Genomic DNA, 57,671 nt, shown 5'->3' with positions numbered 1-57,671 from the left:
CGGACAGCGTGTAGAGGCGCGCCAACGCCTGGCCAAGGCTCCGCTCGCTCGGGTCGTAGCCACAGACGAGGGCGTCCGGTGCCTGGCTTGCCCGGTCGAGCAACTGGCCGATGGCGCTCAGGTCGTAACGGCCGTCCAGTTCGATCTGCAACGCATGTGAATAGCCCAGTCGTGCGGCCTCACGCAGCCCACTGACCATCGCGCCGCCCTTGCCCTGATTATGGGCGTGACGAACCAGCTGTACGCCCGGCTCACGGGCGAGTTCATCCATCAGTCGGGCCGCTTCTGGCGAGGAACCGTCATCAACCAGTACACAGGGGATGTCTTCGTCGCGCAGCGTACGCAGCACCTTTGCCAGCCTGTCTTGCTGGTCATGGACGGGGATCACCGCGCACGGCTTGAACCAGTCCTCTTCATGGCTCGCCGCGTGCCGGCCGGCGGCATCCGATGCCTCGGTCTGCCGCTGCGCATCGGGTGCAAGCGCCGTTTCGTTGTACTCGGTCATTACGTCTCCCCCAGTAAAAAGCGCTCAACCAGAGCGCGTCGCCATGGGAATGGCGAAAACAGCGTGTGCGTCCGTGACGCGTTATCCGTGTGCGCGCGTGGCTGCGTCGAGCGTGGGGCTGGAAGCCGACATCGCTTGGTCGAAGCGCTCCGCGCCTGTCATCGAATCAATTGCCGTGTGAGGCCTGGCAGGCGCCGGAGGATGTGAGCCGATCAGGGATCCCTGCCGCCAGGCGCCGTAGCAAGCCCTCTGGACCGGTGCTTGAGCCGCCGGCCGTCTCGCTTGAAGTGGCGGCATTATCTAGGCCGGGATTAAGCCAGGCAAACGCCGGCCGTCACTTCCGGATGAGAGGCATGGCAAAGCGACAGTATTGCGACGGACGGTCGGCGGCATCCGTCGGGTACGCTCAAGGGGCCGCTCGATCAGGCCTTCACGCCATGCGACGCGAGCCAGCCGAGCAGTTGCGGCAGGGCGAAGGCACCGCTCTGGCGCGCCACTTCCTGCCCGTCGCGAAAGAGGATGAGGCTTGGAATCGAGCGAATCCCGAGTTGCGCCGACAGCGCCTGGTTGGCTTCGCTGTCCAGCTTGGCCAGGCGACAGACGCCCTGGAGCTGGCTGGCCGCCTGGGCGAACGTCGGGGCGAAGCTGCGGCAAGGTCCGCACCATTGAGCCCATACGTCCACCAGGAGCGGCAGGTCGCCCTTGAGCTGGCTGGCGAAGTGGGCTTGGTCGAGCTCGAACGGCGCCGCCGGCAGGACCTCCGCCTTGCAGCGGCCGCAGCGCGGCTGGTCGCGAAGCCGCTCGGCGGGGATTCGGTTGAGGCTCGCGCAGTGCGCGCAGGGAACGAGCAGAGGATTAGTCATCGCAGGGCTCCGGCAAGGGTTCCTTCGAATGTGGTGCCTGCGGCGACGAAGTCAAGCCGTCAGGCCGGAACCAGCGGCCAGATCAGCGGGATGACGATCAGCGCGACGATGACCATCAGCAGGTTCAGCGGAATGCCGATGCGCATGAAGTCGCTGAATCGATACCCGCCGGCGTTGTACACGAAGGTGTTGGTCTGGTAGCCGATGGGGGTGGCGAAGCTGATGCTGGCGGCGAACATCACCGCGACGACGAAGGGCCTTGGATCGAGCCCGAGGCTCTGTGCCAGGCCGATGGCAACCGGCGTGACGAGCACGGCGACGGCGTTGTTCGAAAGAATCTCGGTCAGCACGGTCGTCAGCAGGTAGACGAATCCGAGCATGACCAGCGGGCTGGCGTGCGGCAGCAGCGCGACCGTGTGCGAAACCACGGCATCGACCAGCCCGACCTTGTCCATCGCGATGCTGATGGCCAGCATGCCGAGGATCAGGGTCAGGATTTTCCACTCGACCGCCTTGTAGGCGTCTTCCACGTCCAGGCAGCCGGTCGCCAGGACCAAGGCCGAGCCAATGATCGCCAGGCCTTCGATCGGCATGATGCCGAGCGCCGCAAGGGCCATCACCGCCAGCGTCGTCGTCAGGGCGATGGGTGCCTTGTCGCGGCGATAGGCGCGCTCGTTGACCGTGTTGAGGCTGATCAGATCGCCGTTGTCGGCGAAGCGCTTGATCTGCTGCGGTGTGCCTTCGACCAGCATGACGTCGCCGAACTCGAGCTGGAAATCGTCCAGGTTGCTCTGCACGTTCTCATCCTGGCGATGCACCGCGAGCACCGCGATACCGTAGCGCGCGGTGAGGTCAAGATCGCGCATCGGGCGATGGCAGTAACGGGAGTTGCGGCCGACGATCGCCTCGACCAGCACCACGTCGTGATTGCTGACGGTTTCGAAGGCCTCCCCGCGGTTGAACGCCAGCTTGCCGTTCTCCCGCAGGTCGACCACGTCACGCACCTTGCCATGCAGCACCAGCAGGTCGCCGGCGGCGAGGGCAAAGGCGTGGCCCGGCTCGGTGAATTCGTGCTCGCCGCGGAAGATCTTCAGCACCTGCAGACCGCTGCCACCGTTCAGGTTGGCTTCGCTGAGCGTCTTGCCGATCACCGGCGATTCGTGCGGCACCAGCAGTTCGCTCATGAAGGTGCGGCCCAGATCCGGACGCAGCTGGCGGGACAGGGTTTCGCGGTCCGGCAGCAGCCGGTTGCTGAACAGCATCAGGTAGACGAAGCCGACCGCACCGAAGGCGAGCGCCGCGGGGGTGATTTCGAACATGCCGAACGGCTCGAGCCCGGCCTTGCGGGCGACGCCATCGACGAGAATGTTGGTCGAGGTGCCGATCATGGTCAGCATGCCGCCAAGCACGGTGGCGTAGGACAGCGGAATCAGCAGCTTGGACGGTGAGGTGCTGGCGCGGCGTGCCAGCGCGATGGCGACCGGGGTGAGAATCGCCACCACCGGCGTGTTGTTGAGGAAGGCGGACACCGCCAGCGCCGTGAGTATGAGGCCGGCCAGTACCCGGTCCGGGCTGGTGCCGACCCGGCGGCCCAGCCATTCGCCCAGCACGTCGATGCAACCGGTGCGCTCGAGCGCCGCAGACAGGATGAACATGCAGGCGATGGTGATCGGCGCCGGGTTGGACAGCACGCTCAGCACCTCTGCCGGGGTCAGCAACTGAGTGGCCAGCAGGATGGCGACGGCGATGCCGGCGACGATGTCGGGACTCCAGGTCTCGCGCACGAACGAAACCAGTACCCAGCCAAGCAGGCCGGTGACGAACAGCAGGGGGAGGAGATCGCCAGACATGGAATTCCCTAGCGCGAGCGTGGCGGGGTTTCAGCAAGAGCGCACCTTAGAGGGCGTCCCTTAGAGCGTCCAGAATCGTTTAAGACTGTGCATATTCGTTCTGGTTATTAGGTGTGCCGGCCGAATCGCCCGTGACTGTGCTCGCGAATCGTCGAGCGGGCGCGCATGCTCGAACAATCGTCGCAAGGGAGGTCAGGACCCATGAATACGCTTGGTGTGATCGCTGGCATGAGCTGGGAGTCGACTGCGCTGTACTACCGGCTGCTGAACGAAGGCGTGCGCGATCGCCTCGGCGGGTTGCACTCGGCGCCGTTGCTGCTGCATTCGACGGATTTCGCCGCGATCGCTGCCCTGCAACGCAGCGGGGACTGGGCCGAGGCCGGACGGCAACTGGCTTCGGCCGCCGAAGGGCTGGCGCGTGCCGGCGCCACCGCCGTGCTGCTGGCGACCAACACCATGCACAAGGTCGTGCCGGTGATCGAGGCGGCGACGACGATCCCGCTGTTGCACATCGGCGATGCGATCGGCCGCGCGCTGCAGGCCGGCGGCTACCGGCGGCCGTTGCTGCTCGGCACGGCCTTCACGATGCGCGAGCCCTTTCTGCGCGACTACCTGGGCGAGCGTTATGCCGTCGAGGTCATGGTGCCGAGCGAAGCGGCGCAGGTGGAGATCGATCGCGCCATCTTCGCCGAGTTGTGCCAGGGCCGGTTCACGGAGCAGACGCGCGCCTTCTACCGGCAGGTCCTGGTCGAGGGGCGCGAGGCGGGCGCGGACGCCGCCATTCTCGGCTGCACCGAAATCGGTCTGCTGCTGGCCACCGGTGAGCGCCCGCTGCCGTTGATCGACAGCGCGGTCGAGCATGTCCAGCTGGGACTGGGCTGGCTGCTCGGCGCACCCGGTCAGGTCGCCGGGTAGCGACCGGTCGACCTGACCGGCGCGGCGGCGCCCAGCCACCGACCGGTGGTCACGACGAGCAGCTGATTTCCAGGTGCTTGCCCCACTCGGGCGGGCGCTCGGCATAGCGCTCCATGCCGGCTTGTTCGTCGAAGGGGCGGGACAACACGCGATGCAGCTCGCGCACCGGGGCGTAGTCGCCGGCCTCCGCGGCCTCGATCGCCTGTTGCGCCAGGTAGTTGCGCAGGATGTAGCGCGGATTGACCTGCGCCATGCGCGCCTGGCGATCGGCCTGATCGCTACCCTCGGCCTCGCTGCGCGCGCGGTATTCCGCCGCCCAGGCGTCGAACCCGGCCAGGTCGACGAACTCGTTTCGCAACCGTTGCAGCGCCGCTTCGGGCGCGTGTTCGCCAAGCTCTCGAAAGAACCGCGTGTAGTCCACGGCGCTGCCCTGCATCAGCTGCAAGAGCCGCTGGACCAGGGCCTTGTCGCCCTCCTGCGCCAGGGTGAAGCCCAGGCGGCGCCGCATCAGGTCCAGCCATTCGGCTTCATACAGCGGCAGGAAGAGGTCCATGCTCGCGCGCAGCCGCTCGACTTCGACGAAGGGGGTCAACGCCTGGGCCAGCGCGGCGAGGTTCCAGTGGGCGATCGGTACCTGGTTCTCGAAGGAGTAGCGACCGCTGTCGTCGGAGTGGTTGCAGATGAACCGCGCATCGAAGTCGTCGAGGAAGGCGTACGGGCCGAAGTCGAAGGTGATGCCGAGGATCGACATGTTGTCGGTGTTCATCACGCCGTGGCAGAAGCCGTAGGCCTGCCAGCGCGCGATCATCGCGGCGGTCCTTTCGAGCACGGCGCGGAAAAAGAAGGTGTACGGCTCGGGGTGCTCCAGGCAGTCGGGGTAGTGCCATTGCACGACGTGATCGAGCAGCGTCCGCAGCGCTTCGTGCTGGCGCGTGTAATAGAAGAATTCGAAGTGACCGAAGCGCACGTGGCTGTGCGCCAGGCGCATCAGCATGGCGCCGCGCTCCGGGCGCTCGCGGTAGACGACGGTGTCCGAGCCCGTCACGCAGAGGGCCCGCGATGACGGGATGCCGAGCGCATGCAGGTGCTCGCTGGCGAGGAATTCGCGGATGGACGAGCGCAGCACGGCGCGGCCATCGCCCATGCGCGAATAGGGCGTCGAGCCGGCGCCCTTGAGGTGCAGGTCCCAATGCTCGCCCGCGTCGTTGACCACTTCGCCCAGCAGGAGCCCGCGACCATCCCCGAGGCGCGGGTTGTAGGCGCCGAACTGATGGCCGGAATAGACCATCGCCCGCGGTTCGGCCTCGGACCACAGCGCCGCGCCCGAGGCGATCTGCACCAGCCGCGGATCGTCGGTCACCGCCGGGTCCAGATCGAGCAAGGCCAGTGCGTTGGCGCTGGCGACCACCAGTTGCGGGTCGTCCAGCGGCTGCGGCAGCACCGGCGTGGAGAAGGTATCGCCGAGGCGGGCGAAGCGGTTGTCGAACCGCAGGTCATCGAGCGTTTTCAAGAGCGGCTCCCGGTCGAGGCGCAGGATGGCATGTCTTTTTCGAACCGCGTGCGGACCAACCGTTCATGCCCTCGGCTGCGCGGTATCGTCGGGGCCGGCCGGGAGGGTCCGCACACCGTCGAGCTGGACTTCCTGGCCCTGGCCGTTGCGCAGGAAGACGTCCACGCGGCGGAAGTCGACGATCACGCCGTGGCGCACCAGTTCGCGGTCGAGGAATCGGTTGATCTCGTCGATCGCCGGGTTGCGGTCGTCCAGTTTGCGGACGTGGATGCGCAGCTCATGGTCGAGGTTGCTCTCACCGAACGCGAGGAAGAATACCTGCGGCTCGGGATCGGGCAGCACCCGCGGGTTTTCCTCGGCGGCCTGGAGCAGCAGCCGACGTACTAGGTCGAGGTCCGAGCCGTAGGCCACGCCGATGCGCACCGTGACGCGGGTGACGGTGTCGCTCAGCGACCAGTTGATCAACTGGTTGGTGATGAAGGTCTTGTTCGGGACGATGATTTCCTTGTGGTCGAAATCGGTGATGGTGGTCGCGCGGATGCGAATCCGGCTCACCGTCCCGGACAGGTTGCCGATGGTCACCACGTCGCCGATCCGCACGGGCCGCTCGAACAGGATGATCAGGCCCGAAACGAAGTTGGCGAAAATCTCCTGCAAGCCGAAACCCAGGCCCACCGAGAGCGCCGCGACCAGCCATTGCAGCTTGTCCCAGCTCACGCCGAGCGTCGACAGCGTGGACACCGCGCCGATGGCCACCAGCGCGTAGGACAACAGCGTCGCGGTGGCGTAGGCGCTGCCCTGCGCCAGTTGCAGGCGCGACAGCACCAGCACCTCCAGCAGGCCCGGCAGGTTGCGCGCCAGAGCGATGGTGATGGCGATGATCAGCACGGCGCTCAGCAGGTTGGACAGGCTGATCGCATCGGTGCTGGTGCCGTCGGCGGAGGTGAACTGGTAGAGCGTGACGTTATCGAGGTACGACACCACCGAGATCAGGTCGGCCCACACCCAGTACAGCGCCGCGAGGAACAGGCCGAGCAACGCCAGGCGCGCCAGGCGCAGCGACTGCTGGTTGACCTGCTCGATGTCCATCGCCGCCTCGCCACCGGCTTCGATGCCGTCGCCCTGTTCCGCCTGCGCCTGGCGGCGCGCGAGCATCCGCTGGTAGGCCAGCCGCCGTGCGGCGACGGTAAGGCTGCGCACCACGGTGGCTTCGAGCGCGACCCACAGCATGATCACGTAGAGGGTGTCGATCAGCCGGTCGGTCAGTTTCAGCGCCGTGTAGTAGTAGCCCATCGCGACCACGCCGATCAGTGCCAGCGGCAGCAGGCTGAACGCCAGCCCGATCAGCACCCGCAGCGGGGGCGCGTTCTCGCTCGCCGGGCCCTTGCGCAGCACGCGCACCAGTCCCCAGCTCATCAGGCCGTAGCAGGCGATGACCACGGCGATGCCGAGCACGTCTTCGGCCAGGCTCGCCGGCTGGTGCTCGGCGACGTTGACTACGGCGACCAGCGCCAGCACCACGAAGCCCAGCCGGCGGATGCGATCGCGCAGGAAGGCCACCTGCGGCTTGGACCAGCCGAAATGCAGCTCCGCGACCCGGCCCGGCGAGAGCATGCGGTAGGCGGTGTAGAACACCAGCCAGGCCTGGGCCATTTCGAACAGGGCCGCCCCGAGGCCGTAGTTCTGCCCGCGTGCGTCCATCTGCAACAGATAGCCGCACAGCGCCAGGAACAGCGCCACCGGCAGAGCCAGCAGCAGGTTCAGCAGCAGGGCCAGCGGCGTGTGCAGCTGGCTGTCGCGGCGGTAGTGGCCGACGTCCTGGCTCAGCGTCTCGAGCTTGTCGTTGATCGCGCGGCGCCGCCACAGCAGCGCGGCGATCAGCAGCAGCAGCGGCAGGAACAGCAGCGGGCGTTCGAGCAGACCGTCGGCCAGCTTTTCCAGCGCCGAGCGCCACGGGATCGCCTTGAGCTGGTTTTCCAGCAGGCGCGGCACGCTGCGGAACCATGACCAGTCGAGCGGCTTGTTGCTGGGAATCCAGAACATCTGCTCTTCCAGCGTTTCGCTCAGCGCATGGGCGCGGTCCTGGAGCTGCTTCTGGTTCAGCTGCAAGGTGATGGATTCATTGAGCAGCGCGCTCAGCTCGCGGTTGAGCCGATCGAGCAATTCGCTGCGCGCGCGGACCAGTTCGACCAGCGCCCGTCGCAGCTCCGGCGTGACCTCCTCGGCCGGCTGCGCGGCCAGCAGGCGATCGACGTACGCCTCGGGCGTGCCGCGCTGCTCACGCTCCTGGTTGAGTTCGAACTGGTACAGCCGGATGTCGGCGATCTCGTCGGCGAGGTTGGTGTCGAGATCGATCTGCGGCAGGGCCTGCTGCTGCTGGTAGAGGATCTTCGACAGCAGCAGGCTGCCTTCGAGCACGCCGATCTGCTCCTCGAGTGTCTGGTCGGCCTGGTTGAGCGCATCGAGCTGCTGGCGCGTCTCGAGGTTGTCGCGCGTCAGCCGGTTGAGTCGCTCGGTGGCCCGCAGCAGGTAGTCGGACAGCTTGAGGTTTTCGGCCCTCTGCTCGGCCAGCAGGGCGTCGGAGCCGGCTTTTTCCGCCTGGCGCGACAGCTCGGCGACCGTCTGTTCGGACTGCGCCTGGCGCTTCTGGTTGATCAGGGTCTGCAAGGCCAGGCTTTCCTGCTCGGCGCGGCCGATGCGCTCGCTCATCAGGTCGCGCAGGCTCTTGCCGAGTTCTTGCAGCAGGCTGTTGCCGGCCAACTCCTGGCGGCGCAGCTCGATCAGCGAACTGAGCGCGGCCAGCTCGGCGGTCAGCAGCTCGCGGCGCTCATCGGTGAGCGGCTTGCCGCTTTCGCGGCCGCTCTTGAGGAAGGAATTGATTTCCTGGATGCGCGCCTGGCTGCTGCTGATCTCCGCCTGCGCCCGTTCGGGGCGGGTCTGTGCGGCGATGATCAGGCTGTTGGCGTCGGTCAGCGCCTTCTGCCAGTCCGCCACCTGCTCCATGCGTTCGGCGAGGCGGCTTTCCAGCTGCTCGACGGACAGGCCGCCGAAGCGCTTGGCGACATCGACGACGGCGCTGTTCTTGAGCTGCGTGAGCGCCTGCTCGGCATCGCGCGTGCGTTTGGGCGCCTCGGCCAGTTGCTGCTTGAGTTCGGCGAGCGCCGTCTCGTTGGCCTGGGTCTGCTCGGCGAACCGCTGCGCCGGATCGGTGGCCGGCGCGGCCTTGGGCTCGGTTTCGGCGGAACTGCCGCCGCCGAGCCCCGGCAGTACGGGCGCGGCATGGGCGGTGAAGGGTAGAACGACGGCCAGCACGGCCGCAGTCAGGAAGGAACGCATCGCAGGCATGTTCGATCGGCGCTGGGAAAGAGGCGCGAGTCTAGAATGTCTGCCCCGGCACGGCGAGTCCGCCCGGTCGATGCGGCTGACCGGCGGGCGTCAGAACATCAGGGACGGGCCGGGTTTCTCGCCTTCGGGGAAGCGCAGGCCGACCTTGCGTACCTGGCCGTCTTCCATCACGGCGATGGTCCAGGTGAGGCCGTTCCATTCGAGGCTGTCGCCTACCACCGGGCGACCGCCCAGGCGGTCGGTGAGGAAGTCGCCGAGCGACCGCTCGCCCGGCTGCTCACCGAGCTTGAGGCCGTAGAGCGCGGCGATCGCACCCAGCTGCGCATCCGCTTCGAGGACGAAGTCGCCGAAGAAGCGCAGGTCTTCGCCCCGCTTGGGGGCCTGGCTGAACAGCTTGCCCAGCGCCGGAAGGTCGGCCTCGTGACCGATGACGCAGAGGATGTCGCCCACCTGCAAACGCGTGCTGCCGGACGGGTGGAGCAGTTCGTGACCGCGAAACAGCGCGGCGATGCGCGTACCGGGCGGCATCTTCAATTCGCGCAGCGCGGCGCCGACGCACCACTTGCTGGCGCTCAGGCGATAGATGAACAGCTCCCACTGGCTGGTGGTGTGCACCTGCAGGCCGGTGCGCGAGACAGGGGAGGGCGAGGGCGGCACCTCGACCTTCGCCTTGCGCGCCGCCCAGCCGAGCGTGGTGCCTTGCAGCAGCAGCGACACCAGCACGATGAAGAACGCAACGTTGAAGAACAGCTGGGCGTTTTCCAGCCCAGCCATCAGCGGAAACACCGCAAGAATCACCGGGACCGCGCCACGCAGGCCGATCCAGGAAATGAACAGCCGCTCGCGCAGGTTGAAGCTCTTGAACGGCAGCAACCCGATGAATACCGACAGCGGGCGGGCGAAGAGGATCATCCAGAGCGACAGCAGCAGGGCCGGCACGGCGATCGGCAGCAACTCGCTGGGCGTGAGCAGCAGGCCGAGCACCAGGAACATGCCGATCTGGCTGAGCCACGCCAGGCCGTCGAACATGTGCAGGATGCCGTAGCGGTTACGGATCGGGCGATTGCCCAGCAGCAGGCCGCAGATGTACACCGCCAGGATGCCGCTGCCGCCGATCGCCCCCGACAGAGCGTAGATCATGATGCCGCCGCTGACGGCCAGCAGCGGGTAGAGCCCGTCGGCAACCGACAGCCGATTGATCAGGTTGAGCAGCAGCCAGCCGCCGCCCAGGCCGAGCACGATGCCGATGCCGAACTGCTGCAGCAGGCTGACCAGCACGCCCCAGCTGAAGCTGGTCTGGCCCGAGGCGATCATCCCGATGAGCGTGACCGTGAGAAACATCGCCATCGGATCGTTGCTGCCCGATTCGATCTCCAGCGTCGAGCCGACCCGTTCGTTCAGGCCCTTGCCATTGAGCAGGTTGAACACCACGGCCGCGTCGGTCGAGCCGACGATGGCGCCGATCAGCAGCCCTTCGATCAGCCGCAGGTCGAACAGCCAGGCGGCGACGACGCCGGTCAGACCGGCCGTGATCGCGACCCCTACGGTCGCCAGCGACATCGACGGCCAGAGCGCTACGCGGAACGTTGCCTTGCGCGTTCGCATGCCGCCGTCGAGCAGGATGACGGCCAGCGCAAGGTTGCTCACCAGGTAGGCGAGGGAGTAGTCGTTGAAGACGATGCCACCGATGCCATCGACCCCGGCGAGCATGCCGACGGCCAGGAAAATCACCAGGATCGGCACGCCGAGGCGACTGGAAAGCGAGCTCATCAGAATGCTCGCAGCCACCAGCACGGCACCGATCAGGAACAGGTGATTCACGTAGTTGGCGTCCAAGCAGGGCTCCGTTCCGATGTCAAGCATGCATAGGGAATGCCAAGGATTTAACCCGAGCCGCCGGTGGCCTGTCAAAAAACCCGTGCAATGGCGCGCCAGACGGTTGCGCCTGCATTGCGGTCCGCCGATCAGACGGGTCCGTGATCGGCCTACATACCCATCCTTGCCGCGACCTCGGCTCCCAATGCGCAGCCGCGCCACACCCCGTAGGAGCCCGCTTGCGGGCGATCCGGGCCGATCGCGAGGCTGGGCTTGAGTCCGATCGCCGGCAAGCCGGCTCCTACGGGTGGAGCGGGACGGTGCGTTACCGACGCTTGCCGAAGAAGGCGCCAAGCCCGCTCCGGGATCGACCGCATACCCGTTATCGCCACGACCGCGGCCCCCAATGCGCAGCCGCGCCACACCCTGTAGGAGCCCGCTTGCGGGCGATCCGGGCCGATCGCGAGGCTGGGCTTGAGCCCGATCGCCGGCAAGCCGGCTCCTACAGGGACGATGCGTTACCGACGCTTGCCGAAGAAGGCGCCAAGCCCGCTCCGGGATCGACCGCATACCACTGTCCCCCGGCCTCGGCTCCGAGTGCGCGCCACGCCCCGTAGGAGCCCGCTTGCGGGCGATCCGGGCCGATCGCGAGGCTGGGCTTGACCCTGATCGCCGGCAAGCCGGCTCCTACAAGGCGTGGTGCGTTACCGACGCTTACCGAAGAAGGCCGGGGAATGACGAGGCGGCGCACGCCGCCTCGCAGGTCTCAGAACCAGGCGTCCTGCATGTCGAGGCAGGTCGGATCGCGGGCTTCCAGCAGGGCCAGTTCATGGGCGCAGCCGGGCACTTCCCAGGTCAGGAAGTACCGCGCCGCTTGCAGCTTGCCCTTGTAGAAATCGGCATCGGCCGGGTTGCCCGCCGCGAGACCTTCCTCGGCGCGGATGGCCTGTTCCAGCCAGCGCCAGCCGATCACGGCATGGCCGAATACCTTCAGGTACAGCGCCGAGTTGGCCAGGGCCAGGTTGATCTTGCCGGCGGCGAGATCGCCGAGCAGCGCCTGGGTGACCTGGGTCAGGCGGGCGATGTGCTGCTCCAGCGGCTGGCGCAGGGCCGAAAGCGACGCGTGGCGGCCGGCGCGCTGGGTGCAGTCCTGAATCAGCGCCAGCAACTGGCGCAGGCCGGCGCCCTTGTTCTGCATCAGCTTGCGGCCGAGCAGGTCGAGCGACTGGATGCCGTGCGTGCCCTCATGGATCGGATTGAGGCGGTTGTCCCGGTAGTACTGCTCCACCGGATACTCGCGGGTGTAGCCGTGGCCACCGAGAATCTGCACGGCCAGCTCGTTGGCCTTGAGGCAGAACTCGGACGGCCAGGACTTGACGATCGGCGTCAGCAGGTCGAGCAGCTCATGGGCGTTCTGGCGGGCCTCCTCGGTCTCGGCGGTGCGCTGGTCGTCGACCAGCCGGGCGGCGTACAGGCCCAGGTCGAAGGCGCCTTCGACATAGGCCTTCTGAGTCAGCAGCATGCGCTTGATGTCGGTGTGCTCGATGATCGACACCTGCGGCGAGGTCGGGTCCTTGCCGTCCGGCAGCCGGCCCTGCGGACGCTCGCGGGCATAGTTCAGCGAATAGAGGTAGCCGGCGTAGCCGAGCATGATGGCGCCCATGCCGACGCCGATCCGCGCGTCGTTCATCATCTGGAACATGTACGACAGGCCCTTGTGCGGCTCGCCGACCAGGTAGCCCACGCACTCGCCGTTGTCCCCGAAGTTCAGTGCGGTGGAGGTGGTGCCGCGCCAGCCCATCTTGTGGAACAGCCCGGCGAGGGTCACGTCGTTGCGCTTGCCGAGCGAGCCGTCGTCGTTGACCAGGAGCTTCGGCACGATGAACAGGCTGATCCCCTTCACCCCGGGCGGCGCATCCGGCAGCTTGGCCAGGACCATGTGCACGATGTTTTCCGACAGCGGGTGGTCGCCGCCGGAGATGAAGATCTTGTTGCCTTTCAGGCGATAGGTGCCGTCGCCGGCCGGTTCGGCGCGGGTGCGCAGGTCGGACAGCGACGAGCCCGCGTGCGGCTCGGTCAGCGCCATGGTGCCGAAGAAGCGGCCCGCGTGCATTGGCTCGAGGAAGCGCCGCTTCTGCTCGTCGCTGCCGAAGACTTCGATCAGGTGCGCCGCGCCCATCGTCAGCATGGCGTAGGAGGAGGTGCCGACGTTGGCCGCCTGGAAGTGCGCGAAGCAGGCGCGCGCCAGCAGGTTGGGCAGCTGCATGCCGCCGTCTTCGAAATCATGCGAGGCCGTGAGAAAGCCCGCCTCGATGAAGGCGTCGACCGCCGGCTTCACCTCGGGGATGAGCACCGCTTCGCCATTCTGGTAGACCGGCTCGTTCTCGTCGGCCTTGCGGTTGTGCGGGGCGAAGAGTTCCTCGGCGATACCGCGAGCGGTGTCGATCGCGGCATCGAAGGTTTCGCGCGAGTGGTCGGCGTAGCGCGGGCGCTGGGTCAGGCTCTCGGCGTCCAGCACTTCGTAGAGTTCGAATGCCAGGTTGCGGGCGCTGAGCAGGGTCTCGGACATGGGGAAGCCTCCATTTTTGTGGCCCGAGTCTAAGGAGCGGGGTTTTCGGCTGCCTAGCTCCATCCATGCCACTGATGGAGCGACAACAGCGTCAATCGTCAGTCAGCGAAGATCCGCGCGAGCAGTTGTGCGGTCAGGCCGTCGGCCAGCCCGAGCCGTTCGAGCTGGGCGTTGGCGCGGCGCACATGCAGGCGCAGCTGCTGGCGTGCCGCGTCGCGACCGAGCAGGGCGATGACCGTGGTCTTGTAGCGATCCTGATGGGCGTCCTTGCCGGTGTGCTCGCTGGCCTTGCCGTCGTTCAGGTCGTCGAGCAGCTGGAAAGCGAGCCCGAACTCCTGCGCGACGCTACGCAGCGAGGCGATGTCGGCGCGACTGCAGCCGGCAATGAGGCCGGCGGTTTCCAGGGCGGCGATGAACAGCGAACCGGTCTTGAGCTGGTTGGCCGTGGCGATCGCGTCCAGCGCGCGCGCCTGGCGGCCGCCGTGCAGGTCGTAGAACTGGCCGCGCACCAGGCCGTAGGGGCCGATCGCTTGCGACAGCAACCCCACCGCGCGGGTGCGCACCGAGGCGGACAGCTCCGGCGCCGCGGCCACCACCGCAAACGCATGGCTGAGCAGCGCCACCGAGGCCAGCACGGCGACGTCCTCGCCATAGCGGATGTGCAGCGTCGGCCGGCCGCGTCGCAACGTGGCGTCATCCATACAGGGCAGGTCATCGAGGAACAACGAGGCCGCATGCACCATCTCAAGCGAGCAGGCGATGTCGATGGCGCCCGGTGCGTGCGCGTCCAGGTCGTGCAGCGCGAGCAGCATCAGCAGCGGACGAACGCGCTTGCCGGGTGCCAGCACGCCTTCGCGCATCGCCTCGGCGATGAGGTCCTGCGCGTGTTCGGGCTCGGGCAATAGCTCGCCCAGCCGGGCGTCGACCTGGGTGCGCAGGGCGAGCAGTGCGGGTTCCAGCGCCAGGCCGGGCCGGGTATTGGACAGAAGAGCCATGACGCCTCCGCGCGAGGTGAACGGAACGGACTTTAACAAGACTTGTACAAACTGTATAAGTATTTACAACTTTCAGGACACGACGGTTCCCATGCCCCGCGATGAGATTGCTGCCGATGCCCCCCGCGACGGAACCGGCGCGCTGGAGGCCCGCAAGAACGATCACCTCGATATCGTGCTCGACCCGTCGCGCGCGCGCTCGGTGACGGCGAGCGGCCTGGACGCCATCAGGTTCGAGCATTGCGCGATGCCGGAGTTGCACCTCGATGCCATCGATCTGCGCACGTCGCTGCTCGGCAAGCCCCTCCAGGCGCCTCTGCTGATCAGCTCGATGACCGGCGGCGCGCGCCGTGCGGCGGCCATCAACCGCCACCTCGCCGAGGCGGCGCAGGCGCTGGGCATTGCGTTGGGCGTGGGCTCCCAGCGGGTTGCGCTGGAAAGCGACGCCGATCAGGGGCTGACCCGCGAGCTGCGGCGGCTCGCCCCCTCGGTGCCGTTGCTGGCCAATTTCGGCGCGGCGCAGCTGGTGGCCGGCTACGGGCTGGAGCAGGCGCGCCGGGCGGTCGGCATGATCGAGGCGGATGCGCTGATCATTCATTTCAATCCCTTGCAGGAGGCGGTGCAGCGGGGCGGCGACCGGGACTGGCGCGGCGTGCTTCAGGCGATCGAGCGGCTGGCCGGGGCGCTGGAGGTGCCGCTGGTGGCCAAGGAGGTCGGCGCCGGGCTGAACGCCACGGTCGCGCGGCAGCTGGTCGACGCCGGCGTCGCGATCATCGACGTGGCCGGTGCGGGCGGCACCAGCTGGGCGGCGGTTGAGGCGGAGCGCGGCATCGATGCCCGGCAGCGCGCCGTCGCGCAGGCGTTCGCCGGCTGGGGCATCCCGACCGCACAGGCGATCCACGAGGCGCGCGTCGCCTGCCCGAAAACGCCGCTGATCGCCTCCGGCGGCATCCGCGATGGCGTCGACGTGGCCCGTGCGATCCGCCTCGGCGCCGATTTCGTCGGCCAGGCGGCGGGCGTGCTGGAGCGCGCGCTGGAGAGCAGCGAGGCGGTGATCGAGCACTTCCAGATTCTCATCGAGCAATTGCGGGTGGCCTGCTTCTGCACCGGCTCGCGCGACCTGGCCGAGCTGGGGCGGGCGCGGCTGGTGCTGCCGCTGGCGCCCGAGGAGCTCTGACCGATGCCACGTCACGCTTGCCCCGAGTGCGCGCCATGACCCGTTTCGCGGTGATTGCGCCGCCCTTCCACAGTCATTTGCGGGCGCTCGAAGCGCTGTCGCAGGCATTGATTGGCCGTGGTCACGAGGTGGTGTTCGTGCAGCAGGCGGATGTCGGCATGGCGTTGCGCTTGCCGGCGGCGGGTTTCGTGGCGGTTGGCGCCGGCAGCCATCCACCCGGCAGCATGGCCGCGATTGTCGCCCGCGCGGCGCGACCGGGCGGCCCCCGTGGTCTGGGGCGGGTCATCGCCGACATGGCCGCGTCCACCGACATGCTCTGCCGCGAAGTGCCGGGCGTGCTCAGCGCGCTGGCGGTCGACGCGGTGATCGCCGACCAGATGGAGCCGGCCGGCGCGCTGGTGGCCGAGCACCTCGATCTGCCCTACGTGTCCGTCGCCTGCGCACTGCCGTTCAACCGCGAGCCCCTGGTGCCGCTGCCCGTCATGCCTTGGGCCTATCGCGCGACGCCCCGGGCCGAGCAGCTGAACCTGCACAGCACGCGGGTCTACGACCGCCTGATGCGGCCGCATGGCGCGGTCATTGCGCGTCACTGCGAGCGACTCGGCGTGCCCGCGCGCGCGCACCTGGGCGAGTGCCTGTCGCCGCTCCTGCAGCTCAGCCAGACCACCCCCGCCTTCGACTTTCCACGCGCTGCCTTGCCGGCGCACTTCCACCATGTCGGGCCGCTGCGCCTGCCGGTCGAGGCCGAGCCGCCGCTCGAGGTGTCGATCGATCCACGACGGCCGCTGGTGTTCGCCTCGCTCGGCACCTTGCAGGGCGATCGGCTCGGGCTGTTCCGCCGGATCGTCCGCGCCTGCCGCGCGCTCGATGCGCAAGTGCTGGTGGCCCATTGCGGCGGGCTCGACCGGGCCGGCGTGCAGCGGCTCGAACGCGACGGCGCCGACTGGGTGACGGATTTCGCACCGCAGCGGGCCGTGCTCGCCCGCGCGCAGGCGGTGGTCACTCATGCCGGGCTGAACACCGTGCTCGATGCCTTCGCCGCGGGTTTGCCGATGCTGGCGCTGCCCATCGCCTTCGACCAGCCGGGGGTGGCGGCGCGCGTGGCCTACCAGGGGGCCGGTCTGCGGCTCGGGCATCGCTGGGCCAGCCAGCGGCGTATCGGCCAGGCGTTGCGCCGGCTGCTGGACGATCCGACGTTCGCCAGCCGCGCCGCCTCGGTGGGCGATTCGGTGCGACAGGCCGGCGGCGCGGCACGGGCAGCCATGCTGACCGAGCGGGCTGTCAGTGCGGGTGAGCCGGTGACCGAGGCCGAGCATGCCGCCTGACGTCGATCTGATCCTCGTTGGCGGCGGGCTGGCGAACGGTCTGCTGGCGTGGCGGCTGCGCCAATGCCGGCCGGATCTGCGCCTGCTGCTGCTGGAGCAGGGCACGCGGCTGGGTGGCAATCACACCTGGTCGTTCCATGAGCATGACCTGACGCCCGCCGAACACGCTTGGATCGCGCCGCTGGTCGAAACGCGCTGGCCGGGCTACCAGGTGCGCTTCCCGGCGCTGACCCGGCGGCTGGACAGCGGCTACGCCAGCCTCACCTCGTCGCATTTCCACCGCTGCCTGCTCGGTCGGCTGGCGGACGTGGTCCGGCTGGACACGGCCGTGGTCGACATCCAGCCACGGCAGGTGCGCCTGGCGTGCGGTCGTGTCGTCACCGCGCGGGCGGTGCTCGATGGTCGCGGCCCGCGAGCGAGCCGGCATCTGGCGCTGGGATTCCAGAAGTTCGTCGGCCAGGAGGTACGGCTCGCCGCTGCGCATGGCCTCGTCGAGCCGGTGATCATGGACGCGACGGTCGACCAGCTCGATGGCTATCGCTTCCTTTATGTGCTGCCGCTCGGCCCGGATCGGTTGCTGATCGAGGACACCTATTACGCTGACGGCCAGTCGCTGCCCGCCGAGCACCTGCGCGCCCGGATCGCCGGCTACGCCGCGGCCCGGGGTTGGCGAATCGCCGAGGTGCTGCGCGAAGAGCACGGCGTGCTGCCGATCGTGCTCAGCGGTGACCCGCGAGCCTTCTGGGCCGAGGCGGGCGGGGTGCCGCAGACCGGGCTTGCCGCCGCGTTGTTCCATCCGACCACCGGCTATTCGCTGCCCGATGCGGTGCGCCTGGCGGATTTTCTGCTCGCCTGCGACTGCTGGGAGGCGGCCCCGCTGTTCGAGGCCATCCGCGGCTACTCGCTGCGCCAATGGCGGCGGCGCGGGTTCTACCGCCTGCTCAACCGGATGCTCTTTCTCGCCGGCCGGCCCGAACACCGCTGGCAGGTGATGCAGCGCTTCTACGGCCTGCCCGAGCCGCTGATCCAGCGCTTCTACGCGGCGCGGTCGACCCTGGCGGACCGCATCCGCATCGTCTCCGGCAAACCGCCGGTGCCGGTTGGCGAGGCGCTGCGCGCACTCGTCGCCCATGATCTCCACCGCAAGGATTCACGATGAGCCAAGCAAAACGAGCCGTGGTGATCGGCGCCGGCTTCGGCGGCCTGGCCCTGGCCATTCGCCTGCAACGCGAGGGCATCCAGACCACCCTGCTGGAGAAGCGCGACAAGCCGGGCGGTCGGGCGTACGTCTGGCATGACCAGGGCTTCACCTTCGATGCCGGGCCGACCGTCATCACCGATCCGGCGGCGCTGGACGAACTCTTTACCGGTGCGGGCCGGCGCATGGCCGATTACGTCGAACTGCTGCCGGTCAGTCCCTTCTACCGGTTGTGCTGGGAGGACGGCTACCGCTTCGATTACGTCAATGACCAGGCCGAGCTGGATCGGCAGATCCACGCGCGCAACCCACGTGACGTGGCCGGCTACCGGCGCTTTTTGGCGTATTCGCGGGCGGTGTACGAGGCGGGTTACGTCAAGCTCGGCACCGTGCCGTTCCTGTCGTTTCGGGACATGGTGGCCGCCGCGCCGCAGCTCGCCACGTTGCAGGCGTGGCGCAGCGTGTACGGGCGGGTCGCCTCGTTCGTCGAGGATGACCGGCTGCGCCAGGCGCTGTCCTTCCATTCGCTGCTGGTAGGCGGCAACCCGTTCGAGACGTCGTCCATCTACGCGCTCATTCATGCGCTCGAGCGCCAGGGCGGGGTGTGGTTTCCGCGCGGCGGCACCGGCGCGCTGGTCGCCGGCATGGCGAAGCTGTTCGCCGACCTTGGTGGCCGGCTCGAACTGAACGCGCCGGTCGCGCGGATCGAGCTGGAGGGTGCCCGCATCAGCGCCGTGCACACCGAAGACGGGCGTCGATTCGACGCGGAGGCGGTCGCCTCGAACGCGGACGTGGTGCACACCTACCGCACCCTGCTCGGCCACGAGGCGCGCGGTCGCGAGGAAGCCCGGCGCTTGATGGGCAAGCGTTTTTCGATGTCGCTGTTCGTCATTCATTTCGGTCTCAAGCGCCGCCACGCGCACCTGCAACACCACACGGTCTGCTTCGGCCCGCGCTACCGCGAGCTGATCGACGAGATCTTCAAGCGCGAGACGCTGGCCGAGGATTTTTCGCTCTATCTGCATGCGCCCTGCGTGACCGATCCCTCGCTGGCACCGGAGGGCTGCGCCAGCCATTACGTGCTGGCGCCCGTTCCGCATCTCGGCACGGCGAACATCGATTGGGCGGTCGAGGGGCCTAAATACCGCGACCGCATCTTCGAGTACCTCGAGCGGCACTACCTGCCCGGCCTGCGCGAGGACCTGGTCACCCATCGGATCTTCACCCCGCACGATTTCCGCGACGAACTCAACGCGCACCTCGGCTCGGCCTTCTCGCTCGAACCCATCCTCACGCAGAGCGCCTGGTTCCGCCCGCACAACCGCGACGACAAGATCCTCAACCTCTACATCGTCGGCGCGGGTACGCACCCGGGCGCCGGTGTGCCAGGCGTGGTCGGTTCGGCGAAGGCGACCGCCGGGCTGATGCTGGAGGACCTGGCGAGGTGAATCGGCAGGTCCTCGCGCACTCGACGCACGCCATCGCGGTCGGCTCGAAGAGCTTCGCCGCCGCGGCCCGGCTGTTCGATCCGCGCACCCGGCAGAGCGCGGTGATGCTTTATGCCTGGTGCCGCCACTGCGACGACGTGATCGACGGCCAGTCGCTGGGTCACGACCAGCAGCACGGCGACCGCTCCGACGGCGCCGCGCGGCTGGCCGAGCTGGTCGATCTGACCCATCGCGCCTATGCCGGCGAGCCCATGCAGGTGCCGGCCTTCGCCGCCTTCCAACAGGTCATCGCGCGCCATGGCATCCCGCTGCGTTATCCGTTGGAGCACTTGGCCGGGTTCGAGATGGACGTGCGGGCGCACCCCTACGCAACCCTCGACGACACGCTGCTGTACTGCTACCGCGTGGCCGGGGTGGTCGGCCTGATGATGGCGAGGGTCATGGGCGCGCGCGACGTGGCGACGCTCGACCGGGCCTGCGACCTGGGCATGGCGTTCCAGCTGACCAACATCGCGCGCGATCTGGTCGAGGATGCCGCGATCGGGCGCGTTTACCTCCCGGCGGACTGGCTGGCCGGGGCCGGCATTCCTCGCGACCGGCTGGTGGACCTGGCCCATCGACCGGCGCTGGCTGGGCTCGCCACCCGCCTGATCGACCTCGCCGAGCCCTACTACGCCTCGGCGTTGCAGGGGCTGCCGGCGCTGCCGTTGCGGTCGGCCTGGGCGGTGGCGACGGCGCATGGCGTCTATCGCCGGATCGGCCTGGAAGTGCGCGCCCGAGGGTCGACCGCCTGGGATGAGCGAGTCGCCACCACCCGTGCGCAGAAGCTCATGCACCTGCTCGCCGGCGCCCGCCTGGCGCTGGCCTCGCGCCGCGGCAGCACGGCAGAGCGCCCCGCCGCTCTCTGGACGCGCCCGCGGTGACGTTTCTCCGAGCCATCCACTGGCGATCCCGTGCTCTCGCCGGGCGCTTTTCGTAGGAGCCCGCTTGCGGGCGATCGCCGCGCCGCGCGTAGGGTGCCTTCGCGGAAACAATGCGCCGCTGGTTTCGCGCTGGCGTGGCCCTTGGCGGATTGTTCGCTTCGCGCCTGAATCCGCCCTACGGCGCGGACGCCCGCTGTCGTGCCTGCACGGCCGATGTTGCCGTTGCGCTTCTCGTAGGAGCCCGCTTGCGGGCGATTGCCGCGCCGCGCGTAGGGTGCCTTCGCGGAAACAATGCGCCGCTGGTTTCGCGCTGGCGTGGCCCTTGGCGGATTGTTCGCTTCGCTCCTGAATCCGCCCTACGGCGCGGACGCCCGCTGTCGTGCCTGTCCGGCCGGTATTGCCAGGCGCCTTTCGTAGGAGCCCGCTTGCGGGCGATTGCCGCGCCGCGCGCAGAGTGCATCGCCGGTTCCCCGGAGGCGTGGCCCTTGGCGGATTGTTCGCTTCGCGCCTGAATCCGCCCTACGGTGCCGGTCAGCCCGGCTCGGCTTCGTTCGTGCGACGCAGGCGGCCGCCGTGGAGGTCGCGCAACTGCTTTTTCAGCACGGCCAGCGGCGGCGCCCAGAGGAAGCCGAACGATACGCAGCCCTCGCGCCCGTCGACGGCATGGTGCAGTCGATGCGCCTGGTAGAGCCGCTTGAGGTAGCCCCGTCGCGGCACGTAGCGCAGCGGCCAGCGATGGTGGACGAGCCCGTCGTGGGCGACGAAGTAGAGAAAGCCGTAAGCCGTCATGCCGGCGCCGATCCATTCCAGCGGGTGCCAACCGGCCGTGCCGAGCGCGATCAGGGCGATCGCCACGCCGGCGAACACCACGGCATAGAGGTCGTTCTTCTCGAACCAGCCGGTGCGCGGCTCATGGTGCGACCGGTGCCAGCCCCAGCCCCAGCCGTGCATCACGTACTTGTGCGCCCACCAGGCGAAGACTTCCATCCCGGCGAGGGTGGCGAGGAACACCAGCGTGTTGGTCAGCGTCGACATGGCGGAACCCAAGGTGGCGCGAAAGCCACAGTCTATGCCGTCACGGCGTCGGGTTGAACCGCGCGCCGCCTGACCGGGCGCCGCCGGGCCGTTACACTGCGCGGCCACCCAGGAGTCATCCATGAACTACCGCCATGCCTTTCACGCCGGCAACCATGCCGATGTCCTCAAGCACCTCGTGCTGGCGCGGATCTTCGCCCTGCTTGCACGCAAGGACGCGCCGCTCGCCTACCTCGACAGCCATGCCGGCGTCGGGCTCTACGACCTGACCGGCGAACAGGCGACGCGGACGGGCGAGTGGGAACAGGGCATCGGCCGGCTGTGGCCGCTCGCGGAGGTGCCGCCGCCGGTGGCCGACTACCTGGCGTTCGTGCGGGGGCTCAATCCCGACGGGCGGCTGCGCTTCTATCCCGGCTCGCCGGAGCTGGCGCGCCGTGCCACCCGCCCGCAGGATCGCCTGCACCTGAACGAAAAGCATCCCGACGACGGCCGCCTGCTCAAGGCCAACATGGCGGATGACGACCGCGTGGCGGTGCATCTGGGGGAAGGCTGGCATGTGCCGCGTGCGCTGATGCCCACCGCCGAGAAGCGGGTGGTGCTGCTGATCGATCCGCCGTTCGAGCAGGCCGACGAGCTGTCGCGCTGCGTCGACGCGCTCAAGGAGGCGCTGGGGCGGATGCGCCAGACCGTCGGGGTCATCTGGTATCCGATCAAGGCGATTCGTCAGCTGCGGCGCTTTCATCAGGCGCTGGCCGGCTGCGGTGCGCCCAAGCTGTTGCAGGTCGAGCTCTACGTCCATCCGACCGACGACCCGGACCGCCTCAACGGCTCGGGCCTGGCGATCGCCAACCCGCCGTGGGGGCTCGAGGACGAGCTGAGAACCGTCCTGCCCTGGCTTGCCACGCAGCTGGCGCAGAGCGCCGGTGGGTGGGAGCTGAACTGGTTGATCGAGGAACAGCCCGCGGTCGAGACCCAGCCCGCTACGGTGCCGAAGGCGGGTGAGCGGTCGGCCGCACCCGCGTCATCGAGGCCCGGCCAGCCCGCCAGAACGGCACGGGGCGACAAACCTGCCCCGGCAAGCAAGGCATCCGCCGGCCCTGACCGGGTGCCCAAGGCGGGTCAGCGTTCAGGCACGCCATCGGCAGGATCGAAACGCAATGGCCGCGCCAACAAGCCCGGCGCCTCGAGAGGCAAGCCCACGCGCGGTTGATGACGCGCGCGCAAGGCAGGGCGCGAACAGCCGCCGACCACGCAACGCCGGGCAGGCGAGGCGGGACGCTCAGCCGAACAGCTTCAGCGGCTCCTCGTCCAACGCGGCGATCTGCTCACGCAAGGTGAGCACCTGGTCGCCCCAGTAGCGCTCGCTGCCGAACCACGGAAAGCTCGGCGGGAAGGCCGGATCGTCCCAGCGACGGGCGAGCCAGGCGCTGTAGTGCAGCAGCCGCAGCGAGCGCAGGCCCTCGATGAGCGGCAGCTGGCGCGGGTCGAAGTCGTGGAACTGCTGGTAGCCCTCCATCAGCTCGGCCAGCTGCGACAACCGTTCGTGCCGCTCGCCGGCGAGCATCATCCACAGGTCCTGGATCGGTGGGCCCATGCGGCAGTCATCGAGGTCGACGAGGTGGTAGGCGTCTTCGCGGTGCAGGATGTTGCCCGGATGGCAATCGCCATGCAGGCGGATGCTCGGTGCGGTGACCGAGGCGAAGAGGTCATCGAGGCGGGCCAGCAGGTCCCGGGCGACTGACTCATAGGCCGGCAACAGGCTGCGCGGGATGAAGCCGCCATCGAGCAGGGTCGCCAGCGACGCATGACCGAAGTGCTGCACGTTCAGCGTCTCGCGATGGGCGAATGGCCGGGTCGCGCCGACGGCGTGCAGGCGGCCGAGCAGCTGGCCGAGGGCATACAGCTGGTCGAGGTTGCCGGGTTCCGGCGAGCGCCCGCCGCGCCGCGGAAACAGCGCGAAGCGAAAACCGGCGTGTTCGAACAGGGTGCGGCCCTCGCGCTCGAGCGGGGCGACGACCGGAATCTCGTGCTCGGCTAGTTCGAGGCTGAAGCGGTGCTCTTCCTCGATGGCCGCATCGCTCCAGCGGGCCGGGCGGTAGAACTTGGCGATCAGCGGCGCCTGGTCTTCGATGCCGATCTGATAGACGCGGTTTTCGTAGCTGTTGAGCGCCAGCACGCGCGCATCGCTCAGGTAGCCGAGGCTTTCCACGGCGTCGAGCACCAGGTCGGGGGTCAGGGAATCGAAGGGATGCGACATGTCCGTCTCCACGGTCCGGGCCGGACAGTGTAGAGGGCTTGCCCGGTGGCGGCGAATCAGCCGGTCATCGCGGTACGGCCACGCTTGCCGGCATCGCCGAAGCCATACACGACCAGCAACAGGCCGAACGACAGGCCGAGCAGCCAGGCCGCCAGCCGGTGCGCCTCGGCGTAGCGCAGCGCCTCGACATGCTGGAACAGCGCGATCGACGCCACCTGCGTCTCGCCCGGAATGCTGCCGCCGAGCATGAGCACCACGCCGAATTCGCCGAGCGTGTGGGCGAACCCGAGCGTCGCCGCCACCAGCACGCCGCGGCGCAGCAGCGGCAGCACGACCCTCAGCAGCCGCTCGAACCGGCTGGCGCCGAGGCTGGCTGCCGCTTCGAGCAGCGAGGCGGGAATCTCGCGCAGCGCCACGGTCAGCGGCTGCACGACGAAGGGCAGCGAGTACACCACCGAACCCAGCACCAGGCCGGAGAAGCTGAACGCCAGTTGCTGTCCGGTGAGGGCGATCCAGCCGCGGCCGAGCGCCGTGTCGGGCGCGAACAGCACCAGGAGGTAGAAGCCCAGCACGGTCGGCGGCAGCACTAGCGGCAAGGCGATGAGGGCATCCAGCAGCTTGCGCAGCCGCGTCTGCTTGCGCACCCGCCAGGCGGCCAGCGGCAGCCCGATCAGCAGCAGCAGCGCCGTCGACAGCGCGGCCAACCGCAGCGTCAGCCACAGGGCCTGCCAATCGCTAGCGGCGAGCACAGCCGTTCTCGCCGGGGCGCGCGTAGCCGAAGTCGTCGAGGATGTCGTGCTGGCGATCGAACCATTCGGCGAACGCCGTGGCGGCCGCGCCGCGCTCGCCCTCGGCCAGTACCAGGCGCGCCTGGATCAGCGGCGCATGATGGTTGACCGGAATGACCTGAAACTGGCCTGCGTCGATGCCGGCCGCGCGCAACTGGCTGAGCGCGACCAGCCCGGCGACCGCATTGCCGCTGGCGACGAACTGGAATGCCTGGCCGATGTCCTGGCCGTAGACGACATCGGCCCGTTCGACCGCCCAGCGACCGGCGTGTTGGAGCGCCTGCTGGGCCGCGCGACCGTAGGGGGCGGTGTCCGGCTGGGCGATGGCGATCCGGCCGGGTGGCAACTGGTGCAGGTCCGGTGCATGGCCGGGCGTCCAGAGCGCAAGCCGTCCGCAGGCGTAGGGGCGGGCGGGCTGGCCGATGCCGGCGTCGGTCAGCAGCGCCGGGCGCTCGGCATCCGCCGCATAGAACAGATCGAACGGAGCGCCCCGGCGAATCTGCTCATAGAAGGCACCGGTGGAGCCGCCCGCCAACTGCAGGGTGATGCCGGTCTCGCGCTGGTAGCGGTCGGCCATCCGCTCCATGACCGGCAGCAGGTTCGCGGCGACGGCGATGCGCAAGCTTTCGGTCGCCTGGACCGGCAGGCAGAACAGGCACAACAGGACGATGACGAGGCGCATGGCGGCTCCCGAGGGGTCAGAGGGTGGTGCCGAGGAGGATCTGTTCGGGCGCGACCTGGACGATGACCTCGCCATCGGGACGCAGATCCAGGGCGGGCGGTTCCAGCAAGGCACAGAGGGTCTGCTCGCCGGCCAGCCGGATGCTGATTTCGCTCGGACCGCCGTCGGCCTGATCGATCCGCGCGATCACCCCGTGCAGCCGGTTTTCGCTGGCGCATGGCGTACCATGCGTCACGCGCTTCAACGCGCCGGCCTTGAACAGCGCGATCGCGCCCACGCCGGGACGCAGTTCGAGCCGCTTGCGGCTGTCGGGCGTGATCAGCGCCTGTAGCCGTTGGCCGCCGGGCAGCTGCAGCGTCACCCGCTCGTGATGCCCCTGTGGCTCGATCGCCACGACCTCGCCCGCCAGCTGGTTGCGGGCGCTGGTGCGCAGCAGCAGCCGGCTCAGCCGGGCGAGGTCGCCGTCGTCTTCGGCCAGTGCAAGCAGTTGGGTCTGCACCTCGTGAAGGCGGCGATGCAGTGCCAGCAGGCGTTCGCCGGCTTCGGTCAGTCGCGCGCCGCCGCCGCCCTTGCCGCCGACGCTGCGGCTCACGAGGGCGATGCCGGCGAGGTTGTTCATCTCGTCGATGGCATCCCAGGCGGCCTTGTAGCTCATGCCGGCGGCTTTGGCGGCGCGGGTGATCGAGCCTTGTTCGGCGATCCGTTCGAGCAGGGCGATGCGCTGCGGGCGCCGGCTGACGTGCTGGGTGAGGGAGGCAAGTTCGATCATGTCGCTATATCGATTGGTATATAGCGACGGACAATGCCGAGCCGATGGGATCGCGTCAAGCGGTTAGTCGCCCGGTCGCGGCGTGCGCGCCAGGCAATACAGATCGACCCTCGCCGCCCCGGCCCGCTTGATCAGCCGGGCCAGGGCCTCGGCGGTGGCGCCGGTTGTCAGCACGTCGTCGACCAGTGCGACGTGGCGACCTGCGGTACGCGCCGCGTCGCTCAGGGCAAAGGCCGTGCGCAGGTTACGCCGGCGCGCGGCGGCATCCAGCTGCTGCTGGGCGGTGGTGTCCTGCGTGCGCAGCAGCCAGTCGGCGTGCGTCGGGACAGCCAGCGGCCGGCTCAGCCAGTCGGCGAGCATTCTCGCCTGATTGAAGCCGCGCTGCCGCAGTCGTCGGGTCGACAGCGGCACGGGGAGCAGCACGTCCGGGCGGAGCAGGCCTTCGGCGTAGGCGTGAGCCAGATGCGCGGCAAGACCGGCAGCCAGCACCCGGCCGATCGGCCACTTGGCCTGGTGTTTGAAGCGCTGAATCAGCGCATCGACCGGAAAGGCGTAGCGCAGGGGCGCTTCGACGCGATCGAACGAAGGGCGCCGACGCAGGCAGGCGCCGCAGGGCAGGCCGGACGTTGGCAGCGGGACGGCGCAGATCGCGCACTGATCGCCCAGCCACGGCAGGTCGCCCTCGCACGGAAGGCAGATGGCGTGCTCGCCGCTGGGTTCGTCGCACAGCAAACAGCTTTGTTTAAAAATTGACCACTTGTAAACCACGGCATCCCTTCCAGGTTGACAGCCAACCAGGCTTGGCTAACCATTTCGCGCATCTGCGGCCGCAGCCTGCCGTTCGGCCATCTCGATTACAAGGACACCACGATGAGCGCCTTCTCTGCATCCGTACTGCGTCACGACTGGTCGCTTCCCGAGGTCAAGGCGCTCTTCGAACTGCCCTTCAATGACCTGCTGTTCCAGGCACAGACCGTTCATCGCCAGCACTTCGATGCCAACCGCGTGCAGGTCTCGACACTGCTGTCGATCAAGACCGGCGCCTGCCCGGAGGACTGCAAGTACTGTCCGCAGTCCGGCCACTACAACACCGGGCTGGACAAGGAAAAGCTGATGGAGGTGGAGAAGGTGCTGAAGGCGGCCGCCGAGGCCAAGGCCATCGGCTCGACCCGCTTCTGCATGGGCGCCGCGTGGAAGCACCCGTCCGCCAAGGACATGCCCTACGTGTTGAAGATGGTCGAAGGCGTGAAGGCCATGGGCCTGGAAACCTGCATGACCCTCGGCAAGCTCGATCAGGAACAGACCCGCGCGCTGGCCGCCGCCGGTCTGGACTACTACAACCACAACCTCGATACCTCGCCGGAGTTCTACGGCAACATCATCACCACTCGCACCTACGCCGACCGGCTCGAAACGCTGAGCTACGTGCGCGATGCCGGCATGAAGATCTGCTCGGGCGGCATCCTCGGCATGGGCGAATCGCTGGACGACCGCGCGGGCCTCCTGATCCAGCTGGCCAACCTGCCGGAGCACCCGGAGTCGGTGCCGATCAACATGCTGGTCAAGGTCAAGGGCACGCCGCTGGCCGACGAGCAGGACGTCGATCCGTTCGACTTCATCCGCATGCTCGCCGTGGCGCGGATCATGATGCCCAAGTCGCATGTGCGCCTGTCCGCCGGACGCGAACAGATGAATGAGCAGATGCAGGCGCTGGCCTTCTTCGCCGGCGCCAACTCGATCTTCTACGGCGAGAAGCTGCTGACCACCGGCAATCCGCAGGCCGACAAGGACATGCTGCTGTTCAAGCGTCTCGGCATCCAGCCTGAAGCGCGCGAAGAGCATGACGACGAGGTGCATCAGGCGGCCATCGAACAGGCGCTGGTCGAGCAGCGCGATTCGGCGCTGTTTTACGACGCCACCGCCTGATGCCCACTGCGTGACCCGAAACGCGCCATTACGGCTGCCGACTCGCTTTTTGTAGGAGCCCGCTTGCGGGCGATCCGTGGCATGACGGATCGCTTGCAAGCAGCCTCCTGCGGTGATTGCCATGTCTTTCGATCTCGCTTCCCGTCTCGCCGAACGCCGCTGCGCGCATCTCTACCGCCAGCGCCCGTTGCTCGAATCGCCCCAGCAACCCGAGGTGAGAGTCGATGGCGAGCGCCTGCTGAATTTCTGCTCCAACGACTACCTGGGCCTGGCCAATCACTCGGACGTGATCGCCGCGATGCGCGCCGGCGCCGAGCAGTGGGGCGTCGGTGGCGGCGCCTCGCACCTGGTCATTGGCCACAGCACGCCGCATCACCAGCTGGAAGAAGCGCTGGCCGACTTCACCGGCCGGCCGCGGGCCTTGCTGTTCTCCACCGGCTACATGGCCAACCTGGCGGCGGTCACCGCGCTGGTGGGGCAGGGCGACACGGTGCTGGAGGATCGCCTCAACCATGCCTCGTTGCTCGACGCCGGCCTGCTCAGCGGCGCGCGTTTCTCGCGTTACCTGCACAACGATGCGACCAGTCTGGCCAAGCGCCTGGACAAGGCGAGCGGCAACACCCTGGTGGTGACCGACGGCGTGTTCAGCATGGACGGCGACCTGGCGGACCTGCCGGCGCTTTGCGCTGCCGCGAACGCGAAGGGCGCCTGGATGATGGTCGACGATGCCCACGGCTTCGGCCCGCTGGGCGCGACCGGTGGCGGCATCGTCGAGCATTTCGGCCTGGGCATCGACGAGGTGCCGGTGCTGGTCGGCACGCTGGGCAAGGCGTTCGGCACGGCCGGTGCGTTCGTGGCCGGCAGCGATGAACTGATCGAGACGCTGATCCAGTTCGCGCGTCCCTACATCTATACGACCAGCCAGCCGCCGGCCGTCGCCTGTGCCACGTTGAAGAGTCTGCAACTGCTGCGCGAAGACGGCTGGCGCCGCGAGCACCTGAACCGACTGATCGCGCGGTTCCGCCAGGGCGCCGCCGAGATCGGCCTGGCGCTGATGGACAGCCCGACGCCGATCCAGCCGATCCTGGTCGGTGACAGCGCGCGGGCGATGCGGCTTTCGGCCTTGCTGCGCGAGCGCGGCATCCTGGTCGGCGCCATCCGTCCGCCGACCGTGCCGGCCGGCAGTGCGCGCCTGCGCGTCACCCTGACGGCGGCACATAGCGAAGCCCAGCTGGAACGTCTGCTGCAAACCCTGGCCGAATGCTGGTCCCGAATGGCCGAGGAGCCCGAGCATGCGTGACCGACTGATCCTGTTGTCCGGCTGGGCCTTCGGCCCGGCGGCCCTGCAGCCGCTGTGCGATGCGCTGGCCGAGCAGGCGCCACATCTGGCGGTGGATGTCTTCCCTTTGCCAAGCGAACCGGAGCCCGATGCCTGGCTCGAGGTGCTCGAGGCGCAGCTGCCGGAGGACAGCTGGCTGGCCGGCTGGTCGCTGGGCGGCATGCTCGCCGCTCAGCTGGCGGCGCGGCGCGGTGAGCGCTGCCGCGGGTTGATCACCGTGGCGAGCAATCCGGTGTTCCGGGCCAATGAAAGCTGGCCGGCGGCGATGCCTGCGGATGTCTTCGATACCTTCTTCGAGGCGTTCCGGCTCGACGCCGAGGAGACCCTCAAGCGCTTCTGTGTGCTGACCAGCCGGGGTGGCTACGACGCCCGTACGCTGGCGCGCCAGCTGCAGGTGACCCTTGCCGAGCAATCGCCTGCCGCGCTGGACGCCGGCCTGCAACTGCTGGCCCGGCTCGATGTGCGTGCCGCCCTGGCGGATTTCCGCGGGCCGCAGCTGCACCTCTTCGCCGAACGCGATGCATTGGTGCCGATCGCCGCGGCCGAGGCGCTGGTCGATGTAGTGCCCGATGCCGAGGTGGCGGTGCTCGACGGGGCCGGCCACGGCTTGCCGCTGGAGCGCGCGGACGATGTCGCGGCGACGCTGCTGGCGTTCCTGCGTGAAGGTGAAGATGGCTGAGTTTTCCACGGCGCTACCCGACAAGCGTCAGGTGGCCGCGTCCTTTTCCCGTGCCGCCGCCAGCTACGACGGGGTCGCGGCCCTGCAACGGGCGGTCGGCGGCCGGCTGCTCGCCGGATTGCCGGAGCGCTGGCAACCCGCGTGTTGGCTCGATCTTGGATCGGGCACGGGCTACTTTTCACGCGCACTGGCTGAGCGCTTCCCCGGTTCCGAGGGGCTGGCGCTGGACATCGCCGAAGGCATGCTGCGTCACGCCCGGCCGCTGGGCGGCGCGCAAGACTTCGTTGCCGGCGACGCGGAGCAGCTTCCGCTGCGCGATGGGTGCGTCGAGTTGATCTTTTCCAGCCTGGCCGTGCAGTGGTGCGCAGAGTTCGCCGCCGTGCTCGCCGAAGCGCGCCGCACGCTGCGGCCGGGCGGTGTGTTCGCCTTCAGCAGCCTGGCGGTCGGCACGCTGCAGGAACTGCGTGACAGCTGGCAGGCGGTCGATGGCTTCGCCCACGTCAATCGGTTCAGATCGTTCGAGACCTACCGGCAGCTCTGTGCCGACAGCGGGCTGGCGGTGCGCGAGCTGGTCGTCGAACCGCATGTACTGATGTTCCCCGACGTGCGCCAACTGACCCATGAACTCAAGGCGCTCGGCGCGCATAACCTCAACCCCGGGCGCCCTGGCGGTCTCACGGGGCGGGCGCGTTTGCGTGCGCTGGTCGAAGCCTACGAGGCATTCCGCACGCCGACCGGGCTGCCGGCCACCTACCAGGTGGTCTACGGCGTTCTGCAAAAGGAGAGCTAGTCATGGGGCAGGCGTTTTTCGTCACCGGAACCGATACCGAGATCGGCAAGACCACGATCGCCGCGGGCTTGCTGCGCGCCGCGCGGCTGCGAGGCCTGTCGACCGCGGCGGCCAAGCCGGTTGCCTCCGGCTGCGTGCGCACCCCTGACGGGCTGCGCAACGAGGACGCCCTGGCGCTGCTGGGCGAATGCAGCCTGCCGTTGAGCTACGAGCAGGTGAACCCGCTCGCCTTCGAACCGGCGATCGCCCCGCATCTGGCCGCCCGCGAAGCCGGGGTCTCGCTGACTGCCGGCGCGCTGCTCGGCCCGGTACGCGCGGTGCTGGCCCTGGATGCCGATGTCACCCTGGTCGAAGGCGCTGGCGGCTGGCGCGTGCCGCTGCACGAGGGCGGCAACCTGTCCGATCTGCCGGTCGCGCTCAAGCTGCCGGTGATTCTCGTCGTCGGGGTTCGCCTGGGCTGCATCAACCACGCCGTGCTGACCGCCGAGGCCGTCGCGCGTGACGGCCTGGCCTTGGCTGGCTGGGTGGCCAATATCGTCGAGCCGCAAACGTCCCGACTGGACGAGAACCTGGCGACGCTTGCCGAGCGCCTGCCAGCCCCCTGTCTTGGTCGCGTGCCGCGCCTGGCGCAGGCGACGCCCGACGCTGTGGCGCATTACCTCGACCTCGCGCCGCTCGCACTGCGCTGACGGCCTCGGGCGGACAGGCACGACAGTCGGCTTTTGCAACGCAGGGCGGATTCAGGAGCGAAGCGAACAATCCGCCTAGGGCCATGCCATCGCAAGATCACCGGTGCATGGCTTCGCGGATGCACCCTACGCGCGGCACGGCGATCGCCGCGCAAGCGGGCTCCTACAAAAAGCGCACGGGATACCGGGCGGACGGCATGACAGTGGGCGTCCGGCGTAGGGCGGTTTCAGGAGCGAAGCGAACAATCCGCCAAGGTCCGGGCAACTCGGGAGTCGACTCCGCGCGCCCGTGGGCGCTCGGACGTGGATACGCAGCAGGCGCCCGTATGCCGTTTTGCCAGTTGCCACGACAGGCACATTGCCATAGCCTGCTGGCAATACGCCTTGAACCTGACGCCAGGAGACCGACCATGCAAATCACCGCAAGTGCCTTCCACACCGGTGTCATGGGCATGCAGGCCGGGCAGCGTCGCATCGACGAGGCCGCCGTCCAGCTCGCCGGGGCCACCGCGACGCCTCAGGTCGCCGACCAGGGCCAGCTGCAGCAGGCCGGCAATCTGGAAGCCCTGACCACCTATCTGCTGCAACTCGATGCAGGTCGTCAGCAAGTCGAGCTCGCTGCGAAGGCCGTCAAAACGGCCGATGAAACGATGGGGACGCTGATCGATACGCGCGCCTGACGCACTGCTTGCGCAACACCCGAAACCGGCCTCGCGCCGGTTTTTCTTTGCCTGCGCCGCGCATCCGACCCACCGGTTCCGCTGCTTGACAGTCACTAGGCCGAAACGTATGTTTCAAACGCCTGTTTGAGCCGGTGTGGACTACTTCACTGTCCGGCCGTTGACCCGAACCAAGAATTCACCCGCTGAGGTTTACGCTATGCCTGACTACAAGGCCCCCTTGCGCGACATCCGTTTCGTACGTGACGAACTCCTCGGTTACGAGGCGCACTACCAGAGCCTGCCAGGCTGCCAGGATGCGACCCCGGACATGGTCAACGCGATCCTCGAAGAAGGCGCCAAGTTCTGCGAGCAGGTGCTGGCTCCGCTGAATCGCGTCGGCGATCAGGAAGGCTGCACCTGGTCCGCTGAAGGCGTGAAGACGCCGACCGGCTTCAAGGAAGCCTACAAGCAGTTCGTCGAAGGCGGCTGGCCGAGCCTGGCGCATGACGTCGAACTCGGCGGCCAGGGCCTGCCCGAGTCGCTCGGCATGGCGATGAGCGAAATGATCGGCGAAGCCAACTGGTCCTGGGGCATGTACCCGGGTCTGTCCCACGGCGCGATGAACACCCTGCATGCGCACGGCACGCCCGAGCAGCAGCAGACCTACCTGACCAAGCTCGTGTCCGGCGAGTGGACCGGCACCATGTGCCTGACCGAACCGCACTGCGGCACCGACCTCGGCATGCTGCGCACCAAGGCCGAGCCGCAGGCTGACGGCAGCTACGCCATCACCGGCACCAAGATCTTCATCTCCGCCGGTGAGCACGACATGGCCGACAACATCGTCCACATCGTCCTCGCACGCCTGCCTGACGCGCCGGCCGGCACCAAGGGCATTTCGCTGTTCATCGTGCCGAAGTTCCTGCCGAACGCCGAAGGCGGCGTCGGCGAGCGCAACGGCGTGAGCTGCGGTTCGCTCGAGCACAAGATGGGCATCCACGGCAACGCGACCTGCGTGATGAACTTCGACGGTGCCACGGGCTTCCTGATCGGCCCGCCGAACAAGGGCCTGAACTGCATGTTCACCTTCATGAACACGGCGCGTCTGGGTACTGCGCTGCAAGGCCTGGCGCACGCCGAGATCGGCTTCCAGGGCGGCATCGCCTATGCCCGCGAGCGCCTGCAGATGCGCGCCCTGACCGGGCCGAAGGCGCCGGACAAGCCGGCCGACCCGATCATCGTGCACCCGGACGTGCGCCGCATGCTGCTGACCATGAAGGCCTTCGCCGAAGGCAACCGCGCGATGCTGTACTACGCGGCGAAGCAGGTCGACATCGTCCAGCACAGCCAGGACGAGGAGCAGAAGAAGGCCGCCGACGCGATGCTGGCGTTCCTCACGCCGATCGCCAAGGCGTTCATGACCGAAGTCGGTTTCGAAGCGGCCAACCACGGCGTGCAGATCTATGGCGGCCACGGTTTCATCGCCGAGCACGGCATGGAGCAGAACGTGCGCGACAGCCGCATCTCCTGCCTGTACGAAGGCACCACCGGCATCCAGGCGCTCGACCTGCTCGGCCGCAAGGTGCTGATGACCCAGGGCGAGGCGCTCAAGGGCTTCACCAAGGTGGTCCACAAGTTCTGCAAGGCCAACGAGGAGAACGATAGCGTCAAGCCGCTCGTCGAGCAGCTGGCCACGCTGAACAAGGAGTGGGGCGACATCACCATGAAGGTCGGCATGGCCGCGATGAAGGATCGCGAAATGGTCGGTGCGGCGGCGGTGGATTACCTGATGTACTCGGGCTATGTCTGCCTGGCGTACTTCTGGGCCGACATGGCACGCCTGGCCGCCGAAAAGCTGGCCGCCGGCACCGCCGAGGAAGGTTTCTACAAGGCCAAGTTGCAGACCGCGCGGTTCTACTACGACCGCATCCTGCCGCGTACCCGCACGCACGTCGAAGCCATGCTTTCGGGCCCCGACAACCTGATGGACATGGCCGAAGAGCATTTCGCGCTCGGTTACTGATCGATCCTGGTAGAAAAGCGCCGCCTTCGGGCGGCGTTTTTTTTTTGCCATACATCGGTGTTTCGCTACCGGCATGGATGTTCCCCGCCGCGCATGCAGGCAAAATGCCGCATTCTCGACTGGCACTCCGCTGGAGCTCTCGTGCCGCAACACGCCCCCGTGCGCCTGACCCACTTTCTGCCGTCGCTGCTTTTGCTGACCGGTGGGCTCGTTGCTGTCTGGCAACCGGTGCTGAACGAGTTCTTCACCTCGCTGTTCAATGTATTGCCGACCCTGTTGCTCCTGCTGGGTGGCGCCTTCTGCATCGGTTACGGACGCCAGCGTGAGCTGTTTCTGCTGGCCGCGGTGTACCTCGCCTATTTCCTGCTCGATACGCAGGCCGATCACTTCCGTGCGACCGGGCGGCTGCTGGCGCAGGGGCCGCTGGTCTTTCACCTCTGCAGCCTGCTGCTGCCGTTGCTCTATGGGCTGTACGGCATCTGGCGCGAGCGCACTCACCTGTTGCAGGACGGGCTGGCCCGTGGCGCGGTGCTGGTCGCGGTGTTCGGTGTGGCGGCGGCGCTGGCGAGGCGCTTTCCCGAGCCGATGCTGGACTGGCTCGTGGCGGTCCGGTGGCCGGCGCTCGAGGCAAGCTGGCTGGCCCTGGCGCAGATCGTCTATCCGGCATTCCTGGTCGCCGGGGCCGCCCTGGCGGCGCAATACCTGCGCCAGCCGCGGTTGTTGCACGCGGCCATGCCGGTCGGGTTGCTCGGGCTTCTGCTGATGCTGCCACAGGTTTTCACGCGGCCGGGCGCGCTGAACATCCTGACCAGCCAGGTGATGCTCATCATCGTCGTCGCGATCGCCCAGGAAGCCTATCTCATGGCCTTTCGCGACGAGCTGACCGGCCTGCCGGGGCGGCGCGCGCTGAACGAGCGGCTACAGCGGCTCGGCCGGCAGTACGTGATCGCCATGGCCGACGTCGATCACTTCAAGGCGTTCAACGACACCCACGGGCATGACGTCGGCGACCAGGTGCTCAAGCTCGTCGCCAGCCGGCTGCGCAAGGTTGGGGGCGGCGGTCGTGCCTATCGCTACGGCGGCGAGGAGTTCACCCTGCTGTTCCCTGGGCGCGATATCGAAGCGTGCCTGCCGTACCTCGAGGCGGTCCGCCAGGCTGTGGCGGACTACCCGTTGCAGCTGCGTGACAAGGGCAGCCGGCCGAGCGATCACCAGCAGGGCCGGCAGCGGCGCGGTGCCGGGTCGGCGAAACTGGTGTCGGTGACCATCAGCATCGGCGTGGCGGAAGCCGCCGGTGCGCAGCGTGCGCCCGAGGCGGTGATCAAGGCCGCCGACCAGGCGCTCTATGCGGCCAAGGCGGCGGGGCGCAATTGCGTGCGGACCCAGGGCATGAACCGTCGCGGTGCCGTTCGCGTGGCCGCCGCCAAGCGCTGATCCGGCCACTTATGACGGCGCATTCAGCGCCTGCAATGTCGTTGTTGCGCGCCTCGTCCGGCCGTTAGCTTCGCCTCCTTGAACCGCGCCCGCGCGCACCCGCTTCCAGGAGATGGACCATGCCCGAGTACAAGGCTCCCTTGCGCGACATGCGCTTTCTGATCGACGACGTGTTCGACTTCCACGGCAGCTATGCCGCCCTCGGCGCGGAGGACGCCACGCCGGACATGGTCAGTGCCATCCTCGAGGAGGGCGCCAAGTTCTGCGAACAGGTGCTGGCGCCGCTCAACCGCAGCGGCGATGAAGAAGGCTGTCACTACGAAGACACCGTGGTCACCACGCCCAAGGGCTTCAAGGAAGCCTTCGCCCAGTACGCCGAGGGCGGCTGGATGGGCCTGGCGTCGGACCCGGCCTACGGTGGGCAGGGCCTGCCGCACTCGCTCGGGCTGGTCATCGGCGAGATGGTCGGTTCGGCCAACACCTCGTTCGGCATGTATCCGGGGCTCACACACGGCGCCATGGCCGCCATCGGCGCGCACGGCAGCGAAGAACAGAAGCAGACCTACCTGACCAAGATGACCGAGGGCCGCTGGACCGGCACCATGTGCCTGACCGAGCCGCACTGCGGCACCGACCTCGGCATCATCAAGACCCGCGCCGTCCCGCAGGCCGATGGCAGCTACGCCATCAGCGGCACCAAGATCTTCATCTCCGCCGGCGAGCACGACATGAGCGAGAACATCGTGCACCTGGTGCTGGCCAAGCTGCCGGATGCGCCGGCCGGCACCAGGGGCATCTCGCTGTTCATCGTGCCGAAATTCATGGCGACCGCCGAGGGCGGGGTCGGCGAGCGTAATGGTGTGACCTGCGGCTCGATCGAACACAAGATGGGCATCAAGGCCTCGGCCACCTGCGTGATGAACTTCGACGGCGCCAAGGGCTTTCTCATCGGCGAGGTGAACAAGGGCCTGAACTGCATGTTCACCATGATGAACCACGCCCGCCTGGGCACCGGCATGCAGGGCCTGTGCAACGGCGAAGCGAGCTATCAGGGCGCGGTCAAGTACGCCAACGAGCGCCTGCAGATGCGTTCGCTAACCGGCCCGAAGGCGCCGGAGAAGCCGGCGGACCCGATCATCGTGCACCCGGACGTGCGCCGCATGCTGCTGACCATGAAGGCGTTCAACGAGGGCAACCGCGCGCTGGCCTATTTCACCGCGCAACTGCTCGATCAACTGCACAGCCCGGACGAGGGCAAACGCCAGGAAGCCGAAGGCCTGCTGGCTTTCCTCACGCCGATCTGCAAGGCGTTCATGACCGAGACCGGGCTCGAGGTCACCAACCATGGCATGCAGGTCTTCGGCGGCCATGGCTACATTCGTGAGTGGGGCATGGAGCAACTGGTGCGCGACGCGCGCATCGCACCGATCTACGAAGGCACCAACGGCATCCAGGCGCTCGATCTGCTGGGGCGCAAGGTGCTCGGCAGCCAGGGCAAGCTGATGCTCGGGTTCACCAAGCAGGTGCACAGATTCTGCGAGGCGAATGCCGGCCACGCCGCGTTCGGTACGCAGGTCGCCGAACTGGCACGGCTGAACAAGCAACTGGGCGAAGTCACCACCCGCATCGGCATGGCCGCGATGAAGAACCCGGACGAGGTCGGCGCCGCCGCGCTCGACTACCTCATGTACTGCGGCTACTTCATCCTCGGCTACCTCTGGCTGCGCATGGCCCTGGTCGCCCGGGAAAAGCTGGAGCAGGGCGCTGGCGAGACGGGCTTCTACGAGGCCAAGCTGGCCACCTGCGACTTCTACTTCAAGCGCCTGCTGCCGCGCACCGCGTCGCACCTGGCGGCCATCGAAGCGGGCAGCGAGAGCCTGATGAAGCTGCCGGCCGAGTACTTCAGCGCCTGATCGCACCCGCCCAGGAAGCCCGCCGTGTGCGGGCTTTTTTTATGCCCCTGGGTTAGTCCGCAGGCGGAACCGCCGGGTCACAACTAGACGCTTCGGCCCATTTCCGGTGTCCGCTAGACTCGTTCTTCGAGCAAGCGGCCACACCGGCCGGCGACAGTTCCAGCGAGGTTTTCATGGCTGACTACAAGGCACCCCTGCGCGACATGCGGTTCGTCCTCAATGAAGTGTTCGACGCCCCCGGCCACTGGCGCGCGATGCCGGCGCTGGCCGAAGTCGTCGATGCCGAGACCGCCGAAGCGATCCTCGAAGAGGCCGGCAAGATCACCGCCGGAACCATCGCGCCGCTCAACCGCAGCGGCGACGAAGAAGGCTGTCACTGGCAGGACGGCGCGGTCACGACCCCGGCCGGCTACCCCGAAGCCTACCGACTGTATGCCGAAGGCGGCTGGGTCGGCGTTGGCGGCGATCCGGCCTATGGCGGCATGGGCATGCCCAAGGCGATCTCGGCGCAGGTCGAGGAGATGATGAACTCGGCGAGCCTGGCCTTCGGCCTGTACCCGATGCTCACTTCCGGCGCCTGCCTGTCGATCTACGCCCACGCCAGCGAGGCGTTGAAGCAGAAATACCTGCCGAACATGTATGCCGGCGTCTGGGCCGGCTCCATGTGCCTGACCGAGCCGCACGCCGGCACCGACCTCGGCATCATCCGCACCAAGGCCGAACCGCAGGCCGACGGCAGCTACAAGGTCACCGGCACCAAGATCTTCATCACCGGCGGCGAGCACGACCTGACCGAGAACATCATCCACCTGGTGCTGGCCAAGCTGCCGGACGCGCCGGCCGGCTCCAAGGGTATCTCGCTGTTCCTGGTGCCGAAGGTGATGGTCAACGACGACGGCTCGCTCGGCGCGCGCAACAGCCTGGCCTGCGGCTCGATCGAGCACAAGATGGGCATCCAGGCCTCGGCCACCTGCGTGATGAACTTCGACGGCGCCACCGGCTGGATGGTCGGCGAGCCGAACAAGGGCCTGGCGGCGATGTTCACCATGATGAACTACGAGCGCCTGGGCGTCGGCATCCAGGGGCTGGCGACCGGCGAGCGCTCCTACCAGAGCGCCATCGAGTACGCGCGCGAGCGCATCCAGAGCCGCGCGCCGACCGGCCCGGTGGCGCAGGACAAGGCCGCCGACCCGATCATCGTGCACCCCGACGTGCGCCGCATGCTGCTGACCATGAAGGCGCTCAACGAGGGTGGCCGCGCGTTCTCCACCTACGTCGCGATGCAGCTCGACACCGCCAAGTTCAGCGAGGACGAGGTCGCGCGCAAGCGTGCCGAGGATCTGGTGGCCTTGCTGACGCCGGTGTCGAAGGCCTTTCTCACCGACATGGGGCTGGAAACCACCGTGCATGGCCAGCAGATCTTCGGCGGCCATGGCTTCATCCGCGAATGGGGTCAGGAGCAGCTGGTGCGCGACTGCCGCATCACGCAGATCTACGAAGGCACCAACGGCATCCAGGCGCTGGACCTGGTCGGCCGCAAGATCGTGGGCAGCGGCGGGGCGTTCTATCGCCATTTCGCCGACGAGGTACGTGCCTTCATCGCAAGCGCCGGGGCCGACATGGCGGAATTCACCACGCCGCTGGAAGCCGCGCTGGTCAACCTCGACGAGCTGACCCGCTTCGTCCTCGAGCAGGCCAAGCACAACCCCAACGAGATCGGCGCGGCCTCGGTGGAGTATCTCCACACCTTCGGCTACACCGTCTATGCCTACCTGTGGGCGCGGATGGCGCAGGCATCGTTGGGCCGTTTGTCGGATGATTTCTACGCCAGCAAACTGGGGACCGCCCGGTTCTACTTCGCTCGCCTGCTGCCGCGCATCCATTCGCTGACCGCTTCGGTCAGGGCAGGCAGCGCCTCGCTGTACCTGCTCGACGCTGCGCAGTTTTGAGCCAGCGGCTTAAGCATTGGCCAGCAAAGTGAAATTATTTCGATATCGCAGTGAACGATTTTGACATCAGCTTAGTCCTACCAATGCGCGATGAGTAAGCCATTGCCTATCCGCCTGGAGTAAGGATGCTCCCTTGTAGGAAACGGCTTGCGAATCGCGTTGCAGTTTGCTCATGGCCTCCCTGGCCTGCGTAAATCTGCGCCTCATGGACCCGCGCAGGGAAGCGGGAATAAGCAAAACGGATCACGTGAGGATTGCCGCCAGGAAGGCGCAGGATCAAGGACGTCTGACACAGTCTGCAAAGCCCCGCTTCGGCGGGGTTTCTTTTTTCCGGTCGAAAAAATCCGACGACTAACCGGTAGAGGCGATTGGTCGCAGCGACGGCCTTGCTCTGGGTCAAGGTTTGTCGTGTAGGCGACGAAACGGCAGTGTCCTTAAAGTTTTCAGGGTCTATGCTTATGCCCATTACGCTTAGGAGGCCGCCAATGGGTACCGCTCCCGAACATACCGATGCCGCCATCAGCAAGCGCGAAGAAAGCCGCCTGCTGGTGTTTCTGATCGTGTTCCTGTTTCCCATCCTGAGCGTTGCCCTTGTGGGCGGCTACGGATTCCTGGTGTGGATCACCCAGATGATCTTCGGCCCGCCCGGCCCTTCGCACTGAGCGCTCCCTTTCCACCGCCGGATCCCACCATGGAAACGACCCTGCATATCGCCAGCCTGCTCGTGCATTGCCGGCCCGAACTGTTCGAGGCGGTGAAAGCCAACATGCGCCTGCTGCCCGACCTCGAACTGCACCAGGAAAGCCCGGCCGGCAAGGTCGTCGTGGTGCTGGAAGCCGAGCACGAGAGCCGCATTCTCCAGACAATCGACCACATTCAACAGATTCCCGGCGTGCTCAACGCCGCCCTGATCTACCACGAACTCCTGCCTTCCGAAGGAGCGCAGCAATGAGCTTGACCCGCCGTGAATTCGCCAAGGCCAACGCTGCCGCCATCGCGGCTAGCGTGGCCGGACTGCCCATCGCCACCAGTGCGAGCAACCTGATTACCGAAGCCGGCGTGGCCGGGCTGGAGTGGAACAAGGCGCCCTGCCGGTTCTGCGGTACCGGTTGCAGCGTGATGGTCGCCACCCGTGAAAACCGCGTCGTCGCCACCCATGGCGACATGAAGGGCGAGGTCAACCGCGGCATCAACTGCGTGAAGGGCTACTTCCTGTCGAAGATCATGTACGGCAGCGACCGCCTCACCCAGCCGCTGTTGCGCATGAAGAACGGCCAGTACGACAAGCAGGGCGAATTCGAGCCGATCAGCTGGGATGAGGCCTTCGACATCATGGCCGCCAAGTACAAGGAAGCGATCAAGACGCACGGGCCGCAGGCCATCGGCATGTTCGGCTCGGGGCAGTGGACCATCTGGGAAGGCTACGCGGCCAACAAGCTGATGAAGGCGGGCTTCCGTTCCAACAACCTCGACCCCAATGCGCGCCATTGCATGGCCTCGGCGGCGTTCGGCTTCATGCGCACCTTCGGCATGGACGAGCCGATGGGCTGCTACGACGACATCGAGGCGGCCGACGCCTTCGTGCTCTGGGGCTCGAACATGGCCGAGATGCACCCGGTGCTCTGGACCCGCGTAACCGACCGCCGCCTGAGCCATCCGCATGTGAAGGTGGCGGTGCTCTCGACCTTCGAGCACCGCAGCTTCGAGCTGGCGGACATTCCGATGGTGTTCACGCCGCAGACCGACCTGGTGATCCTCAACTACATCGCCAACTACATCATCCAGAACGGCGCGGTGAACAAGGACTTCGTCACCAAGCACACCCGTTTCGCCCAGGGCGCGCAGAACATCGGCTATGGCCTGCGACCGACCGATCCGCTGGAACTCAAGGCCGAGAATGCCGGCGTGGCGGCGTCTTGGACGGACATCGACTTCGACACCTTCGCCGAGTTCGTCAAGCCCTACACCCTGCAGCACGCCGCCAAGGAATCCGGCGTGCCGGCCGAGCGGCTCGAGGCGTTGGCCAAGCTGTATGCCGATCCCAAGGTGAAGGTCACCTCGTTCTGGACGATGGGCTTCAACCAGCACACCCGCGGCGTCTGGGCCAACCACCTGATCTACAACATCCACCTGCTGACCGGGAAGATCAGCGAACCGGGCAACAGCCCGTTCTCCCTGACCGGACAACCGTCGGCCTGCGGCACGGCGCGCGAGGTGGGCACCTTCTCGCACCGCCTGCCGGCCGACCTGGTGGTTACCAATCCCAAGCACCGCGCCACGGCCGAAAAGATCTGGAAGCTGCCGGCCGGCACCATCCAGGAGAAGCCCGGCTTCCACGCCGTCGAGCAGAGCCGTGAGCTGAAGGACGGCAACCTGCGGGTCTACTGGACCCAGGCCAGCAACAACATGCACGCCGGGCCGAACATGATGCAGGAGACCTTGCCGGGCTGGCGTCGGCCGGACAACTTCGTGATCGTCTCGGACGTCTACCCGACCGTGTCGGCCCAGGCCGCCGACCTCATCCTCCCGGCGGCCATGTGGGTCGAGAAGGAGGGCGCCTACGGCAACGCCGAGCGCCGCACGCAGTTCTGGCATCAACTGGTGAAGGCGCCCGGCGAGGCGCGGTCGGATCTCTGGCAACTGATGGAATTCTCCAAGCGCTTCACCACCGACGAAGTCTGGCCGGAGGAGCTGTTGGCCAAGGCGCCGGACTACCGCGGCAAGACCCTGTTCCAGGTGCTGTTCGAGAACGGCCAGGTCAATCGCTTCCCGGTGAGCGACATCGAGGAAGGCTTCCTGAACAGCGAGGCCGAGGTGTTCGGCTTCTATCCCCAGAAAGGCCTGTTCGAGGAATACGCAAGCTTCGGTCGCGGCCACGGCCACGACCTGGCGCCCTTCGATGTCTACCACCAGGTCCGCGGCCTGCGCTGGCCGGTGGTCGACGGCGAGGAAACGCGCTGGCGCTACCGCGAGGGCTACGATCCCTACGTCGAGGAAGGCAGCGAGGTGCAGTTCTACGGCAACCCGGACAAGCGGGCGATGATTCTCGCCGTGCCCTATGAAGTCCCGGCCGAAATGCCCGATGAGCAATACCCCTTCTGGCTGAGTACCGGACGTGTGCTCGAGCACTGGCATACCGGCACCATGACCCAGCGGGTGCCCGAGCTGTACCGGGCGGTGCCCGATGCGCTCGTCTACATGCACCCCGAGGATGCCAAGGCGCTCAACGCGCGCCGCGGCAGCGTGGTCAAGGTGATCAGCCGGCGTGGCGAGATACTCGCCCGGATCGAGACGCGCGGCCGCAACAAGCCGCCGCGTGGCCTGGTCTTCGTGCCGTTCTTCGACGCCAACAAACTCATCAACAAGGTGACCCTCGACGCGACCGACCCGATCTCCAAGCAGACCGACTACAAGAAGTGCGCCGTGAACATCGAAGTCGTGAGCGTTGCCTGAGGAGCCCCGGATGAAACGTCTACTGCCACTTCCCCTGCTGTTGGTCCTCGGCTTCGCCATTGCCGCCGATGCGCCGTACCCGCTCGATGCCCCGGCACCGGACGGACGCCGTCCCGGCGGCACGCTGACCGAGGAGTTCACGCCGCCGCCGCTGCGTGACGAAGAGAACAAGGACCTGCGGCGCGAGCGCAACTACCCCGAACAGCCACCGACCATCCCGCATGCGGTGCGCAACTACCAGATCGACATCAACGGCAACCGCTGCCTGGCCTGCCACAGCCGCGAAGCCAGTGCGCGCACGCAGGCACCGATGATCAGCATCACCCATTTCAACGACCGTGACGGGCAGACCCTCGGCACCGTGTCTCCGCGGCGCTACTTCTGCATGCAGTGCCATGTGCCGCAGCACGACGTCGAGCCGCTGGTGGGCAACGACTTCAAGGACATCGACACGCTGCTGTACCACGAGTCCACGAGCGAAGAAGACGAGTAAGGGGCGCAGATGAAGAGAATCCTGCCGTTTCTCAAACGCTACTGGGGCGTCCTGCGGCGACCCAGCGTGCACTACAGCCTGGGTGCGTTGACGCTCGGCGGCTTCATCGCCGGGATCATCTTCTGGGGCGGGTTCAATACCGCGCTGGAGGCGACCAACACCGAGGCGTTCTGCATCTCCTGCCACGAGATGGAAAACAACGTCTACATGGAGATCAAGGAAACCATCCACTACAGCAACCGCTCCGGCGTGCGGGCCACGTGCCCTGACTGCCACGTGCCGCACGAGTGGACCGACAAGATCGCCCGCAAGATGCAGGCGTCCAAGGAGGTCTGGGGCAAGATCTTCGGCACCATCAACACGCGCGAGAAATTCCTCGAGAAGCGTCGCGAACTGGCCGAGCACGAGTGGGCGCGGCTCAAGGCGAACGACTCGCTGGAGTGCCGCAACTGCCACGACTACGAGTACATGGACTTCACCCGCCAGAGCCCGCGCGCCGCGAAGTTCCACTCGCGCTCGCTCGGTACCGGCGAGGCGACCTGCATCGATTGCCACAAGGGCATCGCGCACCGACTGCCGGACATGCGCGGCGTGCCGGGTTGGTGATAGTCCTGAGGTAAAAAAAACGCCAGCATCAAGCTGGCGTTTTTTTTTTCCGGTTTCCGCTTAGAAATACTTCAGCCAGGTGATATCGCGTCGGCGCGCCTTGAGCCGTGCGAACGCGCGCACCGGCAGGTACAGGGCGATCGCCAGCACGGCGGCGCCGATCCACACCGCCAGCACCGAATCGAATCCGAAGTACTCGCCGTGGTTGGCACCGAAGGCGGCGAGGCTGGCGATATACAGCACCTTCAGCACGTAGAGATGCAGCAGGTAGAAGAACATCGGCGCGGCGCCAAATGTGGCCAGCCAGTCGGTCACGCGCCCGTCGCGTCGCTCCAGCGAGGCGAGCAGCAGCAGGCCGACGCCCAGCGTCAGCGCCAGGAACAGCAGCGACGGCGGGTACTTGGTGATGTTGAAGAAGCTCATCAGCGTTTGCACCGTCGCGCCATCGCTGTGCCAGGGCTTCTCGCCGTAGCCGTTGAGCAGACGCAGCAGGAAGAACATCGCCAGTGACGTGAAGCCCAGCGCGAGCAGCCGTCCCTGGCGCTGGCCTGCATCGCTGCCACGGGCGAACCAGGGGCCGATCGCATAGCCGAGGGCGATCACGCCGATCCAGGGCAGCACGGGGTAGGACGTGCGCAAGCGCAGCTGTTCGGACACCTCGAGCCAGCCCCGGTCATGCAGAACGGCCCACGGCACATGCAGCCAAGACTCCGCCGGGAAGTGCAGCCCATCGAGCAGGTTATGCCCGCCGATGAGCGCCAGCCCCAGTGCGACCAGCCATCCGCGCGGCAGCCAGAGCAGGGCGGACAGCGCCACCATGCTGAGCCCGATCGCCCAGATCACCTGCAGGTAGATGACGCTCGGCGGGAACTGGAACGTCCAGGCGAAGTTGACCAGCGTGACTTCCAGCACGATCAGGAACAGCCCGCGCTTGAGCAGGAACCGGCTGGTCTCCCCGCGTCCGGCATGCTTTTCACCGTAGAGAAACGCCGAGAGCCCGGTCAGCAGGATGAACACCGACGCGCACAGGTGCGCCAGGCTGCGGGCGAAGAACAGCGCCGGGTCGGTCTGGGCAACGTCCATCGGGTCGGAGACCTGCATGTGCAGGTAGAAGGTCTCGCGCACGTGATCGAGCAGCATGAGCAGAATCACCAGGCCGCGGAGGGCGTCGATCGAGCGGAGTCGGGTAGCGGGCGTAGGCGTCATCGGAAAGCACTTCTGTGAACGTAATGTAATATGATTACATATCGCGGCGCGGCCAAGCCAGCGCTCTGGAATGCGGCTTACCGGCCGATGGCTCTCCGCCGATCGAGCGGCTGGCGCTTCGCCGGGCCGGCTCGGTCGCCCTGAACGACTCCCAAGGAGCCGACGTGACTCGACTCTCTCGCGCCGCACCGCTGCTGGCGCTGACGGCCCAGGCCGCTATCGCCCCGGCAGGCATGGCCGACCCGCTCCCGGCCGACGGCTTCATCGCCGGTAGTCGCTGGTCGCTGCTCAATCGCACCGTCTATGACCAGCGCGACTATCGCCACGGCGCACGCAGCAACGGCGCGCGCAATGCGTTGAAGCCCTTTGCCGAACGTAACGGGTATGCCGAGGAATGGGCCTATGGCCTGATGGGCCGCTTCCAGTCCGGGTTCACCGCCGGCACGGTTGGAATCGGGTTGGATGCCCATGTGCACTCGGCCATCCAGGTCGACAGCGGCGGCGGACGCGCCGGCAAGGCGCGGCTGCTGGGCCTCGATGATGATCGGCGCCCCAACGACGAGTTGACCCGTGCTGGCGCGGCGCTCAAGCTGCGCACAGGCCCGAGCACCCTGGTCTACGGCGAGCAGCGCGTAAAGACGCCGGTGTTCGGCTCCTCCGACAGTCGCCTGCTGCCCGAAACCGCGACGGGCTGGCTGCTCGACACCGAGGCAACGAGCGACACCCGCGTGCTGCTTGGTCACTTCACCGAGAGCACGGACCGCAACGCATCCAGCCATGACGAAGGGTTCGTCGTGAACTATTCGAACGCCGAGCAGGGCGATCGCCTGGACTTCGTGGGGCTGGTCCATGCCGGCGACCGGTTGAGCGCCAGCCTGTTTGGCTCGCGCTATGAAGACACCTGGACGCAACACTACCTCGGGCTCGCCTATCGGCATCCGCTGGGCGACGGCCATGCGCTCGCGCTCGCATTGAATGGCTACCGCACGACCGATACCGGCCAGGCGCTGTCCGGCCGCATCGACAACACCGCCTGGAGCCTGTCGTCGAGCTACCTGAGCGGGCCGCACCGATTCACCCTCGGCTACCAGCACATCGATGGCGACACACCGTTCGACTACGTGACGCGCGGCGCCATCTACCTCGGCAACGCCGCCCAGCTGTCGGATTTCAACGCGCCGAACGAGCGCTCGTGGCAGCTGCGCTACGACCTGTCGATGGCCGGCTTCGGCCTGCCCGGCCTGAGTCTCAGCGCGGCCTATCTACGTGGCCATGACATCGATGGCCGCGACGTGGACCCGAGCGGAGGCTACGCCTACCTCGGCTATGGCACTGAAGGCGAGCACTGGGAACGCGACCTGGAGGCGCGCTACGTGATGCAGGACGGCGCGGCCAAGGGGCTGATGGTGTCGCTGCGCCACAGCGTTCACCGCGGTAACACCGCACAGGCCGAACTCGATGCGGACCAGCTCCGACTGGCGGTGGAATGGCCGCTCGGCGGCGCGCTGTAAGCGTTGCGCGCCGCCTTCCGCGTCCGGTCTAGCGAAGGGCGGCCTCGTCGAAGTCGAGGTCGCGGAGCAGCGCCTGCAGCATCTGCTCGTCGATTTCGTGATGCTTGCGCAGGCGGTACAGGGCCTTGCGGCGTACGGCGATGGCCTGGCGCCGCAGGTCGATTTCCATGTCGCGACCGTGCACGGCCTCGTTGGCGGCGTCTTCGCGGTCCTTCAGCGCATCGAGGTCGCGCCGGTAGGACTCGATCACCCGGCCGGCCACCTCGCTGTGCAGGGCCGAGCGGTCCAGATCGTCGCTGGTGTTCTGCTGGCGCCAGTTCTCCAGCCAGGCCACCGCGGCCTGGGCCAGGGTCCGGCGCACCGTGCGCATCTCGCGTTCGTGACGGGCCTCGTCGTCGTTCGGCATGCGCTTGAGGAAGTAGGGAATGCCGAGCGCGCCGACGATCAGCGACAGGATGATCACCGCGGCGGCGAGGAAGATCATCAGGTCACGGCCGGGGAAGGGCGTATCGCCGATCATCAGCGGCACCGACAACACGCCCGCCAGGGTGATGGCGCCGCGCACGCCGGCCACCGCGCTGAGGGCCGAGAACAGACCGAGCGGCTTGTCCTCGACCGGCTGGCCACGCAGGCGGCGGATGCGGCCTTCGGTCCAGTGATAGGCGAAGACGAACAGGAACCGCACGACCAGCAGCAGCGCCATGATCGCCAGCGCGGTGAACAGCAGCGTCGGCATGCCGTAGCTCTGCTCACCGGCGCCTTCCCATACCCGCGCGGCGATGCGCGGGAATTGCAGGCCCAGCAGCAGGAACACCAGGCCGTTGAAGCTGAAGTCGAGCATCTCCCAGATGCTGCGGTTGAGGATGCGCGTGGTGGTCTTGACCGGCAGCATGTCGACCCGGCTCTGCACCATCCCCGCCGCGACGGCGGAGAGAATTCCCGACATGCCGGCGTGTTCGGCGAGGTAGAAGGCGGCGAACGGCAACAGCAGCACCATCACCACATAGGCCGAGGGATCGAACAGCCCGCGCGCGGTCATCCAGCGCTTGAGCCGGCCGAAGGCCCAGCTCAGCCCACCCCCGATGAGCACGCCGCCCAATGCGATGACGAAGAACTCACCGGTGGCCGATACGAGCGAGAAGGACCCGCTGATGGCCGCGGCCAGGGCGAACTTGAACGACACCAGGCCCGTGGCGTCATTCATCATCGCCTCGCCTTCGAGCTGGTGCGCCATGTGGCGGGGCAGCCGTCCCTGAGCGATGGCGATCACCGACAGCGCATCGGTCGGCGACAGGATCGCCGCCAGCGCGAAGCTGGCGCCCAATGGAATGGCCGGCAGCAGCCAGTGAATGAAGTACCCCGCCAGGACCACGATCAGCAGCACCAGCAGCAGCGACATCGCCGTCATCTCGGCGCTGTGCTCGGTGAATTCGCGCTTGGGAATTTTCCAGCCGTCATAGAACAGCAGCGGCGGAATGAACAGCAGCATGAAGATTTCGGGCCGCAGTTCGACCGCCATGCCGAACGGCGGGAGCGCCAGCACGACGCCCACGAGTATCTGCAGGATCGGCAGCGGCAGTGGCACGAGGTTGGCGAGGATGCGGCTGGCGACGACCGCCAGCAGCAGGAGGAAAACGAGGTTGAGGATATCCATGCGGTGGGCCTGCTGAGGTAGCGGCGCGACGGTTCGGTCGCGTCTGGCGGCAGTGTAAGAGATGCGACAGTCGCGTCCTTTTGACGCGGATCAGGCACGGCCGTTTCGCTGTGCCGATCGTCGGCTGGCCAGCGCTCGCTCGGCCCCGGCCAGCCGGTCGAACTGCCCAAGGTCCGGTGCGGCTCGGGTCGGACGGCGCCAGCCCTGAGTGCGTACACCGATGCGGCCGTCCGACACCTGCGACAGGATGCCGCGTCGTTGGCCGGTCGGCTTTGCGCGATAAGGGACCGCCACCCACCGCCGCAGGCGTCATCCATGAAGGAGTCATCATCCATGAGCAAGGACCCGGCCGAAGCCCTCCGTCGCACCGTTCACCGCCTGGCCGAGTCGCTCGGCAACCTGTTCGTCGAGGCGTTCCACTACCTGGCGCTGTTCGGCATCGGCGCCATCACCGCCTGGGCGGCGGTGCTCGCCTTCCTCGGCATGCTCGACAAGGGCGCGGCGACGGTCGACGACATCCTGCTGCTGTTCATCTATCTCGAGCTCGGCGCGATGGTCGGCATCTACTTCAAGACCAACCACATGCCGGTGCGCTTCCTGATCTACGTGGCGATCACCGCGCTGACCCGCCTGCTGATCTCCGATGTCTCACATCATCATCGGCCCGACATGGGCGTGGTGTACGTTTCCGGTGCGATCCTGCTGCTGGCGATCGCCGTGCTGGTGGTGCGCTTCGCGTCGTCGCGCTTCCCGGCGGTCGCTGGCGGCCGGTCGGTGAACGAGCGCCGCGACGAAGGCGATTGAGGGCGCGCAACAGAGCGCCCGCGCGGCGATCAAAGCAGCATCGCGGGTAGCCAGCCAGGGCCACCCGGTCTCGCGAGGGTCTGTCATGACAGCCAGCCGAACGCCGTGCGGATTCATCCCGCCGTATCTGCTCGATCACATCGCCGATCGCGGCACCGACGCCCAGCGCGCGCGGGCCCGCGGCACCCTGCAACACGTGCGCAGCCTGCTGCACAACCCCGGCCCGCCGGGCCTGAAAGCCGCGCCCGGCCCGGCGCCGGGGCTGGCCACGCCGGGCCAGCCGCAGCGGCGCATCCACGATGCCGGCGGCCGCATGGAGTTGCCCGGCGCGTTGCGCCGCAGCGAAGGGCAAGGGCCGAGCGGGGATGCGGCTGTCGATGAAGCCTACGAGGCGCTGGGTGCGACCTACGCCCTGTTCTGGGAGGTCTACGGCCGGGACTCGATCGACGGCCGCAGCTTCCCGCTCATCGGCACCGTGCACTACGGCCAGGAGTACGAAAACGCCTTCTGGAACGGCGAGCAGATGGTCTTCGGTGACGGCGACGGGGAAATCTTCCAGCGCTTCACCCGCTCGCTCGACGTGGTCGCCCACGAGCTGACCCACGGGGTCATCGAGAGCGAAGCGGCGCTGGTCTACGTCAACCAGTCCGGCGCGCTCAACGAATCGCTGTCCGACGTGTTCGGCGTGCTGACCAAGCAATACCGGCTCGGCCAGCGCGCCGACGAGGCCGATTGGCTGGTGGGCGCCGAGCTGCTCACCGAGCGCGTCCAGGGTCGGGCGCTGCGCTCAATGGCCGAGCCCGGCACCGCCTACGACGATCCGTTGCTGGGCAAGGACCCGCAGCCGGCGCACATGCGCGACTTCATCGTCACCCGTGACGACAATGGCGGCGTGCATCTGAATTCCGGCATTCCGAATCGGGCCTTTTACCTCGCGGCCATGGCCATCGGTGGGCCGGCGTGGGAGCGCGCCGGGCGCATCTGGTACGACACGCTGCTCGACCGCCGGCTGGCGAACGATGCCGACTTCGCGGCCTTTGCCGCGTTGACGGTCCGCCAGGCGCAGGGGCGTTTTGGCGCGGGTTCGGCCGAGGCGCGGGCGGTGACGCAGGCCTGGGCGGAGGTGGGTGTGGAGGTGACGTCATGAGTGGCAAGACACTGCCGGCGCTGGGGCCGGACACCGTGGTGCGGCTGTCGCGGCAGGGCGGTTTCGCCGCGCTGCCGCATCTGGCTGCGCCGCGCGAGATCGATTTCAGCGCTTGCGACGAACGCCAGCGTGGGCAGGTCTGCTCGGTGCTCGAGCGCTGCCTGCCGGTCGCCGAGCGCGCGGTGGGCGGCGCCGACCAGCGCTTCTTCCAGGTGGAGTTGCGTTACCACGACGCCGGACGGGCCAGTGAGTGGATTCTCACCGTGCCCGAACAGGCGGCGCCCGGCGAACTCGTCGAGCTGTGGCAGTGCGGGCCGGGCGAGCGCTAGCTCAATCCCACTGCGGAGCGAAGCCCGGATTGGCCAGGCGTTCGCCGCGGTCGAGCGTGGCGATGTCGGCCATCTCCTGCTCGCTGAGCGTGAGGCGCTGCGCCGCCAGGTTGCTTTCCAGGTGCTCGCGCCGCGTCGAGGACGGAATCACCGCGTAGCCCTGTTGCAGCAGCCAGGCGAGCGACACCTGTGCCGGGCTGGCGTCGTGCGTGTCGGCGATGCGCTGCAACACCGGCTCCTGCATCACCTTGCCGTAGGCCAGCGGCATGTAGGCGGTGAGGTGGATGCCGTGCCGGTGGGCGAAGTCGGCCACCGTGCGGTTTTGCAGGAAGGGGTGAATCTCGACCTGATTGGTCGCGATGTGCTCGGCACCGACCGCCGCGATGGCCTGCCGCATGTGCGCGACGGTGAAGTTGGAGACGCCGATCAGCCGGGTCAGCCCTTGCTCCTTGGCCTCCAGCAGACGGCCGAGGTAGTCGGCGACCGCCAGCGCATCCTTCGGTGATGGCCAGTGGATGAGCGTGAGGTCGACCCGGTCGACACGCAGCTTCTCCAGGCTTTCTTCCAGGCTGGCGCGCAGGCGGTCCTGGCCGAGGTTGTCGGTCCAGATCTTGGTGGTGATGAACAGCTCGCTGCGCGGCACGCCGCTCTCGGCGATGGCCTGGCCGACCTCGGCCTCGTTGCCGTAGATCTGCGCGGTGTCGATGTGCCGGTAGCCAAGCTCGAGGCCGGTGCGGACCGAGTCGATGACCTGCTGGTCTTTCAGGCGAAAGGTGCCGAGGCCGAAGGCGGGAATGCTCATTCAGGTGTCTCCTGTGGTGTTGGGTTCAGAGGTCTGTTCAGGGGCAGGCGGGCGCGCTGCCGAGCGGGGCAGGGGCGGCATCCTGCCGGTCGAGCCGGCCGCTCCAGGCGGTCAGCGCCACGGCGCCCAGCACCACCAGCGCGCCGATCCAGGCGGTATGGACGAGGCCGAGCGATGCCACGATGTGCCCGCCCAGCCAGGCGCCTCCGGCGATGCCGAGGTTGAAGGCGGCGATGTTCAGCCCTGACGCCACATCGACCGCATGCGGCGCATGGTGTTCGGCCTGGCGCACTACATACAGCTGCAAACCGGGCACGTTGCCGAAGGCGACGGCGCCCCACAGCAGCACCGTGACGACCGCCAGCCAGGGCGTTGCCGCGGTGAAGGTGAACGCCAGCAGCACCGCGGCGAGCAGGCTGAAGATCAGCAGCAGCGCCGGGATCGGCCCGCGCCGGTCGGCCAGCTTGCCGCCCCAGAGATTGCCCACCGCCACCGACACGCCGTAGACCAGCAGCACCAGGCTCACTGCGCCAGCGGGCAGGCCGGTGACGTCCTGCAGGATGGGCGCGAGAAAGGTGAAGGCGGTGAAGCTGCCGCCGTAGCCGATCGCGGTCATCGCATAGACCAGCAACAGACGCGGCGACTTGAGCACCGCCAATTGCCGCAGCACCGACGCCGGCGGGCTGTGGCGAAGGGTGCCGGGCACGAACAGCAGGCTGCCGATGAACGCCAGCACGCCGAGCCCCGAGACGAGCAGGAAGGTTTCACGCCAGCCAAAATGCTGGCCGATGAAGGTGCCCAGCGGCACGCCGGTCACCAGCGCGACGGTCAGCCCGGTGAACATCGTCGCGATGGCGCCGGCCGCCTTGTCCTTGCTCACCAGGCCGGTGGCGATCGTCGAGCCGATCGAGAAGAACACGCCATGCGCGAGGCCGGTGACGATGCGCGCGAGGATCAGCGAGCCGTAGCTCGGTGCCTGCCAGGCCAGCAGGTTGCCCAGGGTGAACAGCACCATCAGCCCGAGCAGCAGCGTCTTGCGTGGCAGGCGTCCGGTGAGCGCGGTGAGCAGCGGCGCGCCGACCGCGACGCCCAGCGCGTAGAGGCTGACCAGCAGGCCCGCCGAGGGCAGGCTGACGCCGAGGTCGGCGGCGATGGTGGGGATCAGGCCGACGATGACGAACTCCGTCGTGCCGATGGCGAAGGCGCTCAAGGTGAGCGCCAGCAGGGCGAGGGGCATGGTGTGTCTCCGCATGGGTTGATGGCGCGCAGTGTCGGCGCCAGACTCGTGCGGAAAAACCCGGTCATCGGCCAATCATCCTTGACTGGAAGTCAACAAACGCCCATGAGGAGCCGCCCATGCAAACCACACTCGATGAGCTCCAGGCGCTGACCCGGGTGATCGACGCCGGCTCGATCAGCGCGGCGGCCGAGCAGGCGGGCCAGACCACCTCGGGCATCAGCCGGGCGCTCGGGCGGCTCGAGCGCAAGCTCGGCGTGACGCTGATCCGGCGCACCACCCGGCGCCTGGAGCTGACCGAGGAGGGCGCGGTCTTCCTGGCACAGGCGCGCCGCATCCTGGCGTCGGTGGAGGAAGCCGAGGAGCTGATGGCCGTGCGGCGCGAGCGGCCGGCCGGACGCCTGCGGGTCGATGCCGCCTCGCCGTTCATGCTGCATGTGGTCGTCCCGCTGGTCGCGGACTTCCGGGCGCGCTACCCCGACATCCAGCTCGAACTGCACAGCAGCGATCGCATCATCGACCTGATCGAACAGCGCACCGACGTGGCCCTGCGAATCGGCAACCTGCAGGATTCCAGCTTGCACGCGCGGGCGCTGGCGAGCAGCCGGGTGCGGGTGCTGGCCAGCCCTGACTACCTCGCGCGGCACGGCGCCCCGGCGACCGTCGAGTCGCTCGCCGGGCACAGCCTGCTCGGCTTCAGCCAGCCGGAGCACCTCAACCGCTGGCCGTTGCGCCATGCCTTCGGCGACAGCTGGACGATCGCCCCGACGCTGATGGCCTCCAGCGGCGAGACCCTGCGGCAACTGGCGCTGGCCGGCGCCGGCATCGTCTGCCTGTCGGACTTCATGACCTGCGCCGATCGCGAAGCGGGCGCGCTGGTGCAGGTGTTGGCCGAGCACACGCGCGAAGAACGCCAGCCGATCCACGCGGTGTACTACCGCAACACGACGCTGGCCTCGCGCATCGCCTGCCTGCTGGACTTTCTCGGCGAGCGACTGCCGGCGAGCGGCTGGACGGCGACATGACCGGCATTCGCCGCGCAAGAGTCGGAGTGCAGCGCCCCCGTCGATCGGCCATGCTCGCTCCAGCAGATGGAGAGACCGCCCCATGAAAGAAAGCCGTTCCGCCGCGACCGTCGCGTCCCATCCGGTCGAGGCCGACCCGCGCTGGCAGGCCTTGATCAGCCGCGATCCGCGCCACCAGGACGCCTTCGTCTATGCCGTCAAATCGACCGGGCTCTACGCTCGACCCGGCACGGCAACACGCCTGCCCCGCCCGGAAAACGTCGAGTTCTTCGCCTGTGCCGAGGCGGCCGAGGCCGCGGGTTACCGGCCTGGCAAGCGCGCCGCGCCGGCCCAGCGTGAAGCCGCGCAGGCCGAGGCGGTGGCGCGGGCCTGCCGGTTGATCGAGGCCAGCGAGCGCCTGCCGGGCCTGCCGGCGCTGGCCCGCGAGGCCAACCTGAGCCCGTACCACTTCCATCGCCTGTTCAAGACCGTGACCGGCCTGACCCCGCGTGCCTACGCCGCGGCGCACCGGGCACGGCGCCTGCGCGACGGGCTGGCGAGCGCGCCGTCGGTGACCGACGCGCTGTACGCGGCCGGCTTCGGCTCCAGCAGCCGGCTCTACGAAGCGGCCGACGGCCTGCTCGGCATGTCCCCGGCCGACTACCGCAGCGGCGGCGCGCGGCAGTCCATCCGCTTTGCCGCGGCGCAATGTGCGCTGGGTGCGATCGTCGTCGCCGAAAGCGAGCGCGGCGTCTGCGCCATCCTCCTTGGCGATGACCCGGAACTGTTGCTGCGCGACTTGCAGGACCGTTTCCCGCGGGCCGAGCTGGTCGGCGGCGATGCCGCGTTCGAGCAGCGTGTGGCGCAGGTGGTCGGCTTCGTCGAGGCGCCGGAGATCGGCCTGGCGCTGCCGCTGGACCTGCGCGGCACGGCCTTCCAGGAGCGCGTCTGGCAGGCGCTGCGCGAGATCCCGGCGGGACAGACCGTCAGTTACACCGAGATCGCCAACCGCATCGGCGCGCCGAAGGCCGTGCGTGCCGTGGCCCAGGCCTGCGGGGCCAACCGGCTGGCAGTGGCGGTGCCCTGTCACCGGGTGGTTCGCCATGACGGTGCCTTGTCGGGCTATCGCTGGGGTATCGAGCGCAAGCGGCTGCTGCTCGAGCGCGAGGCCGCGCGGCGCAGCGAGGCCGATGCCTGAACGCTGGGGAACGGTGCCGGAGCGACTCCGTCTGATGAAGGACCGCAGACGAACACCCAGACGAAGGAGCCGACGATGAAATTGCAGAACCGGGTGGCGCTGGTCACCGGCAGTTCCCAGGGCATCGGGCGCGGCATCGCGCTGCGTCTGGCCGAGGAGGGCGCGGATGTCGTGCTCAACGCGCGCGAGGAAGACGAGCAGGGGCGCGCGGCGCTCGAGGCGGTGCTGGCCACCGGCCGCCGCGCCTGCTACATCGCCGCCGATGTTTCGCGCGTCGACGACTGCCGCCGCCTGGTGGCCGAAGGCGTCGCCCGCATGGGGCGGCTCGACATCCTCGTCAACAACGCCGGCGTCCAGCGCCACGCCGCCTTTCTCGACGTCGAGGAAGCCGACTACGACCTCGTCATGCAGGTGAACCTCAAGGGCGCCTTCTTCGCCACCCAGGCTTTTGCCCGGCATCGCCGCGAGGTCGGCCAGGGCGGGCGGGTGATCAACAACAGTTCGGTGCACGAGCAACTGCCGTTTCCCAACTTCACCAGCTATTGCGCCAGCAAGGGCGGCATGAAGATGCTGATGCGCAACCTGGCGCTGGAACTCGCGCCGCTCGGGATCACCGTCAACAACGTCGCGCCCGGTGCCATCGAGACGCCGATCAACCGGACCCTGATGCAGCAGCCCGAAAAGCTCACCGCGCTGCTGGGTCAGATCCCGGCCGGGCGTCTCGGCCAGCCGCGCGACGTCGCCGGCGCCGTGGCCTTTCTGGCTTCCAACGAAGCCGACTACATCACCGGCGCGACCCTGGTGGTCGACGGCGGACTGCTCTGGAACTACAGCGAACAATGACCACGCACGAACCGATCGACGCGGCCTCCGACCGCGAGGTGGCCGGCATCAGCCCGGCCGACACGCTGACCCCCGCCGAGCGCTATCAGGAGTTGTTCGTCGCGGTGCAGATGGGCGGGGTGTTCGAAGACAGCAAGACCTTCGTCGACTGCGAGCCCAAGCGCCATCCCGAGCGCATTCTGGCGGACTACCGCGACCAGAGCGGCCGGCCGGGCTTTGATCTCAGGGCCTTCGTGCAGCGCAATTTCGATCGCTTCCGCATGGCGCCGAGCGATTTCGTCGCCGACCCGGATGCCAGCCTGATCGAGCACATCGATTCGCTCTGGCCGGTGCTGACGCGCGAGCCGCGGCGCCATCCGCCGCGCTCCTCGCTGCTGCCGCTGCCGTACCGCTACGTGGTCCCCGGCGGGCGCTTCACCGAGCTGTACTACTGGGATTCGTACTTCACCATGCTGGGCCTCGATGCCAGCGGCGAGTGCGAACTGCTGCGGGCGATGGCCGACAACTTCGCCTACCTGATCGACACCTACGGGCACGTGCCCAACGGCAACCGCACCTACTACCTCGGGCGTTCGCAGCCGCCGGTGTTCGCGCTGATGACCGACCTGTTCGACCTGCGCGGCATCCACCGTGCGACCGACTACCTGCCGCAACTGCACAAGGAGTACGCCTACTGGATGGACGGCGCCGACGGGCTGCGGCCCGGCGAGTGCTATCGCCGCTGCGTGTGCCTGGCTGACGGCGTGGTGCTCAATCGCTACTGGGACGATCGCGACACGCCGCGCGAGGAATCCTATCGGGAGGATGTGCACACCGCCGAAGAGAGCGATCGGCCGGCGCGGGAGGTCTACCGCGACCTGCGCGCCGGGGCCGAGTCGGGCTGGGACTTCAGCTCGCGCTGGCTGGCGGATCCGCACCGGCTGTCGACGATTCGCACCACCGCCATCGTGCCGATCGACCTCAACGCCTTGCTCTACAAGCTCGAGACGCAGATCGCCCGGCTCAGCGCGGTCAAGGGTCACGACGCCTGCGCCAAGCGCTTCGGCGAAAAGGCCGAGCGTCGTCGGCAGGCCATCGACCGCTACCTGTGGTGTGACGAGCACGGCGCCTATTTCGACTACGACTGGGCGCTCGGCCAGCCACGCGACAACCTGACCGCCGCGACCGTGGTGCCGCTGTACGTCAACCTCGCGAGCGCCGCGCAGGCGACGCGCATTGCCGACACCGTGCGCTACCGGCTGCTGGCACCGGGTGGGCTCTCGACCACCGAAGTCGCGGGCTCCGGCGAGCAGTGGGACCGGCCCAACGGTTGGGCGCCGTTGCAGTGGATGGCCATCCGCGGCTTCGAGCGCTACGGGCATCGCGACCTGTCGCGGGAGATCGAACACCGCTGGCTGACCATCGTCGCCGAGCTCTACCGGCACGAAGGCAAGCTGGTGGAGAAGTACGTGCTGCGCCCGACGGTCGAACATGCCGCCGGCGGCGAATACCCGTTGCAGGATGGCTTCGGCTGGACCAACGGCGTCACCCGCCAGCTGTTGGCCGAAGACCCGGCGCACGGCGCCGGCCAGTGCCGGGCCGCCTGCTCACGGCACGAGGACAGCCGCGGCCGTCAGCGATAGGGCGACAGCGCGCCGCCGAGGTCCAGCGCGCCGCGCTCGACGAAACGGTGCACGCCGAAGGCGCCGCCGGCCAGCTTGCCGCGCAGCACGTAGGGCAGCGGTTCGGTCGGGTCGAGGCTGCCGAGCGCGAACGCCTGCCGCGCCGCCGCGAAGGCGGAAACCGTCATCGGCACCCGGATCACCCGTTCGCCAAAGCGCGGCACCGTCCCGCTGGCATCGCTCACGCCGCTGGCCAGCGGCTGGCCGTTGACCTCCAGCTCCAGCGCCAGGCCGTCGTAGTCGACGGGCGTGGTGTTGGGGTTCTGCACCCGCAGCTCGACGGCCAGGCGCAGTTCGAGCCCCTCGCCGGGCAACGGCTCGATGCCGGCCACCTGCACGTTCAAAGGATC

General features: G+C 67.9%; 48 protein-coding genes and 1 pseudogene (2 of these 49 running past the window's edge). 30 read left to right on the top strand and 19 right to left on the bottom strand.

From position 1 onward, the window contains the following. From D7325_RS06545 to D7325_RS06535, 3 genes are all read right to left on the bottom strand, one after another. Window positions 1-505, bottom strand: the 5' portion of a protein-coding gene (locus tag D7325_RS06545) for a glycosyltransferase family 2 protein (RefSeq protein WP_120994750.1). The gene continues 290 nt to the left of window position 1, outside the view; the window shows 505 of its 795 coding nt (coding positions 1-505); the start codon lies at window positions 503-505; its stop codon lies beyond the left edge, outside the window. 422 nt (window positions 506-927) lie between these two features. Continuing rightward, window positions 928-1,368: a thioredoxin TrxC gene (gene trxC / locus D7325_RS06540; RefSeq protein WP_120994749.1), complete on the bottom strand. Its 441-nt coding sequence runs from the start codon at window positions 1,366-1,368 to the stop codon at window positions 928-930. A 59-nt stretch (window positions 1,369-1,427) separates the two neighbouring features. Continuing rightward, window positions 1,428-3,218, bottom strand: coding sequence for an SLC13 family permease (locus tag D7325_RS06535; RefSeq protein ID WP_120994748.1), 1,791 nt, complete (start codon window positions 3,216-3,218; stop codon window positions 1,428-1,430). A gap of 201 nt (window positions 3,219-3,419) precedes the next feature. Between D7325_RS06535 and D7325_RS06530 the strand changes: the two genes are divergently transcribed. Next, the gene (locus D7325_RS06530; protein WP_120994747.1) at window positions 3,420-4,133 is read left to right on the top strand and encodes an aspartate/glutamate racemase family protein; all 714 of its coding nucleotides are present in this window, start codon (window positions 3,420-3,422) and stop codon (window positions 4,131-4,133) included. Between the two features lie 49 nt (window positions 4,134-4,182). Here the strand turns inward: D7325_RS06530 and selO are convergent, their stop codons facing one another. The 5 genes from selO to D7325_RS06500 all read right to left on the bottom strand — a co-directional run bounded on the left by selO (window position 4,183) and on the right by D7325_RS06500 (window position 14,367). Beyond that, complete coding sequence (gene selO / locus D7325_RS06525) at window positions 4,183-5,643, bottom strand: protein adenylyltransferase SelO (protein WP_120994746.1); 1,461 nt, start codon at window positions 5,641-5,643, stop codon at window positions 4,183-4,185. Between the two features lie 63 nt (window positions 5,644-5,706). Further along, complete coding sequence (gene mscK / locus D7325_RS06520) at window positions 5,707-8,988, bottom strand: mechanosensitive channel MscK (RefSeq protein WP_120994745.1); 3,282 nt, start codon at window positions 8,986-8,988, stop codon at window positions 5,707-5,709. A gap of 90 nt (window positions 8,989-9,078) precedes the next feature. Continuing rightward, the gene (locus D7325_RS06515; RefSeq protein ID WP_425452267.1) at window positions 9,079-10,851 is read right to left on the bottom strand and encodes a potassium/proton antiporter; all 1,773 of its coding nucleotides are present in this window, start codon (window positions 10,849-10,851) and stop codon (window positions 9,079-9,081) included. Between the two features lie 718 nt (window positions 10,852-11,569). Beyond that, window positions 11,570-13,372: an acyl-CoA dehydrogenase gene (locus D7325_RS06505; RefSeq protein ID WP_120994742.1), complete on the bottom strand. Its 1,803-nt coding sequence runs from the start codon at window positions 13,370-13,372 to the stop codon at window positions 11,570-11,572. 98 nt (window positions 13,373-13,470) lie between these two features. After that, window positions 13,471-14,367 carry a polyprenyl synthetase family protein gene (locus D7325_RS06500; RefSeq protein ID WP_120994741.1) on the bottom strand — a complete coding sequence of 299 codons (897 nt, stop codon included), beginning with the start codon at window positions 14,365-14,367 and terminating at the stop codon, window positions 13,471-13,473. Between the two features lie 91 nt (window positions 14,368-14,458). Here D7325_RS06500 and fni point away from each other — a divergent pair, with 91 nt between their 5' ends. Genes fni through D7325_RS06475 form a run of 5 tightly spaced genes read left to right on the top strand, consistent with a single transcriptional unit; the run spans window position 14,459 to window position 20,438 of the window. Then, complete coding sequence (gene fni, locus D7325_RS06495; protein ID WP_120994740.1) at window positions 14,459-15,544, top strand: type 2 isopentenyl-diphosphate Delta-isomerase; 1,086 nt, start codon at window positions 14,459-14,461, stop codon at window positions 15,542-15,544. 35 nt (window positions 15,545-15,579) lie between these two features. Continuing rightward, a complete protein-coding gene (locus D7325_RS06490) occupies window positions 15,580-16,869 on the top strand; it encodes a glycosyltransferase (protein WP_120994739.1) in 1,290 nt (429 codons plus the stop codon). Next, a complete protein-coding gene (gene crtY / locus D7325_RS06485) occupies window positions 16,859-18,028 on the top strand; it encodes a lycopene beta-cyclase CrtY (protein WP_120994738.1) in 1,170 nt (389 codons plus the stop codon). Before D7325_RS06490 ends, crtY begins: the two co-directional genes overlap by 11 nt. Next, complete coding sequence (locus tag D7325_RS06480) at window positions 18,025-19,515, top strand: phytoene desaturase (RefSeq protein ID WP_120994737.1); 1,491 nt, start codon at window positions 18,025-18,027, stop codon at window positions 19,513-19,515. Before crtY ends, D7325_RS06480 begins: the two co-directional genes overlap by 4 nt. Next, window positions 19,512-20,438 carry a phytoene/squalene synthase family protein gene (locus D7325_RS06475; RefSeq protein WP_120994736.1) on the top strand — a complete coding sequence of 309 codons (927 nt, stop codon included), beginning with the start codon at window positions 19,512-19,514 and terminating at the stop codon, window positions 20,436-20,438. The genes D7325_RS06480 and D7325_RS06475 overlap by 4 nt, the downstream gene beginning before the upstream one ends. A 531-nt stretch (window positions 20,439-20,969) precedes the next feature. Here the strand turns inward: D7325_RS06475 and D7325_RS06470 are convergent. Continuing rightward, window positions 20,970-21,473 carry a sterol desaturase family protein gene (locus D7325_RS06470; RefSeq protein ID WP_120994735.1) on the bottom strand — a complete coding sequence of 168 codons (504 nt, stop codon included), beginning with the start codon at window positions 21,471-21,473 and terminating at the stop codon, window positions 20,970-20,972. 121 nt (window positions 21,474-21,594) lie between these two features. Between D7325_RS06470 and D7325_RS06465 the strand changes: the two are divergent. Continuing rightward, a pseudogene (locus D7325_RS06465) lies at window positions 21,595-22,428 on the top strand (23S rRNA (adenine(2030)-N(6))-methyltransferase RlmJ); the annotation flags it as partial. 324 nt (window positions 22,429-22,752) lie between these two features. Here the strand turns inward: D7325_RS06465 and D7325_RS06460 are convergent. The 5 genes from D7325_RS06460 to D7325_RS06440 all read right to left on the bottom strand — a co-directional run bounded on the left by D7325_RS06460 (window position 22,753) and on the right by D7325_RS06440 (window position 26,737). Continuing rightward, window positions 22,753-23,730, bottom strand: a complete 978-nt coding sequence (locus D7325_RS06460) for a serine/threonine protein kinase (protein ID WP_120994733.1) — start codon at window positions 23,728-23,730, stop codon at window positions 22,753-22,755. A gap of 56 nt (window positions 23,731-23,786) precedes the next feature. Continuing rightward, window positions 23,787-24,479, bottom strand: a complete 693-nt coding sequence (modB, locus tag D7325_RS06455; RefSeq protein ID WP_120994732.1) for a molybdate ABC transporter permease subunit — start codon at window positions 24,477-24,479, stop codon at window positions 23,787-23,789. Then, complete coding sequence (gene modA / locus D7325_RS06450) at window positions 24,466-25,200, bottom strand: molybdate ABC transporter substrate-binding protein (RefSeq protein ID WP_162988013.1); 735 nt, start codon at window positions 25,198-25,200, stop codon at window positions 24,466-24,468. The genes modB and modA overlap by 14 nt, the downstream gene beginning before the upstream one ends. A gap of 16 nt (window positions 25,201-25,216) precedes the next feature. Then, window positions 25,217-25,969: a TOBE domain-containing protein gene (locus D7325_RS06445; protein ID WP_120994730.1), complete on the bottom strand. Its 753-nt coding sequence runs from the start codon at window positions 25,967-25,969 to the stop codon at window positions 25,217-25,219. Between the two features lie 63 nt (window positions 25,970-26,032). After that, window positions 26,033-26,737 (bottom strand): ComFC family protein, encoded by a 705-nt coding sequence (locus tag D7325_RS06440; protein ID WP_120994729.1) that lies wholly within the window; start codon window positions 26,735-26,737, stop codon window positions 26,033-26,035. A 102-nt stretch (window positions 26,738-26,839) separates the two neighbouring features. Between D7325_RS06440 and bioB the strand changes: the two genes are divergently transcribed. The 15 genes from bioB to D7325_RS06365 all read left to right on the top strand — a co-directional run bounded on the left by bioB (window position 26,840) and on the right by D7325_RS06365 (window position 43,925). Next, the gene (bioB, locus tag D7325_RS06435) at window positions 26,840-27,895 is read left to right on the top strand and encodes a biotin synthase BioB (protein WP_120995101.1); all 1,056 of its coding nucleotides are present in this window, start codon (window positions 26,840-26,842) and stop codon (window positions 27,893-27,895) included. Between the two features lie 121 nt (window positions 27,896-28,016). Then, window positions 28,017-29,195 carry an 8-amino-7-oxononanoate synthase gene (bioF, locus tag D7325_RS06430; protein ID WP_120994728.1) on the top strand — a complete coding sequence of 393 codons (1,179 nt, stop codon included), beginning with the start codon at window positions 28,017-28,019 and terminating at the stop codon, window positions 29,193-29,195. Further along, window positions 29,188-29,913 carry an alpha/beta fold hydrolase gene (locus tag D7325_RS06425; protein ID WP_120994727.1) on the top strand — a complete coding sequence of 242 codons (726 nt, stop codon included), beginning with the start codon at window positions 29,188-29,190 and terminating at the stop codon, window positions 29,911-29,913. The genes bioF and D7325_RS06425 overlap by 8 nt, the downstream gene beginning before the upstream one ends. Beyond that, a complete protein-coding gene (gene bioC / locus D7325_RS06420; RefSeq protein ID WP_120994726.1) occupies window positions 29,906-30,703 on the top strand; it encodes a malonyl-ACP O-methyltransferase BioC in 798 nt (265 codons plus the stop codon). Before D7325_RS06425 ends, bioC begins: the two co-directional genes overlap by 8 nt. A 2-nt stretch (window positions 30,704-30,705) precedes the next feature. Beyond that, complete coding sequence (gene bioD, locus D7325_RS06415; protein WP_120994725.1) at window positions 30,706-31,392, top strand: dethiobiotin synthase; 687 nt, start codon at window positions 30,706-30,708, stop codon at window positions 31,390-31,392. A 410-nt stretch (window positions 31,393-31,802) separates the two neighbouring features. After that, a complete protein-coding gene (locus D7325_RS06410; RefSeq protein WP_120994724.1) occupies window positions 31,803-32,072 on the top strand; it encodes a hypothetical protein in 270 nt (89 codons plus the stop codon). 199 nt (window positions 32,073-32,271) lie between these two features. Further along, on the top strand, window positions 32,272-34,077 hold the full coding sequence (locus D7325_RS06405; protein WP_120994723.1) for a phenylacyl-CoA dehydrogenase: 1,806 nt from the start codon (window positions 32,272-32,274) through the stop codon (window positions 34,075-34,077). Between the two features lie 141 nt (window positions 34,078-34,218). Next, entirely contained in the window at window positions 34,219-35,511 is a 1,293-nt protein-coding gene (locus D7325_RS06400; protein ID WP_245962031.1) for a GGDEF domain-containing protein, read from the top strand. 119 nt (window positions 35,512-35,630) lie between these two features. Next, on the top strand, window positions 35,631-37,424 hold the full coding sequence (locus D7325_RS06395) for an acyl-CoA dehydrogenase C-terminal domain-containing protein (RefSeq protein WP_120994721.1): 1,794 nt from the start codon (window positions 35,631-35,633) through the stop codon (window positions 37,422-37,424). A 173-nt stretch (window positions 37,425-37,597) separates the two neighbouring features. Then, a complete protein-coding gene (locus D7325_RS06390) occupies window positions 37,598-39,373 on the top strand; it encodes an acyl-CoA dehydrogenase C-terminal domain-containing protein (RefSeq protein WP_120994720.1) in 1,776 nt (591 codons plus the stop codon). 485 nt (window positions 39,374-39,858) lie between these two features. Next, window positions 39,859-40,035, top strand: a complete 177-nt coding sequence (locus D7325_RS06385; protein ID WP_120994719.1) for a periplasmic nitrate reductase, NapE protein — start codon at window positions 39,859-39,861, stop codon at window positions 40,033-40,035. 29 nt (window positions 40,036-40,064) lie between these two features. Continuing rightward, complete coding sequence (locus D7325_RS06380; protein ID WP_120994718.1) at window positions 40,065-40,325, top strand: chaperone NapD; 261 nt, start codon at window positions 40,065-40,067, stop codon at window positions 40,323-40,325. Next, window positions 40,322-42,826: a nitrate reductase catalytic subunit NapA gene (gene napA, locus D7325_RS06375; RefSeq protein ID WP_120994717.1), complete on the top strand. Its 2,505-nt coding sequence runs from the start codon at window positions 40,322-40,324 to the stop codon at window positions 42,824-42,826. Before D7325_RS06380 ends, napA begins: the two co-directional genes overlap by 4 nt. A 10-nt stretch (window positions 42,827-42,836) precedes the next feature. After that, a complete protein-coding gene (locus D7325_RS06370) occupies window positions 42,837-43,319 on the top strand; it encodes a nitrate reductase cytochrome c-type subunit (protein WP_120994716.1) in 483 nt (160 codons plus the stop codon). A 9-nt stretch (window positions 43,320-43,328) separates the two neighbouring features. Beyond that, on the top strand, window positions 43,329-43,925 hold the full coding sequence (locus tag D7325_RS06365) for a cytochrome c3 family protein (protein WP_120994715.1): 597 nt from the start codon (window positions 43,329-43,331) through the stop codon (window positions 43,923-43,925). A gap of 60 nt (window positions 43,926-43,985) precedes the next feature. Here D7325_RS06365 and D7325_RS06360 read toward each other — a convergent pair whose 3' ends face one another. Next, window positions 43,986-45,131, bottom strand: coding sequence for an acetyltransferase domain-containing protein (locus D7325_RS06360; RefSeq protein WP_120994714.1), 1,146 nt, complete (start codon window positions 45,129-45,131; stop codon window positions 43,986-43,988). 164 nt (window positions 45,132-45,295) lie between these two features. On the opposite strand from D7325_RS06360, the gene D7325_RS06355 reads away from it, so the two are divergent. After that, window positions 45,296-46,642: an OprD family outer membrane porin gene (locus D7325_RS06355; RefSeq protein WP_281273494.1), complete on the top strand. Its 1,347-nt coding sequence runs from the start codon at window positions 45,296-45,298 to the stop codon at window positions 46,640-46,642. A 28-nt stretch (window positions 46,643-46,670) separates the two neighbouring features. On the opposite strand, the gene D7325_RS06350 is transcribed toward D7325_RS06355, so the two are convergent. Beyond that, window positions 46,671-48,296 (bottom strand): Na+/H+ antiporter, encoded by a 1,626-nt coding sequence (locus tag D7325_RS06350; protein WP_120994713.1) that lies wholly within the window; start codon window positions 48,294-48,296, stop codon window positions 46,671-46,673. 333 nt (window positions 48,297-48,629) lie between these two features. On the opposite strand from D7325_RS06350, the gene D7325_RS06345 reads away from it, so the two are divergent. The 3 genes from D7325_RS06345 (at window position 48,630) to D7325_RS06335 (ending at window position 50,576) form a co-directional block, all read left to right on the top strand. Beyond that, entirely contained in the window at window positions 48,630-49,100 is a 471-nt protein-coding gene (locus tag D7325_RS06345) for a phosphate-starvation-inducible protein PsiE (protein ID WP_120994712.1), read from the top strand. An 85-nt stretch (window positions 49,101-49,185) separates the two neighbouring features. Beyond that, window positions 49,186-50,247 (top strand): M4 family metallopeptidase, encoded by a 1,062-nt coding sequence (locus D7325_RS06340; RefSeq protein ID WP_120994711.1) that lies wholly within the window; start codon window positions 49,186-49,188, stop codon window positions 50,245-50,247. Then, window positions 50,244-50,576 carry a protealysin inhibitor emfourin gene (locus D7325_RS06335; protein ID WP_120994710.1) on the top strand — a complete coding sequence of 111 codons (333 nt, stop codon included), beginning with the start codon at window positions 50,244-50,246 and terminating at the stop codon, window positions 50,574-50,576. The genes D7325_RS06340 and D7325_RS06335 overlap by 4 nt, the downstream gene beginning before the upstream one ends. A 1-nt stretch (window position 50,577) precedes the next feature. Here the strand turns inward: D7325_RS06335 and dkgB are convergent, their stop codons facing one another. Next, window positions 50,578-51,378 carry a 2,5-didehydrogluconate reductase DkgB gene (gene dkgB, locus D7325_RS06330; RefSeq protein WP_120994709.1) on the bottom strand — a complete coding sequence of 267 codons (801 nt, stop codon included), beginning with the start codon at window positions 51,376-51,378 and terminating at the stop codon, window positions 50,578-50,580. Between the two features lie 37 nt (window positions 51,379-51,415). Next, window positions 51,416-52,615, bottom strand: coding sequence for an MFS transporter (locus D7325_RS06325; protein ID WP_120994708.1), 1,200 nt, complete (start codon window positions 52,613-52,615; stop codon window positions 51,416-51,418). Window positions 52,616-52,734: 119 nt separating this feature from the next. Here D7325_RS06325 and D7325_RS06320 point away from each other — a divergent pair, with 119 nt between their 5' ends. The 4 genes from D7325_RS06320 to treF all read left to right on the top strand — a co-directional run bounded on the left by D7325_RS06320 (window position 52,735) and on the right by treF (window position 57,282). Next, window positions 52,735-53,640 (top strand): LysR substrate-binding domain-containing protein, encoded by a 906-nt coding sequence (locus D7325_RS06320; RefSeq protein WP_120994707.1) that lies wholly within the window; start codon window positions 52,735-52,737, stop codon window positions 53,638-53,640. Window positions 53,641-53,722: 82 nt separating this feature from the next. Then, window positions 53,723-54,817 (top strand): bifunctional DNA-binding transcriptional regulator/O6-methylguanine-DNA methyltransferase Ada, encoded by a 1,095-nt coding sequence (ada, locus tag D7325_RS06315; RefSeq protein ID WP_120994706.1) that lies wholly within the window; start codon window positions 53,723-53,725, stop codon window positions 54,815-54,817. A gap of 75 nt (window positions 54,818-54,892) precedes the next feature. Continuing rightward, window positions 54,893-55,660, top strand: coding sequence for an SDR family NAD(P)-dependent oxidoreductase (locus D7325_RS06310; RefSeq protein WP_120994705.1), 768 nt, complete (start codon window positions 54,893-54,895; stop codon window positions 55,658-55,660). Then, window positions 55,657-57,282, top strand: coding sequence for an alpha,alpha-trehalase TreF (gene treF / locus D7325_RS06305; RefSeq protein WP_120994704.1), 1,626 nt, complete (start codon window positions 55,657-55,659; stop codon window positions 57,280-57,282). Before D7325_RS06310 ends, treF begins: the two co-directional genes overlap by 4 nt. On the opposite strand, the gene D7325_RS06300 is transcribed toward treF, so the two are convergent. Continuing rightward, window positions 57,273-57,671 carry the 3' portion of an LEA/WHy family protein gene (locus D7325_RS06300; protein WP_120994703.1) on the bottom strand. Its footprint extends 99 nt past the window's final position, so the window shows 399 of its 498 coding nt (coding positions 100-498); the start codon falls outside the window, past its right edge — the gene reads right to left on this strand; it ends in the stop codon at window positions 57,273-57,275. The two genes, treF and D7325_RS06300, sit on opposite strands and share 10 nt — an antisense overlap.

It is taken from the genome of Stutzerimonas urumqiensis (assembly GCF_003640395.1).
Lineage (GTDB): Bacteria > Pseudomonadota > Gammaproteobacteria > Pseudomonadales > Pseudomonadaceae > Stutzerimonas > Stutzerimonas urumqiensis.
The sequence above is the reverse complement of the archived record's forward strand: the minus strand, read 5'-3'. Positions and strand labels throughout refer to the sequence as shown.

Coding starts and splice junctions, on each gene's coding strand:
- D7325_RS06460 (WP_120994733.1), bottom strand. CDS start 23,730: ATGTCGCATCCCTTCGATTCCCTGACCCCCGACCTGGTGCTCGACGCC.
- D7325_RS06390 (WP_120994720.1), top strand. CDS start 37,598: ATGGCTGACTACAAGGCACCCCTGCGCGACATGCGGTTCGTCCTCAAT.
- crtY (WP_120994738.1), top strand. CDS start 16,859: ATGCCGCCTGACGTCGATCTGATCCTCGTTGGCGGCGGGCTGGCGAAC.
- treF (WP_120994704.1), top strand. CDS start 55,657: ATGACCACGCACGAACCGATCGACGCGGCCTCCGACCGCGAGGTGGCC.
- D7325_RS06360 (WP_120994714.1), bottom strand. CDS start 45,131: ATGACGCCTACGCCCGCTACCCGACTCCGCTCGATCGACGCCCTCCGC.
- D7325_RS06335 (WP_120994710.1), top strand. CDS start 50,244: ATGAGTGGCAAGACACTGCCGGCGCTGGGGCCGGACACCGTGGTGCGG.
- D7325_RS06535 (WP_120994748.1), bottom strand. CDS start 3,218: ATGTCTGGCGATCTCCTCCCCCTGCTGTTCGTCACCGGCCTGCTTGGC.
- bioB (WP_120995101.1), top strand. CDS start 26,840: ATGAGCGCCTTCTCTGCATCCGTACTGCGTCACGACTGGTCGCTTCCC.
- bioF (WP_120994728.1), top strand. CDS start 28,017: ATGTCTTTCGATCTCGCTTCCCGTCTCGCCGAACGCCGCTGCGCGCAT.
- D7325_RS06425 (WP_120994727.1), top strand. CDS start 29,188: ATGCGTGACCGACTGATCCTGTTGTCCGGCTGGGCCTTCGGCCCGGCG.
- napA (WP_120994717.1), top strand. CDS start 40,322: ATGAGCTTGACCCGCCGTGAATTCGCCAAGGCCAACGCTGCCGCCATC.
- D7325_RS06405 (WP_120994723.1), top strand. CDS start 32,272: ATGCCTGACTACAAGGCCCCCTTGCGCGACATCCGTTTCGTACGTGAC.
- D7325_RS06380 (WP_120994718.1), top strand. CDS start 40,065: ATGGAAACGACCCTGCATATCGCCAGCCTGCTCGTGCATTGCCGGCCC.
- D7325_RS06385 (WP_120994719.1), top strand. CDS start 39,859: ATGGGTACCGCTCCCGAACATACCGATGCCGCCATCAGCAAGCGCGAA.
- D7325_RS06505 (WP_120994742.1), bottom strand. CDS start 13,372: ATGTCCGAGACCCTGCTCAGCGCCCGCAACCTGGCATTCGAACTCTAC.
- D7325_RS06480 (WP_120994737.1), top strand. CDS start 18,025: ATGAGCCAAGCAAAACGAGCCGTGGTGATCGGCGCCGGCTTCGGCGGC.
- D7325_RS06340 (WP_120994711.1), top strand. CDS start 49,186: ATGACAGCCAGCCGAACGCCGTGCGGATTCATCCCGCCGTATCTGCTC.
- D7325_RS06395 (WP_120994721.1), top strand. CDS start 35,631: ATGCCCGAGTACAAGGCTCCCTTGCGCGACATGCGCTTTCTGATCGAC.
- modA (WP_162988013.1), bottom strand. CDS start 25,200: ATGCGCCTCGTCATCGTCCTGTTGTGCCTGTTCTGCCTGCCGGTCCAG.
- ada (WP_120994706.1), top strand. CDS start 53,723: ATGAAAGAAAGCCGTTCCGCCGCGACCGTCGCGTCCCATCCGGTCGAG.
- D7325_RS06500 (WP_120994741.1), bottom strand. CDS start 14,367: ATGGCTCTTCTGTCCAATACCCGGCCCGGCCTGGCGCTGGAACCCGCA.
- bioD (WP_120994725.1), top strand. CDS start 30,706: ATGGGGCAGGCGTTTTTCGTCACCGGAACCGATACCGAGATCGGCAAG.
- bioC (WP_120994726.1), top strand. CDS start 29,906: ATGGCTGAGTTTTCCACGGCGCTACCCGACAAGCGTCAGGTGGCCGCG.
- D7325_RS06320 (WP_120994707.1), top strand. CDS start 52,735: ATGCAAACCACACTCGATGAGCTCCAGGCGCTGACCCGGGTGATCGAC.
- D7325_RS06350 (WP_120994713.1), bottom strand. CDS start 48,296: ATGGATATCCTCAACCTCGTTTTCCTCCTGCTGCTGGCGGTCGTCGCC.
- D7325_RS06470 (WP_120994735.1), bottom strand. CDS start 21,473: ATGTCGACGCTGACCAACACGCTGGTGTTCCTCGCCACCCTCGCCGGG.
- D7325_RS06345 (WP_120994712.1), top strand. CDS start 48,630: ATGAGCAAGGACCCGGCCGAAGCCCTCCGTCGCACCGTTCACCGCCTG.
- D7325_RS06515 (WP_425452267.1), bottom strand. CDS start 10,851: ATGCTTGACATCGGAACGGAGCCCTGCTTGGACGCCAACTACGTGAAT.
- D7325_RS06365 (WP_120994715.1), top strand. CDS start 43,329: ATGAAGAGAATCCTGCCGTTTCTCAAACGCTACTGGGGCGTCCTGCGG.
- D7325_RS06445 (WP_120994730.1), bottom strand. CDS start 25,969: ATGATCGAACTTGCCTCCCTCACCCAGCACGTCAGCCGGCGCCCGCAG.
- D7325_RS06325 (WP_120994708.1), bottom strand. CDS start 52,615: ATGCCCCTCGCCCTGCTGGCGCTCACCTTGAGCGCCTTCGCCATCGGC.
- D7325_RS06410 (WP_120994724.1), top strand. CDS start 31,803: ATGCAAATCACCGCAAGTGCCTTCCACACCGGTGTCATGGGCATGCAG.
- D7325_RS06370 (WP_120994716.1), top strand. CDS start 42,837: ATGAAACGTCTACTGCCACTTCCCCTGCTGTTGGTCCTCGGCTTCGCC.
- D7325_RS06530 (WP_120994747.1), top strand. CDS start 3,420: ATGAATACGCTTGGTGTGATCGCTGGCATGAGCTGGGAGTCGACTGCG.
- mscK (WP_120994745.1), bottom strand. CDS start 8,988: ATGCCTGCGATGCGTTCCTTCCTGACTGCGGCCGTGCTGGCCGTCGTT.
- D7325_RS06310 (WP_120994705.1), top strand. CDS start 54,893: ATGAAATTGCAGAACCGGGTGGCGCTGGTCACCGGCAGTTCCCAGGGC.
- fni (WP_120994740.1), top strand. CDS start 14,459: ATGCCCCGCGATGAGATTGCTGCCGATGCCCCCCGCGACGGAACCGGC.
- trxC (WP_120994749.1), bottom strand. CDS start 1,368: ATGACTAATCCTCTGCTCGTTCCCTGCGCGCACTGCGCGAGCCTCAAC.
- dkgB (WP_120994709.1), bottom strand. CDS start 51,378: ATGAGCATTCCCGCCTTCGGCCTCGGCACCTTTCGCCTGAAAGACCAG.
- D7325_RS06490 (WP_120994739.1), top strand. CDS start 15,580: ATGACCCGTTTCGCGGTGATTGCGCCGCCCTTCCACAGTCATTTGCGG.